49 protein-coding genes, 1 tRNA gene and 2 pseudogenes are annotated in these 57,671 nt (G+C 67.6%); 22 read left to right on the top strand and 30 right to left on the bottom strand.

Features of this window, described 5'->3' with window-relative positions:
* Positions 1-36: 36 nt before the first annotated feature.
* The 3 genes from KO481_RS13380 to KO481_RS13370 are packed head-to-tail and all read left to right on the top strand — an operon-like array spanning position 37 to position 3,208.
* Entirely contained in the window at positions 37-1,281 is a 1,245-nt protein-coding gene (locus KO481_RS13380) for an ABC transporter substrate-binding protein (RefSeq protein ID WP_215917438.1), read from the top strand.
* Positions 1,278-2,408, top strand: coding sequence for a FecCD family ABC transporter permease (locus KO481_RS13375; protein ID WP_245400884.1), 1,131 nt, complete (start codon positions 1,278-1,280; stop codon positions 2,406-2,408). The genes KO481_RS13380 and KO481_RS13375 overlap by 4 nt, the downstream gene beginning before the upstream one ends.
* A complete protein-coding gene (locus KO481_RS13370; protein ID WP_308166585.1) occupies positions 2,399-3,208 on the top strand; it encodes an ABC transporter ATP-binding protein in 810 nt (269 codons plus the stop codon). The genes KO481_RS13375 and KO481_RS13370 overlap by 10 nt, the downstream gene beginning before the upstream one ends.
* A 63-nt stretch (positions 3,209-3,271) precedes the next feature.
* Here KO481_RS13370 and KO481_RS13365 read toward each other — a convergent pair whose 3' ends face one another.
* The 8 genes and pseudogenes from KO481_RS13365 to KO481_RS13335 form a co-directional block, all read right to left on the bottom strand.
* The gene (locus tag KO481_RS13365) at positions 3,272-4,093 is read right to left on the bottom strand and encodes an SDR family oxidoreductase (protein ID WP_245400883.1); all 822 of its coding nucleotides are present in this window, start codon (positions 4,091-4,093) and stop codon (positions 3,272-3,274) included.
* Positions 4,094-4,112: 19 nt separating this feature from the next.
* Complete coding sequence (locus tag KO481_RS13360) at positions 4,113-5,669, bottom strand: succinic semialdehyde dehydrogenase (protein ID WP_308166584.1); 1,557 nt, start codon at positions 5,667-5,669, stop codon at positions 4,113-4,115.
* Between the two features lie 12 nt (positions 5,670-5,681).
* Positions 5,682-7,073 carry a cytochrome P450 gene (locus KO481_RS13355; protein WP_372452038.1) on the bottom strand — a complete coding sequence of 464 codons (1,392 nt, stop codon included), beginning with the start codon at positions 7,071-7,073 and terminating at the stop codon, positions 5,682-5,684.
* Between the two features lie 21 nt (positions 7,074-7,094).
* Positions 7,095-7,961 (bottom strand): annotated as a pseudogene (locus tag KO481_RS42980) (oxygenase MpaB family protein); the annotation flags it as partial.
* A gap of 274 nt (positions 7,962-8,235) precedes the next feature.
* Positions 8,236-8,928 (bottom strand): TetR/AcrR family transcriptional regulator, encoded by a 693-nt coding sequence (locus tag KO481_RS13350; RefSeq protein ID WP_215917435.1) that lies wholly within the window; start codon positions 8,926-8,928, stop codon positions 8,236-8,238.
* A gap of 89 nt (positions 8,929-9,017) precedes the next feature.
* On the bottom strand, positions 9,018-9,512 hold the full coding sequence (locus KO481_RS13345) for a redoxin domain-containing protein (RefSeq protein WP_215917434.1): 495 nt from the start codon (positions 9,510-9,512) through the stop codon (positions 9,018-9,020).
* A 15-nt stretch (positions 9,513-9,527) separates the two neighbouring features.
* Positions 9,528-10,088, bottom strand: a complete 561-nt coding sequence (locus KO481_RS13340) for an RNA polymerase sigma factor (protein ID WP_308166583.1) — start codon at positions 10,086-10,088, stop codon at positions 9,528-9,530.
* A 156-nt stretch (positions 10,089-10,244) separates the two neighbouring features.
* On the bottom strand, positions 10,245-11,642 hold the full coding sequence (locus KO481_RS13335) for an MFS transporter (protein WP_215917433.1): 1,398 nt from the start codon (positions 11,640-11,642) through the stop codon (positions 10,245-10,247).
* A gap of 111 nt (positions 11,643-11,753) precedes the next feature.
* Between KO481_RS13335 and KO481_RS13330 the strand changes: the two genes are divergently transcribed.
* Complete coding sequence (locus KO481_RS13330; protein WP_215917432.1) at positions 11,754-12,191, top strand: MarR family winged helix-turn-helix transcriptional regulator; 438 nt, start codon at positions 11,754-11,756, stop codon at positions 12,189-12,191.
* 162 nt (positions 12,192-12,353) lie between these two features.
* On the opposite strand, the gene KO481_RS13325 is transcribed toward KO481_RS13330, so the two are convergent.
* On the bottom strand, positions 12,354-13,301 hold the full coding sequence (locus KO481_RS13325) for an AraC family transcriptional regulator (protein ID WP_215917431.1): 948 nt from the start codon (positions 13,299-13,301) through the stop codon (positions 12,354-12,356).
* Positions 13,302-13,782: 481 nt separating this feature from the next.
* On the opposite strand from KO481_RS13325, the gene KO481_RS13320 reads away from it, so the two are divergent.
* Complete coding sequence (locus tag KO481_RS13320) at positions 13,783-13,947, top strand: hypothetical protein (RefSeq protein WP_215917430.1); 165 nt, start codon at positions 13,783-13,785, stop codon at positions 13,945-13,947.
* Positions 13,948-13,953: 6 nt separating this feature from the next.
* Here the strand turns inward: KO481_RS13320 and KO481_RS13315 are convergent, their stop codons facing one another.
* The gene (locus KO481_RS13315) at positions 13,954-15,096 is read right to left on the bottom strand and encodes an acyl-CoA dehydrogenase family protein (RefSeq protein ID WP_215917429.1); all 1,143 of its coding nucleotides are present in this window, start codon (positions 15,094-15,096) and stop codon (positions 13,954-13,956) included.
* 96 nt (positions 15,097-15,192) lie between these two features.
* Between KO481_RS13315 and KO481_RS13310 the strand changes: the two genes are divergently transcribed.
* Positions 15,193-15,777: a TetR/AcrR family transcriptional regulator gene (locus KO481_RS13310; protein WP_215917428.1), complete on the top strand. Its 585-nt coding sequence runs from the start codon at positions 15,193-15,195 to the stop codon at positions 15,775-15,777.
* Between the two features lie 32 nt (positions 15,778-15,809).
* Here the strand turns inward: KO481_RS13310 and KO481_RS13305 are convergent, their stop codons facing one another.
* Positions 15,810-16,511, bottom strand: coding sequence for a cyclase family protein (locus KO481_RS13305; protein WP_215917427.1), 702 nt, complete (start codon positions 16,509-16,511; stop codon positions 15,810-15,812).
* A 175-nt stretch (positions 16,512-16,686) separates the two neighbouring features.
* Positions 16,687-17,745, bottom strand: coding sequence for an alpha/beta hydrolase (locus KO481_RS13300; protein ID WP_215917426.1), 1,059 nt, complete (start codon positions 17,743-17,745; stop codon positions 16,687-16,689).
* Positions 17,746-17,936: 191 nt separating this feature from the next.
* Here KO481_RS13300 and KO481_RS13295 point away from each other — a divergent pair, with 191 nt between their 5' ends.
* The 3 genes from KO481_RS13295 (at position 17,937) to KO481_RS13285 (ending at position 20,063) form a co-directional block, all read left to right on the top strand.
* Positions 17,937-18,539 (top strand): TetR/AcrR family transcriptional regulator, encoded by a 603-nt coding sequence (locus KO481_RS13295; protein WP_215917425.1) that lies wholly within the window; start codon positions 17,937-17,939, stop codon positions 18,537-18,539.
* Positions 18,540-18,654: 115 nt separating this feature from the next.
* Positions 18,655-19,854 carry a cytochrome P450 gene (locus KO481_RS13290; RefSeq protein ID WP_245400881.1) on the top strand — a complete coding sequence of 400 codons (1,200 nt, stop codon included), beginning with the start codon at positions 18,655-18,657 and terminating at the stop codon, positions 19,852-19,854.
* A gap of 11 nt (positions 19,855-19,865) precedes the next feature.
* Positions 19,866-20,063 carry a ferredoxin gene (locus KO481_RS13285; RefSeq protein WP_215917424.1) on the top strand — a complete coding sequence of 66 codons (198 nt, stop codon included), beginning with the start codon at positions 19,866-19,868 and terminating at the stop codon, positions 20,061-20,063.
* A gap of 23 nt (positions 20,064-20,086) precedes the next feature.
* Here the strand turns inward: KO481_RS13285 and KO481_RS13280 are convergent, their stop codons facing one another.
* The 7 genes from KO481_RS13280 to KO481_RS13250 all read right to left on the bottom strand — a co-directional run bounded on the left by KO481_RS13280 (position 20,087) and on the right by KO481_RS13250 (position 25,371).
* Complete coding sequence (locus tag KO481_RS13280; protein WP_215917423.1) at positions 20,087-20,575, bottom strand: MarR family winged helix-turn-helix transcriptional regulator; 489 nt, start codon at positions 20,573-20,575, stop codon at positions 20,087-20,089.
* A 269-nt stretch (positions 20,576-20,844) separates the two neighbouring features.
* Positions 20,845-21,750, bottom strand: a complete 906-nt coding sequence (locus KO481_RS13275) for a metallophosphoesterase family protein (protein ID WP_215917422.1) — start codon at positions 21,748-21,750, stop codon at positions 20,845-20,847.
* 20 nt (positions 21,751-21,770) lie between these two features.
* Positions 21,771-22,268 carry a cupredoxin domain-containing protein gene (locus KO481_RS13270; RefSeq protein ID WP_215917421.1) on the bottom strand — a complete coding sequence of 166 codons (498 nt, stop codon included), beginning with the start codon at positions 22,266-22,268 and terminating at the stop codon, positions 21,771-21,773.
* A gap of 122 nt (positions 22,269-22,390) precedes the next feature.
* The gene (locus KO481_RS13265; protein WP_215917420.1) at positions 22,391-23,089 is read right to left on the bottom strand and encodes a Rieske (2Fe-2S) protein; all 699 of its coding nucleotides are present in this window, start codon (positions 23,087-23,089) and stop codon (positions 22,391-22,393) included.
* Positions 23,086-23,646 (bottom strand): RNA polymerase sigma factor, encoded by a 561-nt coding sequence (locus KO481_RS13260; RefSeq protein WP_215917419.1) that lies wholly within the window; start codon positions 23,644-23,646, stop codon positions 23,086-23,088. Before KO481_RS13260 ends, KO481_RS13265 begins: the two co-directional genes overlap by 4 nt.
* A gap of 200 nt (positions 23,647-23,846) precedes the next feature.
* Entirely contained in the window at positions 23,847-24,692 is an 846-nt protein-coding gene (locus KO481_RS13255; RefSeq protein WP_215917418.1) for a DUF8020 domain-containing protein, read from the bottom strand.
* Positions 24,693-24,996: 304 nt separating this feature from the next.
* Complete coding sequence (locus tag KO481_RS13250; RefSeq protein WP_215917417.1) at positions 24,997-25,371, bottom strand: cupin domain-containing protein; 375 nt, start codon at positions 25,369-25,371, stop codon at positions 24,997-24,999.
* An 84-nt stretch (positions 25,372-25,455) separates the two neighbouring features.
* Between KO481_RS13250 and KO481_RS13245 the strand changes: the two genes are divergently transcribed.
* The gene (locus tag KO481_RS13245) at positions 25,456-25,908 is read left to right on the top strand and encodes a MarR family winged helix-turn-helix transcriptional regulator (protein ID WP_215917416.1); all 453 of its coding nucleotides are present in this window, start codon (positions 25,456-25,458) and stop codon (positions 25,906-25,908) included.
* 60 nt (positions 25,909-25,968) lie between these two features.
* On the opposite strand, the gene KO481_RS13240 is transcribed toward KO481_RS13245, so the two are convergent.
* Complete coding sequence (locus KO481_RS13240) at positions 25,969-26,634, bottom strand: VC0807 family protein (protein ID WP_215917415.1); 666 nt, start codon at positions 26,632-26,634, stop codon at positions 25,969-25,971.
* A 339-nt stretch (positions 26,635-26,973) separates the two neighbouring features.
* On the opposite strand from KO481_RS13240, the gene KO481_RS13235 reads away from it, so the two are divergent.
* Genes KO481_RS13235 through KO481_RS13225 form a run of 3 tightly spaced genes read left to right on the top strand, consistent with a single transcriptional unit; the run spans position 26,974 to position 29,256 of the window.
* Positions 26,974-28,167: a sensor histidine kinase gene (locus KO481_RS13235; RefSeq protein WP_215917414.1), complete on the top strand. Its 1,194-nt coding sequence runs from the start codon at positions 26,974-26,976 to the stop codon at positions 28,165-28,167.
* Positions 28,164-28,907 carry a response regulator transcription factor gene (locus KO481_RS13230; protein WP_215917413.1) on the top strand — a complete coding sequence of 248 codons (744 nt, stop codon included), beginning with the start codon at positions 28,164-28,166 and terminating at the stop codon, positions 28,905-28,907. Before KO481_RS13235 ends, KO481_RS13230 begins: the two co-directional genes overlap by 4 nt.
* 13 nt (positions 28,908-28,920) lie before the next feature.
* The gene (locus tag KO481_RS13225; protein WP_215917412.1) at positions 28,921-29,256 is read left to right on the top strand and encodes a hypothetical protein; all 336 of its coding nucleotides are present in this window, start codon (positions 28,921-28,923) and stop codon (positions 29,254-29,256) included.
* 106 nt (positions 29,257-29,362) lie between these two features.
* On the opposite strand, the gene KO481_RS13220 is transcribed toward KO481_RS13225, so the two are convergent.
* A complete protein-coding gene (locus KO481_RS13220; protein WP_215917411.1) occupies positions 29,363-29,830 on the bottom strand; it encodes a MarR family winged helix-turn-helix transcriptional regulator in 468 nt (155 codons plus the stop codon).
* 60 nt (positions 29,831-29,890) lie between these two features.
* On the opposite strand from KO481_RS13220, the gene KO481_RS13215 reads away from it, so the two are divergent.
* Both KO481_RS13215 and KO481_RS13210 read left to right on the top strand, forming a co-directional pair.
* Entirely contained in the window at positions 29,891-30,868 is a 978-nt protein-coding gene (locus KO481_RS13215) for a pirin family protein (protein WP_215917410.1), read from the top strand.
* 140 nt (positions 30,869-31,008) lie between these two features.
* On the top strand, positions 31,009-31,320 hold the full coding sequence (locus KO481_RS13210; protein ID WP_215917409.1) for an excalibur calcium-binding domain-containing protein: 312 nt from the start codon (positions 31,009-31,011) through the stop codon (positions 31,318-31,320).
* 114 nt (positions 31,321-31,434) lie between these two features.
* On the opposite strand, the gene KO481_RS13205 is transcribed toward KO481_RS13210, so the two are convergent.
* Positions 31,435-31,659 carry a DUF3618 domain-containing protein gene (locus KO481_RS13205; RefSeq protein ID WP_215917408.1) on the bottom strand — a complete coding sequence of 75 codons (225 nt, stop codon included), beginning with the start codon at positions 31,657-31,659 and terminating at the stop codon, positions 31,435-31,437.
* A 237-nt stretch (positions 31,660-31,896) separates the two neighbouring features.
* Between KO481_RS13205 and bcp the strand changes: the two genes are divergently transcribed.
* The gene (gene bcp, locus KO481_RS13200) at positions 31,897-32,370 is read left to right on the top strand and encodes a thioredoxin-dependent thiol peroxidase (RefSeq protein WP_215917407.1); all 474 of its coding nucleotides are present in this window, start codon (positions 31,897-31,899) and stop codon (positions 32,368-32,370) included.
* A 74-nt stretch (positions 32,371-32,444) separates the two neighbouring features.
* On the opposite strand, the gene KO481_RS13195 is transcribed toward bcp, so the two are convergent.
* Complete coding sequence (locus KO481_RS13195) at positions 32,445-33,701, bottom strand: DUF7159 family protein (RefSeq protein ID WP_215917406.1); 1,257 nt, start codon at positions 33,699-33,701, stop codon at positions 32,445-32,447.
* Between the two features lie 246 nt (positions 33,702-33,947).
* Here KO481_RS13195 and KO481_RS13190 point away from each other — a divergent pair, with 246 nt between their 5' ends.
* Together KO481_RS13190 and KO481_RS13185 are read left to right on the top strand one after the other, a co-directional pair.
* Positions 33,948-34,580, top strand: coding sequence for a TetR/AcrR family transcriptional regulator (locus tag KO481_RS13190; protein ID WP_245400921.1), 633 nt, complete (start codon positions 33,948-33,950; stop codon positions 34,578-34,580).
* A gap of 39 nt (positions 34,581-34,619) precedes the next feature.
* Entirely contained in the window at positions 34,620-35,288 is a 669-nt protein-coding gene (locus tag KO481_RS13185; RefSeq protein WP_215917405.1) for a Uma2 family endonuclease, read from the top strand.
* A gap of 104 nt (positions 35,289-35,392) precedes the next feature.
* Here KO481_RS13185 and acpS read toward each other — a convergent pair whose 3' ends face one another.
* Together acpS and KO481_RS13175 are read right to left on the bottom strand one after the other, a co-directional pair.
* Positions 35,393-35,812 (bottom strand): holo-ACP synthase AcpS, encoded by a 420-nt coding sequence (acpS, locus tag KO481_RS13180; RefSeq protein ID WP_215917404.1) that lies wholly within the window; start codon positions 35,810-35,812, stop codon positions 35,393-35,395.
* Positions 35,813-35,993: 181 nt separating this feature from the next.
* Positions 35,994-45,311 (bottom strand): type I polyketide synthase, encoded by a 9,318-nt coding sequence (locus KO481_RS13175; RefSeq protein ID WP_215917403.1) that lies wholly within the window; start codon positions 45,309-45,311, stop codon positions 35,994-35,996.
* A 382-nt stretch (positions 45,312-45,693) separates the two neighbouring features.
* On the opposite strand from KO481_RS13175, the gene KO481_RS13170 reads away from it, so the two are divergent.
* A tRNA-Leu gene (locus tag KO481_RS13170) sits at positions 45,694-45,777 on the top strand.
* A gap of 190 nt (positions 45,778-45,967) precedes the next feature.
* Here KO481_RS13170 and KO481_RS13165 read toward each other — a convergent pair.
* A complete protein-coding gene (locus KO481_RS13165; protein WP_215917402.1) occupies positions 45,968-46,426 on the bottom strand; it encodes a UbiD family decarboxylase in 459 nt (152 codons plus the stop codon).
* 304 nt (positions 46,427-46,730) lie between these two features.
* On the opposite strand from KO481_RS13165, the gene KO481_RS13160 reads away from it, so the two are divergent.
* Both KO481_RS13160 and KO481_RS13155 read left to right on the top strand, forming a co-directional pair.
* The gene (locus KO481_RS13160) at positions 46,731-47,009 is read left to right on the top strand and encodes a putative antibiotic biosynthesis monooxygenase (protein WP_215917401.1); all 279 of its coding nucleotides are present in this window, start codon (positions 46,731-46,733) and stop codon (positions 47,007-47,009) included.
* A 34-nt stretch (positions 47,010-47,043) separates the two neighbouring features.
* Positions 47,044-48,510: an NAD-dependent succinate-semialdehyde dehydrogenase gene (locus KO481_RS13155; RefSeq protein ID WP_245400880.1), complete on the top strand. Its 1,467-nt coding sequence runs from the start codon at positions 47,044-47,046 to the stop codon at positions 48,508-48,510.
* Positions 48,511-48,765: 255 nt separating this feature from the next.
* On the opposite strand, the gene KO481_RS13150 is transcribed toward KO481_RS13155, so the two are convergent.
* The 4 genes and pseudogenes from KO481_RS13150 to KO481_RS13135 all read right to left on the bottom strand — a co-directional run.
* On the bottom strand, positions 48,766-49,749 hold the full coding sequence (locus KO481_RS13150; RefSeq protein WP_215917400.1) for an alpha/beta fold hydrolase: 984 nt from the start codon (positions 49,747-49,749) through the stop codon (positions 48,766-48,768).
* Between the two features lie 12 nt (positions 49,750-49,761).
* On the bottom strand, positions 49,762-50,085 hold the full coding sequence (locus KO481_RS13145; protein WP_215917399.1) for a hypothetical protein: 324 nt from the start codon (positions 50,083-50,085) through the stop codon (positions 49,762-49,764).
* A gap of 180 nt (positions 50,086-50,265) precedes the next feature.
* Complete coding sequence (locus KO481_RS13140) at positions 50,266-50,973, bottom strand: hypothetical protein (RefSeq protein ID WP_215917398.1); 708 nt, start codon at positions 50,971-50,973, stop codon at positions 50,266-50,268.
* A gap of 51 nt (positions 50,974-51,024) precedes the next feature.
* Positions 51,025-51,389: pseudogene (locus KO481_RS13135) on the bottom strand (IS3 family transposase); the annotation flags it as partial.
* A 537-nt stretch (positions 51,390-51,926) separates the two neighbouring features.
* Between KO481_RS13135 and KO481_RS13130 the strand changes: the two are divergent.
* A partial coding sequence (locus KO481_RS13130) for a non-ribosomal peptide synthetase (protein WP_215917397.1) occupies positions 51,927-57,671 on the top strand: 5,745 nt, incomplete at its 3' end.

The raw sequence follows: 57,671 nt of genomic DNA, 5'->3' as shown, positions 1-57,671 counted from the left end.
GCGAGCATGGCGTTTCGAGCACTGAATGAGGGCTTCATGATCAGTTCTGACCAGCACGATCGGCGTGGCCGCGGATCGGGGCCAGCGGTGCGGCGCCGCCCTTCGCTCCGGCGCACACGCCATTTCTCGCGGGTGATCCTCCTGATGGTGCTGAGCCTGGTCGCGGTCGCGGCCGGTTGTACCGGCGCCTCGGAGCCCGGCTCGCCGGGCGAACGGAGCGGACCTGCCGTCGAGATCACCGATGTCCTGGGTCGGCACGTCACCGTGAAGGCGCCGTCGGCCCGCATTCTGGTCGACGGTTCGCGCCTGCTCTACACGACCTCGCTGCTGGACAAGCAGAATCCGGTCCGGCGGATCGTCGGCTGGCCGAAAGACCTGCTGGACAACGACCCCGGTACCTACCAGACGTATCTGCGGCAGTTTCCACAGCTCGCCGGCATACCCACTATCGGCGAGCTCTACGACGGGTCGTTCTCGGTGGAGCAGGCGATCGCGCTCCGCCCGGATGTGTTCGTAGCCAGTGCCTCCGCGTTCAAGACGGCCCAGGATGCCGGGGTCATCGACCGCCTCGGAAAGGTCGGCATTCCAACGGTATTCATCGATTACTTCGTCGACCCGATCAAGAACACCGTGCCCAGCGTCGAGCTCATGGGCGCGTTGCTGGACCGCAAGGCCGAGGCCGCGAACTTCATCGCGTACTACCGATCGGCCGTGGACGGTGTCCGGTCACGTCTGGACGCCGCGAAGCAACCGGCCACCGCGACATTCCTGTGGCGCGCTCCGGGCTACTTCGATTGCTGTTCCTCGTTCGCCCGTTCCAACCTGGCCGCGATCGTGAACTATGCCGGCGGGGAGAATCTGGCGGACGACCTGCTGCCGGGCCAGCAGGGCAGCATCTCACCCGAGACGGTCCTGTCGCGCAATCCGCAGGTCGTCATCGCCACGGGCGCCAACTGGGCACCGAACACTCCGGCCAAACCGGGTTCGTTCGTTCCGCTGGGCTATGACCAGTCACCGGCGCGGGCACAGGCTCAACTGCGGGCGATCATCGATCGGCAGGCGGGTTTTTCCCAGTTGGGAGCGGTGCAGCAGCACCGCACCTACGCGGTCTGGCACCACTTCTACGACTCGCCGTACAACTTCCTGGCCATCCAGTGGTTCGCGAAGTGGATGCATCCCGACCTGTTCGCCGACGTGGATCCCGATGCGGGTTTGCGGGCACTGCACGAGAAGTTCCTTCCGGTCCCGGTCGGCGGGGCGTTCTGGGCGGAGCTGTCATGACCACCAGGGACGTGCCGATGACGTCGACGGATGCCGCCGCGTCGCAGGGACCGCATCTCACAGTCTCACCGGCGCTGCGGGCTGCGCGGACCACACGGGAGTATCGAGGGGTCGTTCGTCGGCGGGGGCTGCTGGTGGCGAGCCTGCTGCTGCTGACGGTGGTGTTGTTCGTCGCGGATGTGGGGGTCGGCGGGAGCGGGCTGCGCCTGCCCGAGCTGCTGCGGGGGGTGTTCACGCCGTGGAGCGCGCCCGAGATCGTGCGCCAGATCGTGTGGAACATCCGGATGCCGATGTCCGTCGCGGGGCTGCTGGTCGGCGCCGCGCTCGCGGTCGCGGGCGTGCAGATGCAGACGATCCTGAACAATCCGCTCGCCGAGCCCTACACCTTGGGGATCTCGGCGGCGGCCGGGTTCGGCGCCGCGTTGAACGTGGTCCTCGGGGTCACGGTGATCCCGCTGGTCGGGCCGATGCTGAGTATGGCCGGCACGGCCTGGATCTTCGCGATGATCGCCTGCGCGGTGATCCTGGGTTTCAGCCTAGTCCGCGGCGCGAGCACCGAGACCATGATCCTGCTGGGAATCGCGATGGTCTTCCTGTTCACCGCCCTGCTGTCGCTGATGCAGTACGTGGCCTCGGACGCGCAACTGCAGCAGGTGGTGTTCTGGACCATGGGCAGTCTCGGCCGGGCCGACTGGCCGCAGGTCGCGCTGCTCGCGGTGGTCTGCTGCGCGATCACCCCCCTGTTTCGCCGCTCGGCCTGGACACTGACCGCGTTGCGGCTCGGTGACGACCGGGCGCGGGCACTCGGCGTGTCCGTCGAACGCACCAGAATGTGGGTGCTGCTCGGGGTGTCGGTGCTGGCCGCGACCGCGGTCGCCATCGCCGGCTCGATCGGGTTCGTGGGACTGGTCGGGCCGCACGCCGCCCGCATGCTGGTCGGTGAGAACCAGCGGCACCTGCTGCCCGCGTCCGCGCTGTGCGGCGCGATCCTCCTGTGCGGCGCCTCGATCGCCAGCAAACTCCTGGTACCCGGTGTGATCGTCCCGGTGGGCATCATCACCTCGATCGTCGGTGTACCGGTCTTCCTGCTGCTCATCCTCGCCAAGAGGCGGCAGCTGTGGACGTAGAGCTGGCGGTCGAGGGACTCACCTTCGGATACGGCGACACCCCGATCCTGCGGGAGATCACACTGCCCGTCGTGCGCTCCGGGACGGTGACCGCGCTGGTCGGCCCGAATGCCACGGGCAAGTCGACTCTGCTGCGGTGCATCGCCGGTCTGCACCGCGCGACCGGAAGTATCCGCGTCGACGGTGACCGCGCGGTCGATACGCGCCCCGCCGGACGGATGCTGCGCCGGCTCGCCCGGTCGGGGACTGCGCACGACCAGATTCTGTACACCCCGCAGGAAACCCCGCCGGCCAGCTCGATCACGGTGTTCGAGGCCGTGCTGCTGGCCCGTCGAGGCCGGCTGAAACCTCGCGCCGACGCCGCGGTCCTCGATCGGATCGGGCAGGTTCTCACCCAGCTCGACCTCGACGAACTGTCCACCAGACCGATCTCGGATCTGTCGGGCGGACAACGGCAATTGGTCAGTCTGGCCCAAGCGGTGGTCCGGCAGCCCACGGTGCTACTGCTCGACGAACCGACCAGCAATCTCGACCTGCGCAACCAACTGCAGATTCTCACGCTCATCCGGCACCTGGCGCGGTCGCAACCCGCCGCGGTCATCATCACCGTGCACGACCTCGCCCTGGCCGCGCGCTTCGCCGATCAGATCGTCGTACTGCACAAGGGCGCCGTCCACTCGGCGGGCCCGCCGGCGGAGACGATCACCGAAGCGATGCTGCGGGAGGTTTATCAGGTCGAGGCCACCGTGCATCCGATGCCGGACGGAGCGCTGAATGTGGCTGCCAGGAGCAGCATCTGACGCCGGGCGCCAGCGCCTCACAGATCCCATGACCGGCGCATTTGTCGTGGTCGACAGCAACTTTCATGAGGTGCGACCCTTCGCGATCCGGCGGTCGTAGGCGGCACGACCGGCATTGCTGGTGAGGAATACCCGGTCCAGGCCCACCTGCCGGCTCAGCCATCGAGCCAGCGGCCGGGGCAGATGCATCCAGGCCGCTGACGCGCCCGACAGCCGCCTGGGCACCACCGCGGATCGCTTGCCCTTACGCAGCACCTTGACCACGGTGTCCGCAATCCGCTGCGGTGGAACGGGATCCATCCCCCGGCCCGGTTGCAGCCCGTCGATCAGCTCGGTCGCGGCGAAGGACGGCAGGACGGTCGACACCCGCACGTCACTGTCACAGAGTTCGGCGTCGAGCGCTTCCCCGAATCCGACGACGCCGAACTTGGTGCCGCTGTACACGGCCATCCCGGCGGCGGGGATGCGGCCCGCCACCGAGGCGATGTTGACGATGCGCCCGCCACCGCGAGTCACCATGCCACGCGCGATAATTCGGGAGCACTCGATGACCCCGAGCAGATTGATCTCGACCGAACGCCGGATCACCCGCGGGTCCTGTTCGAGCAGCGAACCCACCGGCATGATGCCGGCGTTGTTGACCCACACGTCGATCGGCCCGATCTGCTCCTCGACGAGGGCTCGGAAACCGGCGATCGAATACGGGTCGGTGACATCGAGATATCCGCCCAGTACACCGAGTTGCCCTGCGGTCGTGGCGAGTTCGTCGGCATCGATGTCCCCGATGGCGACCCTGGCACCCGCATCGCGCAACGCGGCCGCCGTCGCGCGGCCGATACCCCGGGCGCCGCCGGTGACTACGGCGACGCGCCCCGTCAGATCCATGCCCTTCACTGGAAAATTCCTATCGGATTCGCTGGGAGATTCGCAGGCGCAGTTCGGTGACTCGCCGCAGCGCGGTGAGCGCGAGCCCGCGCATGCGATCGGGATACGGGGTGGGAAAGCGTTGCGCGGTGATGGTCTGCGGTTCGGTGTAACGCACGATCCCGTCGCGGCCGTGGCGCCGCCCGAGTCCGCTCTGCCGCATTCCGCCCATCGGGGCGTGCAGCGACGCGATCGCCGAGAGATACCCGTCGTTCACCATCACCGCGCCGGCGACGATCTGTGCCGCAATGGCCCTGCCGCGACCCAGATCTCGGGTCCACACGCTGGCCGACAGTCCATAGCTGCCCTCGTTGGCCAGGCGCACGGCCTCGTCGTCGGAGACCACCGGATACACCGAAACCACCGGTCCGAAGGTTTCCTCGCCGTGAACCGACATGGCGGGTGTGACGCCGGTGAGCACCGTCGGCTCGAAGAACAGCGGCCCGAGGTCGGGGCGGGCATTGCCGCCGGTGACGACCTTCGCCCCCTTCTCGACGGCGTCGACGATATGACGGCTGGTCGCGACGAGCTGGCGCTGCGAGGTCAGCGAGCCCATGTCGACCGCGAGGTCGTATTCCGCGCCGAGCCGGAGCTTCGCGACCTTATCGGCGAGTGCATCCAGAAAGCGCTGATACACACTGTGGTGCACATAGATTCGCTCGATGCCGATGCACATCTGGCCCGCGCTCGAGAAGCACGCCTGCACGGCCCCGGTGGCCGCGGCGTCGAGATCCGCGTCGGCACGCACGATCATCGGATTCTTGCCGCCGAGTTCCAGTGACACCCCGATCAATCGGTCCGCACACTGCCGTGCAATGGTTCGGCCGGTCTCGGTGGAACCGGTGAAGCACAGGTAGTCCACCGCGTCGACCACCGCCTGCCCGATGCGCCTGCCGGGTCCGGCCACCACCTGCCAGACGGCCTCGGGAATTCCCGCCCGGACCGCGAGATAGCGAGCCAGCAACAGGGTCCAGGGGGTCTGCGAATCGGCCTTGGACAGCACGGCATTACCGGCGATCAGCGCTGGAATCACGTCGCCGACAGCAAGAAACAGCGGGTAGTTCCACGGTGCGATCACCCCGACCAGCCCCTTGGGGCGGTACCCGACCTCCGCCCGGACCGGCCAGCCCAGGCTGCGCACCTTCCGCTCGGCCAGATAGCGGCGCGATGTGGCCCCGTAATGCTGAGCCACCGACACCACGCCCTGCACCTCGATCGCGGCGTGGATCCGGGCCTTTCCCGTCTCCCACTGCATCAGGTCGCACAGTTGATCGTGGTGGTCGAGCAGCAATCGGGCGTACCGCAGGACAATTCGCTCGCGCTCCCGGATCGGACGGGCCGCCCAGTCCCGCTGTGCGTTTCGACCGGCCTGCGCGGCGGTGTCGATCGCGGCGCCGTCCGATTGCGGTACCCACGGCAGCTCGGAACCGGTGAAAGGCGAGGCAGCGGAGCGTGTTTCGGCGGACTTGGGCAGTTGATCGCGCAACTGCTCGATCAGCAGTCGATCGATCCGGGGCGGCAGACTCGATTCGGTCACGGCGGGCCCCACTCAGCCGAGCTTCTTCAGCCGGACCGGCAAACCGTCCTTCGGCACCGGCAGCGTGGAGTAGTCGAGCTTCCACCGGTACCCCTGCGGCACTGTCCAGTCGTGAGTGAGCAGCAGATTGTGCATGACCGTCTTGATCTCCAGCTGTCCGAAGTAGAGCCCGATGCACTTGTGCACGCCGCCGCCGAAGGGCATCCACGCGAACTTGTGCGATTTGTCCTCGGCACGTTCCGGAGCGAAGCGGTCCGGATCGAATCGGTAAGGGTCCGTCCATAATTCGGGGTCGTAGTGGGGGACGATGGCGCTGACGGCCACCCGCGTGCCCCGGGGGATGAAATGGCCGTCGATCTCGGTGTCCCGCACCGATTGCCGCAGCAGGCCCGGCACCGGGGCGTTCAGGCGCAGGGATTCCTTCATGATCGCGTCGAGCACCGTGAACTTCGGCAGTGTGTCGTAATCGATTTCGGCCGGCAGTTCCCGGGATTGGGCCCGCGCCCTGGTCTGCCACTCGGTGTTCCTTGCCAGGTAGTAGGCCATCGTCGTCATCGTGATGGTCGAGGTGTCGTGCGCGGCCATCAGCAGGAAGATCATGTGATCGACGACGTCCTCGTCGGTGAAGCGGTGGCCCTCGTCGGTGCTGATGTGGCACAGCGTGGAGAACAGGTCCGGGGTCCTGGTGGCGCGCTTGGCGGGCAGGTGCCGGTACATGAACTCCTCGAGCACCGTGCGGCCCGCGACGGCGCGCGACCACTTCGTGCCCGGCACGTCGTAGCGCACCCACGCCAGGCCCGCGTCTACACAGTCGATGAACGCCTTGTTGATCCGATCGGCCTCCGCGGGCGAGAGCTGCAAGCCCAGGAAGATCTCCAGTGCCACATCGAGAGTCAGCTTCTTCAGCTCGTGCAGCATCCGGACCCCGTCCCCGGTGGGGAACGCGGCCACGCGTTCGCGAATCATCGGCTGCATCTGCCGCAGATAGTCCTTCAGATGCGCGGTGGTGAAGGCCTGCTGCAGCACCAGCCGGTGGTAGCGATGCTCCTCGAAGTCCATCAGCAGCAGGCCTCGCCGGAAGAACCTGCCGATCATGAATCCCCAGGCCGGTTCGGCGGCAAAGGATTTGTCCCGGTTCAGCGCGACGGTCTCACATCCCGAGGCGGTCAGCGGGGTGACCATCTTGCCGGTCGGGGCGATCATGAAACTGATGTCGCCGAAGGTGGCCCGCTGCTGCGCAACGAACTTCTGCGGATCCGTGCGGTACAGCAGCAGATCCGGCACCGACAGCCGGCCGAGGCCGTGGACCGGTTTCAGGCCGCTCCCGGCCGGGGGATCCGCGAGGGCGCGCGTGCGGACGTGCTTGGGCTTCGGTGCGGGCGGGGTTACCGCGGCCGGCGCGATCGCACGGTCGGGGTGCTTGCCGTTCAGTATCTTTCGCGGATCGACACCCTCCCGCTCCCAAGCCTCGGCGGCCCACGGGGTGTAGAGCTTATCCACCGGAAGCCGGTTGAGCAGCGGGTTGAGTGCGCGCATTGCCGCAGCGAAACGCTGGAATCGCCGCTCCCGCTGCGCATCCCATTCCAGGTCGCACACCTCGCGCATCTGCTGCGGCAGTGTTCCGACGATCACGGTCCGGATGAAGCCGTTCAGCGGCGCGGACAGCAGCCTCCACGCCGGTGCGGGCAAGCGCCGCAATCTCTTCGGCTGCGGCACGCCCTTGCGGATGTAGCCGGTCGCGTATCGGATGATCGGCGTCGGCACAAAGCGTTCCAGCATGGAGTCCCAGTACGCCAGAAACTCCTCATAGGTCTGCGGCTGGCTGCGGTCGCTGACCCCGTAGAGGCGGTACCAGATCTTCGACTCCTCGAAGATTTGCGCCTTCTCCGCGTAGGACAGCCGGCGAATGAACGTGTCCGTGGTGTAGATGGTTTGGTCGACGAAGGTGGCGTGCGCCCAGTAGTACAGCTCGGGATTCAGTGCGTGATAACGCGATCCGTCGCTGTCGATGGTCCCCTTGATGGGCTTGTGGAAGTCCCGGACGGTCCGCCCCCAGTAGAACGGATCTGCCGAATACAGCGTCTTGGCGATCGGCGGACCGGTGCGCCGGCCGCGCGCGAGGGTGTCCTCGAAGAACACCGAGTGGTCCTGGACGCCCTTGGCCAGCTGCTCGATGCAATTCTCGGTCCCGGCCAGCCGCTGCACACCCAGCAGCATCCGGACGTCGCCGAAATACTTCCAGGTCAGCGAGTCCGGGCCGAGCCGAGCCGGCGGTTCCTCCGCCAGTGGCATCGGCACCGCCTCCCGGATGCCGGCATCGAATCCCGTTGTCCCGGCATCCTTTCCAGCGCAGGGGACGGTCTCGTGCGGGGCGGGCACGGGAGTGTCATGCTTCGGCATGTGCTGCACCTCCGGTGAGGCAACGGGGCGGGCCGAGTCTTCCACGCCTGGACCATCGGTCTCAGATACCGATGGTCAATATCGTGCACCCAACCGGTCGTGGCGTCAAGAGTCGCACTGCGACCGCAGTTGACGCGGTGATATCCGATACCAGCGGTCAGGCGGGCTACATGGCCCGGACAAGCCCTGTCTTGCCGAAGTAGTTCGCCATCGGGGCATCGAAGTCGAGATGAACGCCGTTGGCGTGCGCCGCGGTCTGCACCAGCGCCCGGATGCTGCTGTCGACGTTGTCGATGACCTCGACCAGGGTCTTCTCGTCCTCATGCCCCCGGACCAGCCACCATTTACCGGCATGCAGAATGCTGCCGATCACCATGTACGCGGTCAGCTCCAGATCGGTGCCGGTGCCTCCGCAGCCCAGCATGACCTGGCGTAGCACGGCGGCCAGATCCCGGGACGGCGCCGACACCCGGTCCAGATCGGCGCTGGGCTCCTCGGGCGTCTCCGAATACGTGACCATGACGAACTGAAAGATGTTCGGGTGGCCATCGGCCAGTTCGAGAAAGCGGCTGACACCCGATCGCAGGAACCCACCGAGCGTCGCGCCCGCTTCGGTGGGCCCCACGGTGATGCGCTCGGCGACCATGTCGCGCACGCGATCCGCGATGGCCGCGGCCAATTCCGACTTGTCGGTGAAGAAGCGGTACAACGTCGCCTTCGGGATCTTCGCCTCGGCGGCGATCTCGCGCATGCTGACCTGCGGACCCAGCACATCGATCGCACGCATGGCGGAATCGACCAGCTTGCTGCGGACTTCCGCCCGGTGAGCTACCCACCGCTCCGTTCGACCGTCGGCCACGCGCACTCCCTCGTCCTCCGCATCGACCCACAACGACCGCACGGATAGGTGATGGATCAGCCTGCAATACCCGATACTAGCGGTCGGCCTCATGTGCCCGCGGGCCCGCGCATGGCACGGATGGCGGCCTGGATCCCCTTCTTGTCGTAGCTGTTCACGGGCATGGTGGCGCCGTGGGCGTGCCGGACGATGCCGCCGGGGTCGACCAGGACCGAGCCGGACTGCTGCATGGAGCCGAAGAGCCTGCGAGTCAGTCCGACCGATTGATGAGGGGATCCCGCGGATCCGACGAGGACGGGAACCGTGATCCGGTGCTGGGTCCGCCATGCGCGGCCCGCGTCGTGGGCCTCGGGGATCGCGAGGTACAGGCGGACGTCGTCGGCCTCGAACCCGCCACGCTGCGCGAGCAGGTCACGCACGTGCCGGTTGCAGATCGGGCAGGAGGTCGAGCGCACGAAGAACAGCAGGGCGCCGTGCGTGCCGAGCTGATCGGACAGACGCCAGGTGTTCCCGGCGGTGTCCTCGAGTTGCATATCCGGCGCGGCGGATCCGGTGGTGAGCATGGCGATATGTCCCTTCGACACGGGTGGTGTGGTGGTTCAGGCGCCGGCCGAGAGGGCGGCGTCGAGGGTGTGGCGGACGGCGCCGCGAGCGCGGTGCAGCTGGGATTTCATCGCCGCGGTGCTCAGACCGAGCGTCTCGGCCGTGGTGCGCCCCGGATAGCCGAGTACATCGCGCATGATCAGGACTCGGCGCTGCAGCTCGGGCAGCGCGGCGATCGCCCGGGTGAGCTGGTCGCTCTCCCACCTGTGCAGCACCTCGTCCTCGGCCGAGGCGACGAAATCCTCCCCCGCACAGTCGATCCGGGGAATGTGATGCAGCGAATGCCGTGCACGTCGCAGGCATTCGTTGCGGACGATGCGGAACATCCACGAGGCGATGGCCGTTGCCGTCCGCAGCGTCCCGATCTTGCGGTAGAGGGTGATCAACGCTTCCTGCGCGGCGTCCTCGGCATCCGCGGACGACGCGCACAGGTGATGCGCGAATCGCTGCACGTGCGGATGGGCGCCGTCCACGATGGCGGCGATCGCCTCGGGGTCCCCGCGCTGCGCGGCCTCGACGAGTTGCTCACCGGCCCAGCCTTTCTGCACTGCGATCACCGCCCCGCCGCGCTGTGTACAAGACCGGGCGACTGCCGTCCTGAAGTCTCGATTGGATAGTCACCACCATAAGAGCGTCTCGACCCCGAAAAGGATTCACCGCCACGCGACTCTGGGCACAGCTGCCCCGCGGTGAAACCGATTGAGCCGCAGCGACTACCAGCTTCCGTGGTGGTCGGGGACCAATAGCAGCAGCGGTAGCACCAGGATCAGCAGGATCGCGAAGGCCAGGAAGATGTCGGCCTGGACGGCACCGGCGTCGTGGCTGCGGGCCAGGATGGCGGTGGTGACCGAGATGGCGGTGATCGCGCCGCCCTGACGGAACATGCCGCGCAGGCCGGCGATCGACGCCGCGCGGTCGGGCGCGAGTTGCAGGCTCGCGTTGTTCGTGGCGGGCACGGTCATGCCCATGCCGACGCCGGTGACGCCGGCCGCGATCGACATCCAGACATACGGGGACACACCGCCCAGGGTGGCGTACATCGCCGCGAGACCCACCGCGGTGACGGTGAATCCGACCGCCATGGGCAATCGGTGCCCGGTGCGCCGCAGCGCGAGCACTGCCAGCGCGGCCACGCCGATCGAGCCGACCGCACGCGCGGTGAGCAGGGTGCCGGCGTGCAGTGACGAGATGCCGAACCGCTGTTCGGCATAGAGCGGGACCAGGGCGCCGAAACCGATCGCGGCGGCCCCGAAACACAGGTTGATCAGGTTCATCACGCCGAAGCCGCGCCCGCGCAGCAGCTCGATCGGGATGAACGGGTTGTCGCCGTGCTTGGCGTGCCGCACGAACGCCACCCCCGCGACGACCGCGATCGCCGCGCCGAGCAGGAAGACCGGGCTGTAGACCGGCACCTCCCCGCTGCCCAGGTAGGCGATCGCGAACATGCCCGACAGCACCATCGCGCCCAGCAGCGCCACCCCGCGCACGTCGATCCGCTCGGCCGAGCGCGGCGCCCCGGCGGGGAGGAAGACGACCGCCAGCACGATCAGCACGATCCCGATCGGCACGTTGACCAGGAAGATGCCGCGCCAGGACCAGTACGTGACGAAAAATCCGCCGAACATGGGCCCGATGATCCCGCCGATCGGCAGGATGCTGGTGAACATGCCGAGCGCGCGGTCCCGCCCGCGGCCGAAGTTGTCCGCGACAATCCCGGTCGCCGAGGGCATGAAGGCACCGCCGCCGACCGACTGGATCGCCCGCAGCGCCACCAGCAGCGCGATATTGTCGACGAAACCGCAGGCCAGCGATGCCACCGTAAACAGAACGGCCGCACCGACGAACACCTTCTTGCGGCCGAACTGGTCGCTGATCCGCCCGGCGATCGGCATGATCAGCGCCTGCCCCAGCGCGTAGATGGTGATCGTCCACCCGGCCCAGTTCACCGGCGCGCGCAGGTCGTGCTGGAGGGCCGGCAGCGCCGTAGCCACGATGTTCGCATCCACCGAGGCCATCAGCAGGGCCATCGACACGATGCCGAAGACCAGGCCGCGGCGCGGAAGCGGACGAGCGAGAACGGAATCCGAAGCGGTGATATCGAGCGAACCCATTGTTACCAAGTTAATTGCTTGCTGGCAGGCAATCAATACCCGGGTTCTCAACGCCCGAGGGCTCCTGCGTCACAATTACCCGAACGTGCGAGGACGACGAAGGTGGGAGCAGTGGACTCCGAGGACATGGCGCGACTTCGCGTGGTGATCATCCGGCTGGCCCGGCAGTTCAACGCGACCGCGACGGGAGAGGGACTGACGCCGACCCAGGCCTCGGTGCTCGGCCTGATCGCCCACCGCGGGCCGCTCGGACTGGCCGAACTGGCCGAATTGGAGGGCCTCCATCCAACCATGGTGTCGCGCGTGGTCCGAAAGCTGGACGAGGACGGCCTGATTCGCCGGCTCCCCGACCCGAGCGATCTGCGGGCGGCCCGGGTCGAGATCACCCCCGACGGCACCACGGTGAACGAACACATCCGCACGCTGCGCACCCGAACGGTGTCCGAATGCGTCGAACACCTCCCCCGACAGACTGCCGAGCAGCTGCTGCGGGCACTGCCCGCGATGGAGGCACTCGCCGAGGAGCTCAAAACCGCCCGCAGCCACTGACATTCGCGTCCGGGCGGCCGCCGCCCACCGTCGTCTGCGGATCGCGGTGACCTGGTGGCTACAGGGACACCAGACCGGCACCCTTGTCGACGCGTGCAACAAGGCCATGTCCTACCTGCCCGAGGCGGTAACCACCTGACGGTGGCAGCAGGGCGTGCCGGGCTATCCCGCGGTGCGTGCGCCGAATAGCTGTTCGCGCATCCGGGCCGGGGTCTGCCCGTAGTGCTCTCGATAGGCTTCTCGGAACCTGCGTGTGCTGGGAAATCCTTCCTCGAAAGCGATCCTGTCCATGTCGACCGGCAGCGCAGTGGACAATCGCCGATGTGCGCGCTCGATGCGGATCGTGCGCAGCATCGCACCCGGCGACGGGTACCCGGCACTCTTCAGCACTTTGTACAGTGTTCGCTCGCCGATGCCCAACATCGTGGCGATGGTCTCCGGATTCACCCGGGGATCGTTCGCGTGAATTTTGATCAGAAGCCGTGCGCGTTCAGCGTCTGTCGCGCGCTTGCCGGATTTGATAGCTGGGGAGAGGTTGAGTGCCCCATCGAGCAGCGTGAGCGCGCTGGAAAATGCGACGCTGAAATCTGCTGCCGTCCAGCCCTCGGCCTCGGCAAGCAATCGAACCTGCGTCTCCAGCGCGTGTACCAGGGGACGCTTCTCATCCAGCGCGAGCGGGGCAGCCGCAGCGCGTGCGGGATCGATCGACCTTTCGGGGACGGTCATGATCAACGCGCTGATAGTCTCGTCGTGCGTCATCCACACCGGGCGGCCCCAATGGAAAAAGCCGACTTTGCCAGGGTGGAAGATTTCCCTGGAATCGCCTTGTTCGAGCTTGAAATGCCCTTGCAGCGGGACGAAGAGGCGATAGCTGTTATCGCCGTCGGCTCGCACATTGCGTTGCGAGCGCCGGTAGTCGAGCGTGGCAGTGGTGAACTCGACGATCTGGAATTGGCCGACGTTCTGGGCAAACGCTGTGGAGCTGAACTCGTCGGCGCGGAACCTCAGCCCTACCGTTCCCTGCCGGTGACGGAGGTATTCATCCCACGACGCCGCCGGGTCCTCATCGTCGGTCGAGAAGGCTTCTTTCCGGTATTCCGCATCGGTCACACCGACACCCTTTCGCGCACCGCCACAAGGTACAAACCGACTACAAGCTTACAAGGGAAGCGGCAGGCGCCGAGTCGTGACGACGGGCAACTCGGCAGTGTGGTCGATCACTCCACGGTGACCCGTCCCGACCGCCACTGCAGCTGCACCAGGCGCACGAAAGATCCAGGCCGGGCTGCCGGTTGCGGGTGCGGCGTTCGTGGCGGGCAGAAAGTGACCGCGAGTGGGCAGGAAAACGGTAGAGACCCGGCGGCGGCGGCGCCTATTGTGCGAGACAAGCTTCCAGCTTGAGACAAGTAAGGGATGGACCCTCTGCTGGAATTATTGAAAATAGATTTCTCGGTCTGAAAGTAGGAGGGGAAGACCGAGAAACATCCGATAGAAGAAGGGAATCTGCGACGCGATAAATCAATCTTTGCAACGCGCCGGCACGGGGGCTGTGCAGTCGCCCCGTCCGGGTGCGATTTCCTCTGGTCGCACGGTGAGTGTTCCCCGCCGGCACGCTGCGATTGACGACGACCCGGCTGCCGTGCCCGATCGGATCCTGCGGGCCGGAATCGCAGGCGGCGCAGACACGGTCTCCGCGGCCGCCGATGCCGGGGAACGGATCGCCGAATTCGCCTCGCTCACTCAGCATTCGGCGTAGGCGGCCTCACCGTGCCAGCGAACGAGCGATGACCAGGCGCTGAATCTGGTTGGTGCCCTCGAAGATCTGGGTGATCTTGGCCTCGCGCATATAGCGCTCGACCCGGAAATCGCGGGTGTATCCGTAGCCGCCGAACACCTGGACCGCATCGGTGGTCACCCGCATCGCGGCATCGGTGGCGACGAGCTTGGCCACGCTGGCCTGCCGTGAATACTCCAGCCCCGCATCGCGGCGACGCGCGGCATCCACGTAGGTCGCGCGCGCCGAGTCGACCGCCGCCGCCATGTCCGCGAGCAGGAATCCCAGGCCCTGGTGTTCGACGATCGGCTTGCCGAACGCCGTGCGCTCCTTCGCGTAGGCCACGGCCTCGTCCAGGGCCGCCTGCGCGAGACCGGTCGCGACCGCGGCGATGCCGAGGCGCCCGGAATCCAGTGCGCTCAGGGCGATGTGCAGGCCCTGGCCCTCCGCGCCGATCCGGCGCTCACTCGGTAGGAACGCGTCGTCGTAGTGGGCGGTCGTGGTCGGGATCGCGGCCAGCCCCATCTTCCGCTCGGGCTTGCCGAAGCTCAGCCCCTCGGTGTCCTTCGGCACGAGGAAGCACGAAATGCCGCGCGTCCCTTCGCCGGTGCGCGCAAACAGATTGTAGAAATCGGCCCGGCCCCCGTGCGTGATCCACGCCTTGGTGCCGTTGATCCGGTAGCCGTCCTCGACCGGGGTCGCCGCGCAGGCGACCGCGGCGGCGTCGGACCCGGCCTGCGCCTCGGACAGGCTGTAGGCGCCGATCTGACTGCCGCCCAACATGTCCGGCAGCCACCGCTGCTTCTGTTCCTCGGTGCCGAATGCCAGCAGCGGATGACACGAGAGGCTGTGCACGCTCACCGCGACGGCCACCGCGGCCCACCGCGCGGCGATCTCCTCGAGCACCTGCAGATACACCTCGTACGGCTGACCGCCGCCGCCCCACTGCTCCGGATACGGCAGGCTCAGCAGCCCCGCCGCGCCCAGCGTGGCGAACACACCCTCGGGGTAGGTCTCCGCACGCTCGTGCTCGTCGGCCACCGGACCCGCGAGCACCTTGTCGGCGATCTCGCGGGTGAGCTGGATCAGGTCGTGCGCCTCGTCACTGGGCAGCAGGCGTTCGACGGCCACGCGTCACCTCGACTACTAGTAAGAGTACTGAATTACCTTGCAGAGTACTGTCAGGCCGATAGTACTGCAAGGGGTACTTCAGTACTATGCGATGGCATGGACCAGCCCGCCCGCGCCGGCTTCACCACCCGCCGACGCACCGAACTCTTCGACGCCCTGGTAGCGCTGTTTCTCACCGAGGGGTTCGCGCAGCTGACCCTCGACGAGATCGCCGCCCGGCTGCACTGCTCCAAGTCCACGCTCTACACCCTCGCCGGCAGTAAGGAACAGCTGGTCCGCGCGGCGACCGTGCACTTCTTCCGCGGCGCGACCGAGGATGTCGAGGCCGCCATCACGCCGGTCACCGGCGCCCGGGAGCGCGTGGCCGCCTACCTCTCTGCGGTCGGGGCCGCGCTGTCCCCCGCCTCCGACCGGTTCATGTTCGACCTGCACGCGTTCGCCCCCGCCCGCGAGATCTACGAGCGGAACACCAGCATCGCGGCCGAACGCGTGCAGGAACTCATCCACGAGGGCGTCGAGGCCGGCGAATTCCGCGACGTCCACGCCGCGTTCACCGCGGACCTGGCCGCCGCGATGATGGTTCGCATCCAGCGCGGCACCGTACGCACCCACACGGGTCTGGACGACGCCGACGCCTACCGGGAACTCGCGGCCATCCTCACGGCGGGAATCAGTGCCTAGCGCCGCCGAGTCGAAGACACGCAGGCCCCGAGTCAGGTGATGGCATAGATCGATGCCGGTGAGCCCGAACCGTTTTCGGTGATGAATCCGCCCACGACCACGGTGAAATCCCGGGCGGGCAGCTCGCCGAGATTCGCCAGGATTTCCAGGCTCAGGCGGTGCTCGCGGTAGAGCATTTTCGAGACGGCGAATGTCTCGTCCAGCCCGACGTCGGGGCTGAAGGCGTCGGTGCCCAGGGCGCCGCGGCGGCCCAGGACACCGTGGTCGAGCAACCATCGCACCGATTCGGGCGAGAAGCCCGGGTGATGCGGCGTTCCATGGTCGTCTGCATTGACGAAATCGTCTGTGCCCCAGTACTTGTCCCAGCCGGTGTGCAGCAGCACCGCGGCTTGCGCGGGCAGCGGCCCGTGGCGATCCTGCCAGTCCCGCAGGTCTCGCACGGTCACCGCGTAATCGGGGTCGCGGGCCGCATCGTGCGCGATGTCGATCCGCACGCCGGGAAGGATGAAGTCCGCGCCGTCAAGTTCATCGGCCGCGGCCTCCCCGGCGTTGAAGTGTGCGGGGGCTCCCCAATGGGTGCCGGTGTGTTCTCCGACCTCGACGGCCTGCAGATAGAAGCCGTGCTCATCGAGTGTGCACACGGTCTCGACGGACGGGCGCGGATCGCCGGGAAATACCGAGACCCGGTGCACCGAAAGCGGGTGCGACAGGATGCGCACCGACGAGAATGTCATGCCTGGCCAACCTCCCCTGTGAGTCCTGTGCACAAATGTAGGCGTGGCAGCGCTCGCACGGACGGCAGTGACCGCCATGCCGCACCCGCCACCGGGGTCGGCACGGGCACATTGATCAGGAACACCGAACGCCAGCCGCACCCGAAAGCGACTCCGGCGGGCTGGCGCTGTTCATTCAGTTGCCGGTGTCGAGTGCGTGGGCGATCAACGGCCAGGAACGAGCCAGCTCCTCGGCCCAGTACGGCCAGGAGTGGGTGCCGGTGGAGCGCAGGTGCACCGTCGCCGGGATCCCCAGTCGCTCGAGCCGATGACCCAGGGCCGCGGCGCAGGCATAGGCGCCGGCCTCCAGGGGGCCACCGACTGTGATGTCGTCGGGCAGGTTGGCCTGTCCCGGCACGTCGTGCTCGCCGGGGATCCCGCTGCCCGCGGACAGGTAGACCGCGGTGCCCCGCAGCGCGGCGGCATGGGTCATGACGTCGTGGGCGAGCCAGTCGGGGTCGCCGGGCTTGCCGAACATGTTGTCGGGGTTGCCGTGGTAGGTCTCCACAATCGCGCGGGCCTGATCTTGACCGGGGCCGGGGGCGACGCTGTAGCACCCGCTGTGCGCGGCGACCGCCCGATACCGGCCCGGGTTACGGACCGCGAGCATCATCGTGGCCTCACCGCCCATCGACACCCCCTCGATGGCGTCGCGGCCGTTGCCCTCGAAACGGGCATCGATCAGCGGCGGTAACTCGCGCGTGAGGAAGGTCTCCCATTTGTTGGTGCCCAGCACCGGATCGCGGCGTTGCCAGTCGGTGTACAGGTTGGCGGGCCCGCCCGTGGTCAGCACGACGTTGACGTTCTTGTCGGCGAAGAACTGCACAACATGCCCGTGTTCGGTCCAGCTGCTCTCGTTCTCCGGGGCGCCACGCCCGTCGAGCATGTACAGCGTCGGCCGCGGGCGATCGCGGTGCGCGGGCAGCAGCACCTGGACCTGCACCACCCGCTTCATCGACGGCGAGGCCACGAACACCCGCAGCCATCGATCGGTGATCGACTCGATTTTCGTGATGACCGGCCGCGCGGTCAGGCCGGCGCCGTTGTCGGCGGGAGCCTGATACCCGTTCGAGCTCAAATCCGGGCCGGAGGTCGGCGGCGCCGCCGCGGACACCCCCGCCACCAGCATCAACGCCCCTGCCACCGCGGCAATCTCGCCGACGACCCGCCATGCCGGTCTGTGCCGTGCGGACATGTCGGACCCATCTTGCATGCCTCACAGTGAAATCGATGAGTGGCGCGTTCTTCACCCATGGGAAGGAACACGTTCTAGATCGACGCGGCGGACGTGGGCGCCATCACCGTCGGCGGCCCCGCCTCGCCATCGGGCGGGGCCGCACGCCGGTATGGGGCGGGGCCAGTTCACCGGCGGCTACGCTGCAACGCGTGGCTGAAACCTCACCGCGCGTACGCAATCCCTGGGGTCAGGGCGAGCGGTTGCGAGCGGAGATTCTGCGCGCCGCCGCGCGGCTGCTGTCCGAGCTGGACGGCGAGCAGGGCCTGACGATCCGCGGGGTGGCCCGGGCCGCGGGCATCTCCCCCGCCAGCATCTATCAGCATTTCAGCGACAAATCCGCGCTGGTACAAGGCCTCATCGCCCATATCTACGCGCAGCTGGCCGCTGCGATGGCCGAGGCCGACGCGCAGTATCCGCCCGAGGCGATCCTGGATCGGGTCCGGGCGCGAATGAAGGCGTACTGCCTTTTCGCACTGGAGAATCCGGGCCACTACCGGCTCATCATCAAGCTCCGTCCCACTCCGTCCCGGCCCACGGGCCCGCTGGCGGACATCGTGCGGAGCATCATCGATCTGCTGGAACGCGGTGAACGAGAGGGGATCCGGATGCGGGTACCACCGAGCCGGGCCGCGGTGATCGTCTTCGTCGGCGTGCACGGACGAGTCGCCTTGCAGCACACCAGCGGCGGCGAGGACCAGGACGAGCAGATCATGGCGTTCGTGGACGAGCTCGTCTCCCTGGTCGTCGACTGACCGGTCCGGCCCGCCAGGGATCGTGCACGCGTCACGAATCATTGCTCAACAGAACCGGATTGATTATCCTGACCAAGTTAGTAAACATTCGTTTGGTAACTTTTGGGGGTCCCCGATGACCGAATCCCTATCCACCTTCCCCATGTCCCGGGCCGCGAAGTGCCCGTTCGATCCACCCCCGCCGCTGCGCGAACGCGACCGGGTCGACCGGGTGCGGATCTGGAACGGCGACACGCCCTGGCTGGTCACCGGCTACGAGGAACAGCGGGCCGTGCTGGCCGACCCGCGATTCAGCGCCGACGCGCTCACGCCGGGATATCCGCTCCAGTCCGCCTCGATCGCCCAGCGGCGCCGCAGCTTTCGCTCGTTCATCGCGATGGACGATCCCGAGCACGCCCGGCTGCGCATGATGCTCACCCGGAATTTCATGGTCAAGCGGATCACCGCGATGCGCCCGCGAGTGCAGCAGATCGTCGACGGACTGATCGACGACATGCTCGCCGGGCCCAGGCCGACCGACCTCGTCACCGCATTCGCTCTACCCGTGCCCTCGCTGGTGATCTGCGAACTGCTCGGCGTGCCGTACGCCGACCACGAATTCTTCCAGTCGTGCAGCCGCAAGCTCATCGACACCACCACCCCCGTCGAGGAGGCGATCGAGGCCACCGATCAACTGCGCTCGTACCTGTCGGATCTCGTTGCGGCCAAACAGCAGTCGCCGACCGACGACATGATGGGCCACCTGGTCTCCGAGCAACTCGCGGCCGGCGAGCTGACCGCCGCCGAGGTCGCGGACATGTCGCTGCTGATGCTGGTCGCAGGGCACGAGACGACCGCGAACATGATCGGGCTGGGCACCCTGGCGCTGCTCCAGCACCCGGATCAGCTCGCGGAGCTGCGCGAGACCGACGACCCGGCGCTGATCACCAACGCGGTCGAGGAACTGCTGCGGTATCTCACCATCGTGCACACCGGCCGGCGCCGGGTAGCCACCGAAGATGTCGAGGTCGGTGGGCACACGATCCGGGCTGGCGAGGGCATCATCCTGGCCAACGACGCCGGAAACCGCGACGCCACCGCGTTTCCGGATCCGGACCGCCTCGACATCCACCGCCGGGCTCGCCATCATGTGGCCTTCGGGTACGGCGTGCATCAGTGCCTCGGCCAGCCCTTGGCTCGGATGGAACTGCACGTCGTCTACGGCACGCTGTACCGGCGGATACCCGAACTGGCGCTGGCGATTCCGTTCGAAGACGTGTCGTTCAAACACGAGATGGTCGTGTACGGCGTCCACTCGCTTCCCGTCACCTGGTAAGGAGCTCGGCCATGAAAGTTGTTGTGGATCAGGACAAATGCATCGGATCCGGGCAGTGCGTCATGCTCGCTCCGGACATCTTCGACCAGCGGGACGAGGACGGAATCGTACTGCTGCTACAGGCCGAACCGCCTGTCGCACTCCATGATTCCGTGCGCGAGGCCGCCCGGGTGTGCCCGGCGCTGGCCATCGAGTTGGACGAGAAGTAGCCCCTCGACGCTCCCGGGCCGCGCTAGACCTGATATCCCTCGGCCTCGAGAGCGGTGGGCAACTCCCCGCCGGCCGCGGTGAACGCGGTCAAGGCATGCACCAGCCCGTGGCGGTCGGCCTCGGGCATCTTCGCGACCACGGCGGCGATCTCCTCACGGCGGCGGGCAGTGACCGCGTCGACGATCTCGCGGCCGCGCGCGGTCAGCTCGAGGATCAGTTCGCGGCGGGAATTCGGGTTGGGCCGGCGGTCGATCAGCTCGGCGGCCACCAGGCGGTCGACCATCCGGGTCGCGGTAGAGGGCTGCACATTCAGGATCGCGGCCAGCTCGGCGACCTTGACCGGGCCGCGGGAGGACAGGATCATCATCGTCCGGAACTGGGCGATGGTGATCGACTCGTCGACCTGGGCCAGCGAGCGCGCCGACAGCGCCACCAGCAGCCGCGAGGCCGTCAGCAGGGCATCGGTGATCTCGTCGGCGGATTCGACCGCCACCCCGCCGCTGTGTTGCATAGCAAACCCTTCGTCGCCGATACCGGGCACCACCATCCTGCCTGTTCGCGGCGGGCGGCATCGCACCCGGCTGGCCGCCCGCTCCGAATCCGCACCTCGATCCGACAGGGTCGCATCGCCACCCGGCCTCCAGACTCACTCGGGCATGCGGATGCCGGTCCAGCCCCCTCGTGCCTGTCCTTCTCAGCCCAGGACGTTGCGGCACGCTACGGTCGTAACCCCCTCCGCGGTTTGCGGGTTCCCGGGTGATGGACCGGCGGCGGGAAGGCTCAGGCCAGGCGCTCGTCCTTGACCGCCAGGGCATGCTGCCCCCGCTGGAACGTCACCTCCCGAATCCCCAGGGCCGCATGAAGTTTCCCGGACGGGAGCGTCACCGGTTTGGGTGCGGGTCCGGCGCCGGGATTCGGCAGCGGATAGGCCGTGGTGGTGCCGCTGTAGAAGGTGATGTTGCCGTCGGTCTTGGTGAACAGCTGGTGCACATGACCGTTGAGGCACGTGACCGAGGAGAACCGGCGCAGATAGCTCAGCACCTGCGCGGCATCGTCGGTGCCCCAGCCCCATTGCGGATACATGGCGAACAGCGGGATGTGGCTGAATACCACGATCGGCGTGTCCGGGGACAGGCCGGCCACATCCTTGCGGACGAAATCCAGCTGGTCCGGGCCGAGATGCCCGAGGTTCCGCAGATTCAGCGTGTTCACCAGGGCGATCAGATGGACCCCGGCGATGTCGAAGCTGTACCAGCCGTCGCCGCGAGTGCCCTTGCCGAAGACCGAGCGATACCTCTGCCCGCCGTCATCGGTCGAATCGTGTTCTCCCGGAACGGTGAACACGTGTGGAGTGTGCAGCCCGTTCAGCATCTGATACACCTGGTCGAACTGCGCGGGCGTGGCCAGATGCGTGAGATCGCCGGTGTGGATGACGAAATCGGGTTGGTAGCCCAGGGCGTTGACCTGCCCGATAGCCTCGGTGAAGGTGGCGGCAACGTCCGCGTTGGCCGTGCCCTGGAAACCGATATGGCTGTCGCTGATCTGGGCGAACCGCAGATCCGGGCGCGGGGCGGCAATCGCCTCCGGCGCACCGGCGACCTGGGACACGACCTCGCCGCCGACCACGGCCAGGCCCACCGCCGCGCCGAACCAGGCCGAATGCCTGATCAATTGGCGTCGTGTCATCGTCTGGGGATCCTTCTCGTTCACGGCGTCACCACCACGGTGCCGTGCATGAACGGATGAATCGTGCACACGTAGTCGACGCTGCCCGCGCGGGTGAAGGTGAAGGAATAGGTTGCGCCCGTGCCCATTCCGGGCGAGTGGAAGCTACCGTTCTGCGCGCTGACGGTATGCGGCTCCTCGTCGCGATTGGTCCAGGTGACCGTCGTGCCCACCTTCACCGACAAGGTGGCGGGCGCGAAGGCGAAGCTTTGGATCGCCACCGCGGTACCCGTGACGGGCGCGGAAGCCGTTGTCGCGGTGGGCGCTCCCGGCATGCTGGGCATGCCCGAGGCCGGAAGCAGCGGCGCGGCATTGCCGTTCGGCACGAAGCCCGGTGTCGCCGTGCCCGCGGGGAAGGCCAGTGTGGATTCCGCGGCAGGGCCGGTGGCACTCGATCCGCAGGCGCCCAGGGCGGCCACCAGCGCGATCGCGCCGAGGCCGGCCACCAGGACCCGCCGGTTGTTCGCGAATTGTCTCATCCGAGTTCTCCATCGTGGGACGAAGACACCCGCACCGCTGCGGGCACCGGTCGACGGTGAGCGTCCGCCTCGTCGCGAAACGCTGTCACTAGGAGATACGGGCCCGGGTTACACAGGGCGACTCAGGCCGATTCCGCGGGCACGAAAACCTCTATCGTGCCGTTGATTTCACGTATCTCCAACCGCGGCAGCGGCGCGGGGGCGATGGGGAGCTGATGCGTGCGCACCGCGCCGTCGATACCGAAGGAGGTGGAGTGACAGGGGCACCGCAGGCGGTCGGCCGGACCGTCCAGCCACAGCTTGCAGCCCTGATGGGTACAGATGCCCGAGAGCGCGTAGGGGATTCCGTCGCGGCGGTGCACGAATCCGCTGACGGTGCCCGCATCGAAGGCGATGGTGGCACCCTCGGGCACGTCCGCGGCGGCGGCCACCGGCCGCCACGCCCCGTTCCTGGGCACCAGCGTCTGCTGCGCCTGCGACGGGGTCGCGGGCCCGTGCCCCCCGGACGTCAGGGCATGGTCGACGACGCCGCCGACGGTGGCTGCCGCGGCCGCGATCGAACCGCCGATCAGCACCTGCCGGCGTCGCGGAGGCGGCGTGGAGGCCTCAGGGGGACGGGAGGATTCGCCGAACTCACCGGCCAGCCGCTGCCGCAGTCCGGCCAGGAACTCCTCGCTCGGGGCATCCGCGCCGAACCGGGCCGCACGCAGGGCGATCGCCACCCGCATCTGCTCGGCCTCCTCGTCGCCGGGCGTGAAGCCGCGCGGACGGCGCCCGGACAGCAGATCCTCCACGTATCGCCGGATGTCTCGACCGGTCACCGTGCACCTCCCGCACTCTCCTGCGCCGCCATCTGCAGGGCCCGATGCTGCAGCACCTTGGCGTTGGCGACGCTCACACCCAGTTCGTCCGCCGAATCGCGGACCGAAAGTCCCTGCAGGAAGCGTAATTCCAGGATGCGCCGATAGCGCTCGGGCAGCCCGTCCAGCAGCGCGCGGGCCCGGGCCGCGGCCCGAACACCCTCCTGCTCCGCTGGTTCGGGCGGCGGCTCCGGCGCGAAATCGGGGTCTATCGTGGTGATTTCGCGGCCCATCCGGGTCCGCCAGTACTCCGCCAGCACGGTCCGAGCGGTCGCGCGCAGATACGCCCGCACCTCGGGCACGCTGGCCTGCACCCGCAGCGGCCGTAGCGCCGCGGTGAACACCTCCGCGGTGAGATCCTCGGCATCCGGGCGGTTGCCGACCTTGCCCACCATCAACGCGTACACCCAGGTCGCGTTGTCACGGTAGATCGACTCCCAGTCCCGGTAGGTCTCACCAGCCACCAGGCGCAGCTCCCGGGTCCGCGGATCCTCGCCGGATTCCGGCCGTCCGGCCATCTGCCGCCGCCTTCCGCATCCACCTCCAGCGCATGACCACGCCTAACAGTAGATAGCGAGAGGGGTTACAGGTGGCGGTTTCAGTGACCTCATCGGGCGAGCCCGGCGGTCCGGCCTCGGATACCGCGATGGGCGGGCCCCCTTCCGGGAGCCCGCCCATCGATATCACCGCAACCGGTTACGGCGTCACCACAGCGGCATCAGCGCTTCGGAGCGGGAGCCGGCGGAAACTGCGGGTTCGTGCAGAACCCACCCGGGGTGGTGCACGGCGAGTTGATGGTGCTGAAGTACTGGTACGCCGACCACAGCATCATCGGGCCCCCGACCAGGATGGTGCCGAGTAGCGCGCCGGCGCTGCCCACAGTGGCGACACCCGCGATGCAACCGATAATCGCACCCGGCAGACCCGCCAGCAGCGCTGAGACCGCGGCCGAGATGGTGCCGACAGCGACGGCGCCGGCGATACAGCCGACCGTCACACCGATCAGTGCGCCGACGACGGCGCCGACCAGGCTGGAGATCGTCGCGCGGCTACCGAACGCCGAAAGCTCCTGCTGGTCACGCGGGCTGAAGGATTCGTCGACGGCCTTCGCGTCGAGGTCCTTCGGCTCGACCTGCGACACCGGCCTCAGGTGGGCAAGCGTATCCGCCGAGATCGGCTGAGCCACCGGAGTGCCGCCCGTGGTCTGCGGAGTCAGACGCACCGCATGGGCGGAGATGTCCGCGTTGATCGGGAATTGGGTGTTGTCCTTGCGGTACACCAGGGGAACGGAGTCCACGACCTGCCCCTTGGCATCGGCGATCGTCAGGCTGTCACCCTGGCGCGCGAAGGTGCCGTCGGCCGCCTTCAGAACCGCCGAACCAGCGGCACGGTCGAGCTCATAGTGCACGCCATTGACGACAACAGTCTGAGACGCCGGAATATTCTTGAAGAACGGGGCCGGGGCGGCCGGCGTCGCCGGTGCGGGCGGTGCGGCATATGCGGGCGCGGAGGCGATGCCGACGGCGGCAACCGCCAGCACCGCGCACGCGGTAAATTTCCTCATCAGGTACGACCTAGAACCTTTCGTTGACCCACGGTGCCCCGATACCAAGGCACGGCGGCACCGATTGTTGCCGATTCATTCGGCCGCACAAATATTTCAGAACAGTGAAATTTGAATAGTGATTCGTGTCCGAAAAGTTTAACCTTTCCCAACAATGGGGACCGAATTTCTTTGATTGCATCGCGCATTTCTTTCATTGAAACACCGAGATTATTCAAAGAAATAGAACGATGATCCCGAGGGGTTTCAATGAAAGAAATATTCGCACGGATGCGCCGGCGGGGCGCACCGCCGCCGGACGAACTCAGCTCACCCAGCGCGGTGCGATGCGGGTGCCGTCCGGGAGTTCACCCCAGAACCCGACCGGCACGGTCACCAGGACTCCCGCACGCCCCGCACCCGGGTTGTCCACACGGATCACCGCTCCGGCGGGCGCGATGGCGGCATCCCCCGCACCCAGCGAATTCGCCACACCGTCGATCGTCAGCACCACCTCACCCTCGAGGAGTACGAACACCTCCTCGCGCAGCACGCGATGCGGCTGCCCCTGCGACTCCGGATCAATGTCCAGCCGCCACACGCACAGCTCGGCACTGCCGGTGCCGGGGCGAGCGTAGGAGGTGAATCGGGCGTTGTGCATCTGATGGACCTCGGCCTCGGCGGCACGAATGACGGGCATCGAAACTCTCCTTCAATTGGTCAATCTACTTGACCATAATAGTCAAGCTTGTTGACTAATCTGTCAAGTGCCAAGATTCACCCCATGCCCGCCTACCCGCTCGCCCCGGACCTGCCACTGCTGCTCCTGGCGGCCGCCGCAGAGGTCACCGACGCCGCCAACGCCGGCGTACATGCGGCCGGTTTCACCGATCTGCGCCCAGCGCACGGTTTCGCCTTCGTGCGGATGGCCCCCGACGGCGCCACGGTCGGCGAGATCGCCGAACACCTCGCCGTCACCAAGCAGGCCGCCAGCCAGCTGGTCGAGGAACTGGTGAAAAAGGGCTACGCACAACGTAATCCGCATCCGCACGACGCGCGCGCCCGGATGATCACCCTCACCGAGCGCGGCTGGGCCGCGACCCGCGCCTCCGACGCCGCGCTGGCCGCGTTCGCGGAACGCTGGACCGCGGCGCTCGGCCCGGAAACCGTTACCGCGCTGCGCAACGCCCTGGCCCATGTCGTCACCCCGGGGAGGGTTCGCCCCGCGGCGTGGTGAATACCGGAATGAGCACCCGAGCAGGGCCGGACCATGCGGCCCGGCCCCGGAATGCGGCGATCACTGACTCGCGAGCAGCCCATTGATGTTCATCCGCTTGCGATTTCGCATGCTCCAGACGAATACGACCCCGATCACCGCGTACTCCACCGGATTCGTCAGCGCGACCGCCACCGAGACCGGCAGGGTGAAGATCACCAGGAAACGCAGCACCGCCACCAGCGCGAAGGCCGTGGTCCACACCAGCGTCGAAATCATGAACACGCGGCGCACATGGGCATTGTTGCGCCACAATGCATCCCAGCTGTGTGCGGAATCCGGCCCGGGCGCGTGCAGGCGCCGCGAGATGCCGAACATCGCCGGTCGCCCGAACACGCAGCTGGCCAGCAGCAGCGCGCTGATAACGACATCGATGATCGGATCCTTGGCCAGCATCACGCGCGCACTGCCGCTCAGCAGCGCCAGCCCCAGCCCGAGGGCGTTGACCGCGAAGACGAATGCGGACAGGCCGTCGAACCGGCGGCGCAGCACGGCGGGCACGATCACCCACAGCGCCGAGACCACCGTCGACCACAGCAACCCGGCGAAGCTGCTGAACCCGATCCCGACGAGCACGTAGTAAATCCCCACCGGCAGTGCGACATTGGCTGCCATGGGCGCCGCTGACCGAAATCGGGCGGTGCGCGACACCACCGGAATTGCTGCGGCGCCTGCGATTTCGGACATCGGATGCTCCCCTGAACGCTGAAGTAGGTATGCCGTGAACGCTATTTCCGTCGAGCTCGCGCGGCGTCGGCGCGAGGATGGAATCGCCGATCTCCACCCGGGGGTCCAGACACCCGATGTCCACCTCGGGACTTCCATCGCCGGTTGGTTCCACGCCCTCGCGCGCGCGGCATAGGGTCGACGGGTCCACCCGATCCTGCCCCGGCCCCAGCGCTGCCCCCGCCCACCGACTCCGCAAACTCCATCGGCTCACCGTCCCGGCCGCTCGACCACCTTCCATGCCTGCGATCCCGGCGCTGGCGGCGAGAATACGGGGCGCACCCATCCACGAGGAGCGCGATGACGCACACGCTACGGCGCAACGCACGGCTGCTACTCGGCAGCGATCCGGAGACGAGCCCGCTGCTGCGGATGATCGGGACGGTACTGCTCGCGTTCAACCTGATGTACAACCACCGTGACCCGGTACCGCTGTGGCTGTGGATCACCTTCGGCGCCGCGTTCGCCTGCTGGCTGCTGTACGCGCTGTGCGAGGGCAACTGGCATCGGCTGGCGGCGGGCGCCCTGATCGGCTGCGCGCTGCTCTCGGCCGTCTCGACGGGCAGGTGGCCCGACCCCGCGAACGTCAGCGCCCCGGTGATCCAGCTGTGGGTGGCCGTCAGCCTGCTCGCCCAGCAGATCGTGGTGCGCACCAAGGTGGTGCTGTCGATCGCAGCCGCGACCGCCGGGGTCCTGATCGTCAGCTGCCTGCTCGCCGGGCTGACGGCGAGCCACATCCTGACCGCCGTCGGGGCCGGGGCCATCGGCTTGCTGGCCGGGCTCTACCGCCGTCAGTACCGGCTGCGGGCGTACCAGACCGAGCTCCTGCTCGAGCAGACCCGCCTGGCCCAGCAGGAACACGCGCGCGCCGCCGCACTGGACGAGCGCGCCCGCATCGCCCGCGAAATGCACGACGTGCTGGCGCATTCGCTGGGCGCGCTGACCGTGCAGCTCGAGGTCGCCGAGGGCCTGCTCAGCGAGAAGGGCGATGTGGCCGCCGCCCTGACCCACGTGCGCCGCTCGCACCGCCTGGCACTGGACGGCCTGATCGAGGCCCGCGGCGCGGTGGCCGCCCTGCGCGAGGATGTGCCGCCGCTGCCCGAGGCGGTGCGCGGGCTGGTCGAGAGCTACCGCCGCGACCACCGGCTGACCGTGGAGTGCCTGGTCGACGGCGAGGCGCGGGCGCTGCCCTCCGCGGCGGTGGTGTCGCTGCTGCGGGCCGCGCGCGAGGCGCTGACCAATGCGGGCAAGCATGCGCCCGGCGCGCCGGTGACGGTCGCGCTGACCTTCACACCGGACAAGGTGCGCCTGTCGGTGCGCAACCCGATCGTGGACGGTGCGAGTAGCGCGGGGGCAATCCGCGCGGCGAACGGCGGCGGCGGGTACGGTCTGACCGGAATGCGCGAGCGAATCGCGTTGGTCGGCGGCACCCTGTCCGCCGGACTCGGACGCGACGGCCGCGATTGGCAGGTGACCGCGGAGGTACCCGAATGACTGAGCCCGGCACCGAGATCCGGGTGCTCGTCGCCGACGACCAGCAGGTCATGCGCGAGGGCCTGGTCGCGCTGCTGGGTCTGGTCGACGGCGTGCGGGTCGTCGGCGCGGTCGGGAACGGCGAGGAGGCCGTGCGCGCGGTGGCCGAGCTGACCCCCGAGGTCGTACTCATGGATCTGCGCATGCCGGTGCTGGACGGGGTGGCGGCCACCCGCCGGATCACCACCGAGCATCCGGGCACCGGGGTGATCGTGCTGACCACCTATTCCGACGACGCGTCCATCGCGGGCGCGCTGCGGGCGGGGGCACGCGGATATCTCACCAAGGATGCCGGGCGCACCGAGATCGCCGCGGCCATCCGGGCCGCGGCCGCCGGGCAGTCCAGTTTCGACGCGACCGTCCTGCAGCGGCTGGTGGCCGCGCTGAGCCCACCCACCCCACCGACTCCGCAAGCTCCGTCGGCTCACGGTCCCCGCTCCGACGGCGAATCCGCGGGCGAAAACCCCTCGCCCGCAACGCCGAAGCCCCGGACACCCAGGCCGGACGGGCTGACCGCGCGGGAGGCGGAGGTGATCGGCCTGATCGGACAGGGCCTGTCCAACGCCGAAATCGCCGGGGCACTCTACATTTCGGAGACGACCGTCAAGACGCACATCAACAACGTCTTCGCCAAGATCGGCGCGCGCAACCGTGCCGACGCCGTCCGCTACGCCTACCGCCATGGCCTGGCACAACCCTGAAATACGGCCCCAGATGCCCGATTACGCGCATTCCGACTTCGCGGCCAAGGGCCGCGCCGAGAAGGCGCGGCGCCTGGCGGCCTACATCTGGCAGCGCGGCGTCACCGGGGCCGAGCTGCTGGCCATGCCGGACCCGGCCCGGCGCAAGCTGGCCCGGGCCGCGGACACCAATCCCCCGAGCACCGGCGAAACCTGGTCCGCGGCCGCGCAATTGCTGGACGAGAAGGATGCCTGGGCCGCCCGCAATCCGAATCATCCCGCGGCGCAACGCGATCGCACCGACGAGAAGATCCTGTGGGTGAAGCCGCCGATCAAACCCTGGACCGACGACGGCCCGGCGCGGAGGTAACACTCAGCGCCACCGGCGATCCCGGGCGTTGGACACGCGCCCACCGGCGATCCCGGGCAATCCACGCGCCGCGCCGAGGCCGGTATCGGGCGCACGGGTACGACATTCATCCGAGGTCGACCTCGGACCTCTCCTCGGCGGCCGCGCTCACCCGGTCCGCCAGTGAACGCAGCGCCTTGACCTCCTCATCGCTCATCTCATCGATGAACAGCCGCCGCACCAGCTCGACATGGTTGGGTGCCGCGCGCTGCAGCACCTCGCGGCCGTGCGCGGTCAGGCACACGAGGACCCCGCGCGCGTCGTCGGCGGCGGGGGTGCGCTCGACCAGCCCCCGCGCGGCCATCCGGGCCAGGTGCTTGGACAGCCTGCTCTTGTCCCAGCAGATCTCCGCGCCCAGATCCCTTGCGCGCAGGCGATCGTCCGGTGCCTGGGACAGCGCCACCAACACCTCGTAGTCCGGCGCCGATACCCCGTCGCCCGCCAGTCCGGCCGCGAGCGCGGAGTCCATCCGCTGCCGCAGCCGGATGTACGCCTGCCAGGTCGTCTGTTCGTCGTCGTCGAGCCACCGCACCATGGGAATTATCCTAGCGAGCAATTGGTTGACATGGACACTAACTGCACCGAGGAGGGCGCCATGCCAGCCATCACCGTCGACAATATCCTGGTACTCCCCCGGCTGCCGCGCCCCGCCGAGCCCGCGCGGCAGCGCCCCGTACGCACCGTCACCACCGCCCACCGCCAGCGCGAGGGCGCGGGCTTCGAGGTACGCCGCCCGTTCCCGAGCGTCGATCTGCGCTCGGCCGATCCCTTCATCCTGCTCGACCAGATGGGCCCGGTCGCCTACGAGCCCTACGAGGCCAAGGGCGCGCCGTGGCATCCGCACCGCGGCTTCGAGACGGTCACCTACATGCTCGACGGCACCATGGTCCACCACGACTCCAACGACGGCGGCGGGACCATCGGCCCCGGCGACACCCAGTGGATGACCGCCGGGTCCGGCATCTTGCACGACGAATTGCCCGCCGAGGACCTCGTCATCGCGGGCGGGGAATTCCACGGCATCCAGCTGTGGGTGAATCTGCCTCGCGCACAGAAGATGTCGGCGCCGCGCTACCAGGATCTGCGGGCGAGCGAACTGACGCTGGTCAGCTCGCACGACGGCGGCGCGCTGGTGCGGATCATCGCCGGTGAGCTCGGCGGCCACGACGGGCCCGGCTCGACCCACACCCCGATCGTGTACGCGCACGCCTCGATCACGCCCGGCGGGCGGCTGGAAACACCTTGGCCGCAACCGTATTCGGCGATGGTCTACGTGCTGTCCGGCAGCGGGACCGCGGGCGCGGAGGGTGTGCCGATCCGGGAGGGGCAGCTCGCGGTCTTCGGACCCGGCGAGTCGATCACCGTGACCGCCGACGAGCGGCAGGACACCCCGTCCGGCGCATTCGAGACACTGTTGCTCGGCGGGCAACCGATCCGTGAACCCGTCGTCCAGTACGGCCCGTTCGTGATGAACACGCGCAGCGAAATCGTCGAGGCCATCGAGGATTTCAACGCCGGGCGCATGGGCACGATCCCGGCGGTGCACCTGTCTGGGAAAAGACTGGGAGAATAGCCGCCCCGGTAGGCTGCGGTTGACAACAGGGCACGCCATCAGAACAGTAGACTCGGCGGTTCCGGCCCGAGCACCGTGGGGAGTGCCGGTTGGTCCGCCCCGTCAACCGCAGCAAATACAAAAAATACAACGAGGAATACATGAACGTACGCAGGCTCATCGTGACCGTGGGCGCGGGGATGGCCATCGCCGCCCCGCTCGCCCCCTCCGCACTCGCCGCCTCACCCAATATCCCCTCGGGTTCGGCCGGTACCGGATCGTCGAGCATCGACGACCTCATCGGCTCCTTCGGCTCGTCGAGCCTGACTCAGACCGGATCCGTCGGCGGACCGGTCTACAAGAACTGCGACGAGGTCCGCAGGGCCGGTAAGGCGCCGCTGTTCAAGGGCGAGCCCGGCTACGCGCCGTACCTCGACCCCAACAACACCGGAATGGCCTGCCCGACGCGGTAATCCGGCCCTGAACAAACAACACCCGGTGTGGCGATATTGCGCCACACCGGGTGTTGTGTTTTCGGGCCGCTGTTTTCGGGGCCGTTGTTTTCCGCTAGGCGGCATCGCGCCGTGTCAGCGGCGGAAGATCCGGTACAGCGTCAATCCGACGACCACGGCCCCCGCGCCGATGAGGCTGTACTTCACCTTGGGCTCGTTGAGCTTTGCGAGCACGGCATGCTTGGTCTTGTCGGCGATCCGCTGGGGGTCGGCCCGAACCGCGAGCTCGTCGAGTGTGTTCGCGAGCCGGTTACGCGCGGCTTCGATCTCCCGCTCGATGCTCTCGGTATCCTTCGCCACGTTATCTCCTGAATTCGTCCGGTAGGGCGTGCCTTGGCTGGCGACGAGTCTATCCGTGGCCGTACCCATGCCGACATGATCGGGGGCCTACGTGGTTACGCTCCGCTGCCTCCGCGGTGTCCGATGGCGCCGCTTCCGAGGGCCCTGCGTGGTTACACTTCGCTGCCTCCTCCGGGCCCGCCGGTGCGAGGCGCACCCTGACCGATCATGTCGGCGCGGTGAGCTACCGTGCTGGGCATGACCGAGAACCCTCGACTCAGTCCGGGCGATACCGCGCCCGCCTTCACCCTCCCCGATGCCGACGGCAAGCCGGTGTCCCTGGCCGACTACCGCGGCCGCAAGGTGATCGTCTACTTCTACCCCGCGGCCAGCACCCCCGGCTGCACGAAGGAGGCGTGCGACTTCCGCGACAACCTGGCCGAGCTGGACGGCGCCGGCATCGACGTCGTCGGCATCTCCCCGGACAAGCCGGCCAAGCTGGCCAAATTCCGGGACAACGAGCAGCTCACCTTCCCGCTGCTGTCCGATCCCGACCGCGAGGTGCTCACTGTCTGGGGCGCCTTCGGCGAGAAGATGATGTACGGCAAGAAGATCACCGGCGTGATCCGCTCCACGTTCCTCGTCGACGAGGAGGGCAAGATCGCGGTCGCCCAATACAACGTGCGCGCCACCGGCCACGTCGCCAAGCTGCGCCGCGACCTGTCGGTGTAGCCGGGGTAGCGGTGTAATCCGAGCCGAAAGGCAGTGCGGCCCGGCCCCTTCGACGGGGCCGGGCCACCTCCCGCTCAGGCGCGCGGCATCATCTCCGCGGCCCACAGCACCATCATCCGCCAGTGGTTGTCCCACCACCCGGCGAACTGCGGCGAGCCGAGCTGCGGCGGCGCGGACTCGCCCTTGAACAGCAGCGACCGATTCAGCGGCCCCACCGGGTTCATCGGATCGGGAACCACCAAACCGGATGCACCCGAGGTCCGCGTGCCCGCGGCCTGGTCCGACGCCGCGTTGCCCAGCTCGAGCCCGTGCGAATGCCTGCCGTTCGGCCCCCACGCCACGGTGGTCGGTTCGCTGGTGCCTGGGACCTTCGCCCGCCGACCCGGTGCCCTCGCCGCCGGAGACCGCACCCGTGTGCCCTGGTCGGCCTCGGATTCGGACTCCGGCGCGGGCTGCTCCACCGGCGCCACCTGGTCGGACTGCGCCGCGGCCCGGGCGTCGGCAACCGGGGCGGTGGCCGGATGCGAGCCCGCCGTCGCCTCGTAGATGCCGCCCGCGACCGCGCCGCCGACCAGCACGCTCGCCGCCGTGACCAGGGCCCCGACGCCCCGCGACATCCGCGAGCGCTCCTGCTCGAACAGATCCACCGACGCCGGCTGCACGATCAGCGCGGCACCGACCGCCGCCGCGGCCGCGGCCACCTTGCTCGGGATGATCGGCACGCCGAACCCCGACATCAGCGCGGCCGTAACCACCGGATCGCTTGCCGCCGAACCGATCATCACCACGGCCTCGGGCTCCACGCCGGCCGCGGCGAACTGATCCAGGGCCGCCGTGACCGCCGGACGCATCGTCTCCTCGCTGACCATCGAGCCGGTCCCCGTGATCGCCGTCACCACCCGATCGCGTTCGGGCGAGATCAGCGTGAAGCACTGATAGCCCGGCACCGCCTCGCACATCAGCAGATGATCGAATTCGGCCGTCCACGGCATCGCCCGGGCCAGCGCCAGATGGGACGACTTCGCCGACACCAGCGAGGCCGTGCGCCACGGGCCCTCGGCCAGGCCCGTGACGATCGTGCGGCGCTCGGCCGCATCGCGGTATGTCACTGCCGCCCCGGCGATCTCGCGGTCCGGGCCGATCTCGTCGGCCAGGGCCTCCAGGGCCGCCTCGACCGCCCGCGGTAGGTTGGCCCGGCCCCCGCCGAATCGGAATGTGCGCTGGATGACCAGCCGGTCCGGCAGCTTGGCCTCGTCGTCGGATAGTGCCACCGCGTGGACGGTGCCGCGTTCGGTGGAAACACCGAAGGACACCACGGATCGAGCAACCACAGATCACGCCTTTCGATGTGCTGGTGAAATGTGCGCAGAGGTACGCCTACTCGGTATGTCTTCGTCGCGGTTTGCGGTCCGGATGGGTACCCGGGTGCAACAAAACCGGTATCCGACGGCGCAGCCGCGTGTCATCAGCGTGTCGCTACCGCTAGCCTGATAGGCGTGGTGGAAGCGCGAGCGGCAACGAGGTCGAACCGACGTCCGGACCCCGCGTTGGAGTTACAGGACGATCCGCAGGAACTCATGCCCCGGCGCCGCCCCACCCAGGAACGCAGCAAGCGCAAGTTCGACGCGTTGCTCCAGGCGTCGCGAGAATTGTTGGTAGAGGTCGGATTCGAGTCGTTCACCTGCGAGGAGGTCGCCGCCCGCGCCGAGGTACCGATCGGCACGCTCTACCAGTTCTTCGCCAACAAATACGTGATCGTGTGTGAGCTGAACCGCCAGGATCTGGTCGCGGTGACCAGGGAGCTGTCGGACTTCCACGGCGAAATCCCGTCCATGGACTGGCTGCGGCACATGAACCGATTCGTCGACCACATGGCCGACCTGTGGATGACCGACCCGTCCCGGCGCGAGGTGTGGCTGGCGATGCAGTCCACCCCGTCCACCCGGGCCACCGGCACCATCCACGAGAAGGAATTCGCCGAGGTCGTCCAGGGGATGCTGCGCCCCCTGATGCCCCGCACCCCCCGCGGCCGCCGCTCGATGATGGCGCAGGTGCTGGTGCACGTGGTGTATTCGATGCTGAATTTCTCCGTGCAGGACGGGCTGCGGCACGAGGACGCGGTGGGGGAACTCAAGCGGTTGATGGTGGCTTATCTGCTGGTCGCGGAGAAGGAATCCCGGTCGGGCGGGCAGCGCGAGCCGCAGGGCTGACACGCGGAAGGTGTCGGTCCGGCTGGTTAGCATGGGACCATGTCGATCCCGCATCTCGCGTCTCCGGACCTTCCCGAGACGATGACCTGGGAAGAGCTCAAGGTGCTTCCTCAGGAGATCGCGCAGTACATCGAGCTGCGTGATGGGCGGCCGGTATGGATCGCCGAGGAGGTCCTTGCCAAACATGGTCCTTCCGAGCACCAGCGGTATTCACGACGTTTCAACACTGCGCTCGAAGCAACGGCACGGGAAGCCACACGCCGATCGCTGGGCCCTTGTTGGGATGCCGAGGGCGAGACCAACGTGTTTCTCACTCTCGACAGGTCGAGCTTTGTAACACCGGATTTCATGGTGTTTCGCTGCCTCGAGCATGAATTCGACTGGATTTACGCAGACGATGTCGTCCTGGTGGGCGAGGTTCTCTCACCAGCGAATACACCGCGACAGATCGACGAGAAGAAGGCTCGATACGCAGCAGGAAAGATTCCTTGGTATTGGGAGGTCGAGCTCGGCCGTAATCCTCGACATATCAGCAGCGTGCGCGCCTTCGGCTTGTTCCCGAACAGCCTCGCCCTTCCCGAAGGCGTTACATCGTTGCGTTCTGCGCACTATGCCCTTGCCGAAGAGTGGACATTCGATGACGACGAGGGAATCGAAACAATGCACCCGTTCCCGATAAAAATTCCTTGGGCCGACCTGGCATACTGAGCCGGTCCCCGGTAAAAGCGCGAGACAGGAACTAACGCGACGCAGACCGCGTTAGCCCCGCCCCGAGCCTGGGCCCGACGGAGCGGAACCATCGTCACAGCATCTCAGGGGATCAGGTCGGCCAGCTCGCCCGGATCCTCCAGGACCACCATGGCGGCGGCGGTATCGCCGTCATGGGTGAGGGACAGATGGACGCGAACGCGCGGGAGGAAGTCCGCTGCCAGGCCGTGCAGCTTGATGCTGGGCCGGCCCCAGGCGTCGTTGACGACCTCGATCAACGGATAGGGGTTGTCGCCGATCTGCGGGCTGCGGGCGAAGCGGGAGGTGGCCCACGCCTTCAGCACCGCCTCCTTGGCCGCCCAGCGCGCGGCGTAGCTGCGCGCCGGATCGGTGCCCTTGCTCTGACAGTAGCGGCGCTCACCGGCGGTGAAACTCTCGCGCAGCATGGTGGTTCCGGCGCGATCGAGCTGTTCGGCGAATTCGGAGATGGTGACCAAATCCAGGCCGATACCGAGGATCGTCAAGGCGTACAAGCTCCTTGTCTTGGTACGGATGTGTTATGCGGGGGTGGTGCAGCAACACATGGTTTGCGGGTCGGTTCCGGCCGCGGCCCGTCACCGACCCTACGGGATCGGCGCCGGGCCGCGGTGCGAATGCGCGACGACGCCGCCCACTGTCTGGTGAGCGGCGTCGCCGGGTGTTCATCTACTGCGCGAGTTCGCCTGTGCCGCAGGAGCCCTGGGCCAGGTACAGCCCATCCGAGCCCAGGCGCGCCTGCTCCGAGAGCAGCACGTCGGCCTCCAACTGACGGGCCTGCTTGGCCGGGGTCCCCTCGCCGCCGAGACGACGATCCGCCGGGCGCTCGTACAGCGGGGCGCCGCCGCACATGGCCTCGGTGAACCGCTGACGCCCGTCGAGCTGACGCTGCTGGGCCCGGCGCTGGTAGTCCTCGCGCCGCTCGGGGTCGAGCGCGGCCAGGAACGCCTGCGGGTGCACGATCGCCAGCAGGCCCGACACGTGGCCGAAGCCGAGCGAGGTGACCAGGCCGGCCTTGAGCGCGAACCGGTCTCCGAAGCGCAGCGGCTCGCGCGCCCACACCAGATGCGGGTACTCGGCCATCTTCTCGTCGACACAGTCCAGGCTGCGGTTCGGCGGGATGACGCCCTGCTCCAGCACCTGGCACAGGCCGATCATCTGGAAGGCCGCCGCGCCGCCCTTGGCGTGGCCGGTGAGCGACTTCTGCGACACCACGAACAGCGGCGCGCCCTCGGAGCGTCCGATGGCCGTGGCGAGCCGCTCGTGCAGCTCGGACTCGTTGGGATCGTTTGCGCCCGTGGAGGTGTCGTGCTTGGAGATCACCGCGATGTCATCCGCGGTGACGCCCAGCTTGCGCAGCGCCGCGGCCAGCTTGGAGTCCCGGCCGCCGCGGCCCGCACCCAGCGCGCCCAGCCCGGGGGCCGGGATCGAGGTGTGCACGCCGTCGGCGAACGACTGCGCGAAGGCGATCACGCCCAGCACCGGCAGGCCCATCTCGGCCGCGACGTCGCCGCGGGCCAGCAGCACCGTGCCACCGCCCTGGGATTCGACGAATCCGCCGCGGCGACGGTCGTTGGCGCGGGAGAAGTAGCGATCGCTGATTCCCTTGGCGCTCATGGCCGCCGAGTCCGCGGTGGCGGACATGTCACCGAAGCCGACGATGCCCTCGATGCCCAGATCGTCGTAGCCACCGGCCACCACGACATCGGCCTTGCCGAGGCGGATCTTGTCCACGCCCTCCTCGACCGAGACCGCCGCGGTCGCGCACGCCGCGACCGGATGGATCATTCCGCCGTAGCTGCCGACGTAGGACTGCACCACGTGCGCCAGGGCGACGTTGGGCAGGGCCTCCTGCAGGATGTCGTTGGCGCGCGGCTCACCGAGCAGGTTGTCGATGTACAGCGAGCGCATCGAGCTCATGCCGCCCATGCCGGTGCCCTGGGTGTTGGCCACCAGCGAGGGGTGCACCCAGCTCATCAGCTCGGCCGGGCTGAAGCCCGAGGACAGGAACGCGTCCACCGTGCACACGATGTTCCACAGCGCCACCCGGTCGATCGAGGCGGCCATGTCGGCGGAGATGCCCCACTTGGTGGGATCCCAGCCGGTGGGGATCTGACCGCCGACCGTGCGCGAGAGCTTGGCCTTGCGCGGCACGCGAATCTCGGTGCCCGCCTTGCGCGTCACCTGCCAGTCGCCCGAGCCCTCGACCGGCGCGATGACGGTCTGCTCCGGGTTCGCGGCGTGGAACGCGCGGGCCTGCGCCTCGTCGCTGACCACGAAGGTCAGGTCCTTGTCCAGGAATACCGAGGTGAGCAGCGGCGCGGCGTTGTCGATCATGGCGCCGTCGTCGCCGTAGCGGCGCACACCGCACCGCTCCACGACGGTGTCGTGGTAGCGCTCGGCGACTTCGGATTCCTCGACGTACTCACCGGATTCGACGTCGTACCAGCCCGGCTTGGGATCGTTCTCCCAGGCGACCAGGCCGGTGGTCCACGCCAGCTCCAGCACACCCGCGGCCGACAGCTTGTCCTCGACCTCGAACTCGAAGCGGGTGCGTGCCGAACCCCAGGGGCCCAGCTCGCCCGCGCCGACGATCACGACCATGTCGGCGAGATCCGCGGTTACCGAACCCCATTCGGGGGTCGGCAGCTTCGAGCTCAGCGTCGGCGGGGCAGGCAGCGCCGCAATGGTCTGCGCCGCAACGTCTTGCGCGTCGTCGGAGGCCGAGGCCTGCTCACGCGCCTGCTTGGCCAGCTCGGGCAGATCCAGCTCGGCACCGGCCAGACCGCCGGTCAGGTCGAGCTGCCGCGGTGCGGCCGCGGCGTCCACGCGGGCGGTGCCGGTGCACGATTTCAGCAGCTCATCGGCCATCTCGTCGGTAGACCACGTGCGCACCCCGGCCTTCTCCACGGCCTCGACCAGCGGGTCGTTGCCGCCCATCAGGCCGGTGCCGCGCACCCAGCCGATCAGCGCGTGTACCAGCGTGACCCGCGCGGCCCAGGACTTCTCCGCTCGCCACTTGCCGACCACCGCGTCCAGGGCGGCCTTGGACTCGCCGTAGGCGCCGTCGCCGCCGAACATGCCGCGGTTGGGCGAACCCGGCAGCACCACATGCAGTTTCGCGTCGACGTCGTGGTCCGCGCCGATCGCGGACAGGCCGCCGATGAGCCGCTCCACCGACCAGAGCAGCACCCGCATCTCCATTTCGGCGCGGGCGCCGGCATCGGAGAGGTCACCGGCCACGCGCGGCGCGGCGAACGGGAACAGCAGCGTCGGGGTCATCGCCTCCTTGAGCAGAACCTTTGCGCCACCGGCATTGTCGACCTGCTCGGTGCCTACCCACTCGATGAGCGCGTCCACATCGGCGTAGGAGGCCATGTTCGCGGGCACCACCCACAGGGCGGCGCCGCGGCGGGCGTTGTCGCGGTAGAGCTGCTTGTAGAAGCCCAGGCGGGCGTCGTTCAGCGTGGAGGTGGTGACGATGACCGTCGCGCCGCCGCCGAGCAGCCGCGCGGCGGCCGAGGCGGCGATGGAACCCTTGCTGGCGCCGGTGATCACGGCGATGTCGCTGGACCACTCGCCGGCCTTATCGGTGCTCAGCGCGGCCTCGGCGATGCGCTCGTACCGTCCGGCCAGCACCGAGCGGGCCTCGCTCATCGCGCGCTGGCGCCACCAGTTCGCCTGTGCGGCAACGGCCTTGCCCGCGCCGAGGAAGCCCTGGACCGAGTCCTGCTCCGCAGCGGAGTCGTCGGCGAGCCAGAGCCGGGCCAGATCCTCGCGGGCGGTGGCCCAGCGGTCGTCGATCAGCAGAGCCTTGCGGGCGTCGAACGCGGGGGCGACCAGCCGCGGCCAGTCCGAACCCAGCTCGGCGGCAACGAGATCAACCAGGGTGTCGGGCGTGGCCTCGGGCGCGGACACCTGCTCGGCCAGGCCCAGCTGCTCGAGCACGACCCGCGCCGCGGTGGCCAGCACGCCGTCGCGGCCGGTGATCTGCTCGGTGAACTCGCCCAGCGCGGCCGCGTCCACGGTCGCGCCGCCGCCACCACCGGCGGCCGGCAGGGAGACCGCCACGCCCCGGCGCGCGGCCACGGCCTGCACCGCGGCGTCGATCGCGGCGTCCACCGCCGCGCCGTCGCCCGGCGCGCCGGATACCAGCCCGCCCAGGTCGCCGCCGCGAATGCTGGCGCCCTCGCGGGTGCCGAGGGAGACCTCGGCGGTGACGTGGTGCGCCCAGCCGTCGCCGAGCTCCCAGACCTTCTTGACGCGCTCGGCGATCGCGGCCGGGCGCTTGCCCGACGGGCCGAACACCTTGCGCAGGTGGTCGCCGATGGCGTCCGACAGCACCGAACCGAACGGCTTGTAGGTGCGGGCCAGCCGCTCGACCGTCGCCGAGAGCGCGCCCATGTCGGCATCGGCCGCGCCGTCGATCGCGCCGAGGGACAGCTCCGAGCCGAGGTCGACCAGCAGCTGGTTGCGGCGCGATGAGACACCGTCGCACAGGCCCTCGATGGTGTCGACCGGTCCGATCTGATCCATCCGCAGCTTGGTCCACAGCGCGATCAGCACGCGGGTGGCATCGGCCGCGGTGAAGGAGATGTCGTCCGGGCGGGGGCCGCCGGACGGGGCCGCCGGGGCCGCCACGGGGGCCGCGGCAGCGGGAGTCGCTGCGGCGGTGGCGGTCTCGGCCGGAGTCTCCTCCGGCTCGTCCACCGGCGCGGGATCGGTGTCGGTGGAGTACACCACGCCGGCCTCGCGCTCGATGTTCAGCACCTCCACCTTGGCGGTGGCGAACTGCGGCAGCTTGAGGGTGTTGGAGGCCAGGTTCGCCACGGTCGGCGTTGCGGCCAAACCGATTTCGACGAACCGCTCGACCCCGAGCCCGCCCCGGGCGGAATCGCCGAACAGCAGGTCCTGGGTCTCGATCCAGCGCACCGGGCTGGCGAACTGCCAGGCCAGCAGCTCGATCAGCACCACGCGGCACAGCTCGGACGGGCGCTGCGCCCAGTTCTCGAAGTCGGCCAGCACCTTCGACAGCGGTTCGGAGGGAACCAGATCGGCGATCTCCTGAATGAAATCCCGGTCCAGCGAGAAGGGCTTGGGCACCAGGTTCGGAATGTAGCGGCCGGTCAGCACCTCCGGCTGCAGGTTCTCCGGCAGCAGTTCCTCGAGCTTGCCGCGGAACTCGGGCACGCCCTTGCGCAGCACGGTCGAGTGGAACGGCACGTCGATGCCGGGCACCAGGATGAACGCCCGCTTGCCACCGAATTCCGCACGGCGGCGCTCGATCTCGGCCTCGAGCTCCTCGAGACCCTTGACCGTGCCCGCGATCGCGTACTGCGCGCCGCGCAGGTTCAGGTTCACGACCTCGAGGAATTCGCCGACCCGATCGCCGATTGTCTTGACCCAGTCGGTGACCTCGGCGTCGGGCAGCCCGATCTGCGAGGGGCGGATCGCGGCCATCCGATAGTCGCTCTGGCCCTTGGCATCCCGGGGCACCAGCTCGTGCATGGCCGAGCCGCGCTGGAACACCACCTCGAGCACCGCCTCGAGCGGCAGCACCCCGGCGACCGCGGCCAGGGCGTTGTACTCGCCGACCGAGTGCCCGGCCAGCATCGCGCCCTCGACGAACGCGCCGGCCTCGCGCAGCTCGGCCACCTGAGCCACGCCCAGGGTCGCCATCGCGACCTGGGTGAACTGGGTCAGGTGCAGCACCCCCTGCGGGTGGCGGTACTCCACGCCGCGGGCCTTGAGGTAGGTCGGGTTGTCCCGCACCACAGCCAGGATCGAGAAGCCCAGCGCCTCGCGGGTGTGCTTGTCCGCGCGCTCCCAGATCTGTTTGGCCGCCTTGGACCGCGCCCGGGCGTCCAGACCCATCCCCTTGGTCTGAATGCCCTGGCCCGGGAAGGCGTACACGGTCTTCGGCGCGGCCAGCCGACCCGTGCCCGTCATCACCAGATCGCCCTCGATCCGGCAGGACACCTCGACGATCTCGCTACCGGCGTCCACCGCGACGCGCTCGACGCGCACGTCGATCTCCGCGCCCGGGCGGACCATGCCCAGGAACCTGGTGGTCCAGGCGGTGAGAGTCCGTGCGGGCAGCGAGGATTCGGGGTCCACGGCCGACACCGCGTGCTGCGCGGCGGCCGAGAGCCACATGCCGTGCACGATCGGGCTGCCCAGCCCGGCCAGCTTGGCGGCGTTGGCGGAGGTGTGAATCGGGTTGTGATCGCCGGACACCGCGGCAAACGCGGCCATCGCGCGGGGCGCGGTGACGGTCACGTCGCGACGACGACGGCGCGGAGTGTCGGTGGCCTCCTCGGAGACCGTCCCGGCCGCGCGCGGCGGGTCGGACAGCTCGCCGGCGCCGTTGCGGCCGCGAATCGCGAAGCGCTCGGTCAGCGTCGCCACCGTCGGGGTGTCCAGGCCGTGATCGCGCATCACGCCGACGGTGACGCGCACCTCGGCGACGCGGCCCATATCGGTGTCGACGACCTCGCCCGACTCCGCGCGCACGGCGAGAATCGCGTGCTCGGCGGGCAATTCGCCGGTCAGCTCGATCCGGTGGTCCAGGTGGACCAGGTCCAGCATGCCCTCGATGACGTGCTGCCCGGCCTCGGTGCGGGTCGCGCCCAGCACCGCGAACACCGCGGGCCAGCATGCGCCCACGAGCACATCCGGCACGGTGCGGCCGATGGTGCTCAGCGTCGCGGGCAGACCCGAACCGGTGACACCGGCGTGGTCGGCGATCAGGTCCGGGCTCCAGGCCACATTCACGTGCGCGACACCGGATTTGACCTCCGGCAGCGACTTGCCCGCGGCGACCGCCAGCAGCGCCGACATGGCGGCCTCGGCGTCGTCCTGCGCGATGACCGGCGCGCCGCCGTTGTACGCGGAGGCCGGCACGGTGATCCGGATGCGAACGGCGTTGTCGCCCAGCAGCGGAACGGTGAGCTCGACGTAGGCGTTGTCAGTGTCCGGACCCTCGATCGACACCAGGGTGGCGCCGGTCGGCGGGTGGTGCGCACCCTGGCCGTCCACGGCCCACTCGGCCAGATCGCCCAGCCGGTGTACCGGGTTCAGCGTGGTGCGCCCCGCCCACTGCACATCGGGGGCGGCCAGCACGAGATCGATGACGCCCGCGGTGACCTCGGCGCGGCGGCGTCCGTCCACGGCCAGCGGCGTCACCCCGCCGCGGATGAGGGTGTGGGCGGTGTCCTGCTCGAAGCGGTCCAGCAGCTCGCCGACCGGCTCGTCCACCCGGGTGATGCCCGCGACGGCCACGGTGCCGGGGATGATGCAGACCTGATCGGCGCCGTAGCGCGGATCGTGGGCCTGCCACAGCGAATCCGAGCGCCACCAGCGGCGCACGTCGCCGTCGACGACGGGTACGAAGTTGACGGGCTTGCCCGGGGTCTTGCACAGCGCGACGAAGAACGGCACGTCGGCCGGGTGCAGCACGGTGTCCGCGGCGGCCGGGTACTGCTCCTTCAGCGTGCAGATCGCCTGCACGGGCGCCTCGAACGCGGCGTCGTCGGTGAAAAGCGTTGCGATCTCGCCGCGGTCGGCCGGGTTGAGGCGGGATTCGGTGCGGCGCACCATCTCCGCGAAGCGGTCGCGCCAGGTGATGTCCAGCCACACCGAGCGGGTGGCATCCGCGATGGCCTCGGAGAAGTCCGCGCCGCAGTCGAAGTCGGTGCGGCGATCCAGACCCACCGCGAGCTCGACGTAGCGCTCGAGCCACTCCAGGTAGCTCATGGCCGCGACATCGCCGAAATACGGCTTGGCCGTGACGTTCAGCGCGGCGATGATCTCCTCGCGCCGCTCGGCGACGGCGTCGGCATTGCCCGCGACCTCGTCCAGCAGGCGGCCGGTGCGGGAGGCGGCGTTGTCGATCTCGTGAATGTCCGCGCCCAGCTGGCTACGGCCCGAGGCCATTCCGCCCACGGCGGTGCCCGCGCCGACCCACTCGGGATGTCCGGGGGTGTCCACCAGCAGCTGCTTGACCTCGGGTGCGGTGGTCGCCTCGAGGGTCGCCATCGCGGCGGTGCCGACCAGCACGCCGTCCAGCGGCATCACCGGATAGCCGTGCGCGGCAGCCCATTCGCCGGTCAGGTACTCCGTGGCGCGCTCGGGGGTACCGATGCCGCCGCCGACGCAGACCACCACGTTGGCGCGGTTGCGCAGCTCGGCGTAGGTGTCCAGCAGCAGGTCGTCCAGGTCCTCCCACGAGTGGTGACCACCCGCGCGGCCGCCCTCGATGTGCATGATGACCGGGTAGTCCGGCACCGCGTCCGCGATGCGCAGCACGGCGCGGATCTGCGCCACCGTGCCCGGCTTGAACGCGACATGCGAGATACCGACCTCGGTCAGCTCCTCGATCAGCGCGACGGCCTCGTCGAGCTCGGGGATGCCCGCGGTGACGATCACGCCGTCGAACGGCGCACCGGCCGCGCGGGCCTTCTGCACCAGGCGCTTGCCGCCCAGCTGCAGCTTCCACAGGTAAGGGTCCAGGAACAGCGAGTTGAACTGCACCTCGCGGCCCGGGTGCAGCAGCGTCTTCAGCTCGGCGACGCGATCGGCGAAGATCTGCTCGGTGACCTGCCCGCCGCCGGCCAGCTCGGCCCAGTGGCCCGCATTCGCCGCGGCCGCAACGATTTTCGCATCCACCGTGGTGGGGGTCATGCCCGCCAGCAGGATCGGGGAGCGGCCGGTGAGCCGGGTGAACGCGGTCTCGACGACCACGCGCCCGTTCGGCAGCCGAATCGGCTTGGGGGCGAAGGCCTCCCACGCCGGGGACACCTCCGGCGCCGCGCCGGGGGTGAACAGGGCGCGCTGGCCAGTGCGGGTCGAGGCCGCCACGATCCCGACCCCGGTGCCGCGCAGCGAGCCCTGGGTCAGCCGGCTCAGCAGGTCGCCGGGACCCAGGTCCAGCATCCACTGCGCGCCATCGGAAATCGCCTCGTCCACGATCGCGACCCAGTCCACCGGATCCACCAGGATGGCCCGGGTGAGGTCGGCGGCGAGCTGCTCCTCGATGCCGCACTGCTTGGCCCAGCCGACCACCATGTCGACGGTCTCGGCCAGCGCGGGGTGATGGAAGCCGACCTCGACCTCGACATCCTCGAAGACGGGCGCGAACACCGCGCCGCCGCGCTTCTTGGCCTCGCGGTCGCGGGTCTGCTCGTCATGGATCTCCGCGCAGCGCTGACGAACCCGGTCCAGCTGGGCGACGGTGCCCGAGAGCACCGCGCGGCGACGGCCGTTGCGGATGGACACCACGGCGGCAGCGGCGGGATCGACGTCCCGGGAGACCTCGGCGACGATCGCCTTCAGCTGCTCGGGATCCACGTGCGAGACGGCCACCATCGGCGACTTCTCGCCGACCGGGATCAGGCCGCGCCGCCGGGCCACCAGCGTCGCTGCGGCGCCGATCAACTGGGCCAGCCCCAGCAGCTCCGCGTCGCGGGCGCCGTTCGCCTGCGCGGCGCGCGCGGCCAGCAGGCCCTGGGAGTGACCGATCACCGCGGCCGGCGCGTGCTCGGCCGGATCCAGCCCCTGCAGCCGCAGCGCGCGCAGCGCGGCGACCTGGCTCAGGAACACCCCGGGCATGGAGATGGCGGCCGAGCGCAGCACCTGGGGGGCCGGGGCGGCGGACACCTCGCCGGCGTCGGTATCGGCGAGCTCGTCCTCCAGCATCCACGCGATCGGGTCGAAGCCCATCGGCCGGACCACCAGCAACTGCGAGGCAATCGGCGCCAGCAGCGCGGCGGCCTCGTTCACCAGAGCGGTGAGCTCGGGCTCGAGGGCGCTGTCACGCCCGATCTCCTCGAGTTCACCCAGCCACTGCGCCCCCTGTCCACCGAAGGCCAGCACGTAGGGCTGCCCGGCCTGCAGACGGTCCACCAGCGACGACTTGATTCCCGTATCCGAAACTCCCCCAACAATGTTGGCCCTGGCTCCGGTTCCGGTGCTCTCGTTGATCGTCAAGACGTTCGACTTCCTACTCGTGGTGGCTCGCCTCGCGAGAGGGCCACCAGGCGTGCACAGGCACTCCTCGGCCCTGAGGACTGATCTCTGCCGAGGATGGCACAAAATCATGAGGAAATCCTCACGTTTCCTCCGCGCCCTCCCGCTACCCGCGAGTATTTCCGTACGTACGTACAAGAACGGCCCCGAACATGACCCTCCCTCACGTTTGAACGCGCTGGTCCGGCCGGTTGCTTCCAGGCGAGAACTCGAGGGTTCCTCACATTGTCCGTAACCAAATCGTTATAATACCTGGTGGGGTTACCCATGAGTACGAAACACCCATCCAGAGCTTCGCTCTGGCGATCGCGCCCGGTAGAGTTTGGACGGTCGTACCAAGCACGCGCGAGTGGCGAAATAGGCAGACGCGCTGGATTTAGGTTCCAGTGTCTTAACGGACGTAGGGGTTCAAGTCCCCTCTCGCGCACAGATTCCCGGCAGATTTGCCGGGTTTGCGTGCCGTGTGTTCGAGCGCACTCGAACACACGGAGGTGACCTGGGAAATGCGCACCCAACTGCGACAACTTCTGACAGATCCGCCAGGATCGACCAGCGATGAGGACACGGGGCACGATCGGGGCAGGTGGTCTCGTGCCAGTCGCGGCGCACCGCCAGCGTTAGCAGTGCAGGGCTGCCTCGGGGTTGTACCAGGCCGACGAGATCGGCAGGTCGGCCGCGTGTAGCAGGTGCAGAATCTCGGCGGCGGATGCGGTGCCCGTCTCCGTGTCGTCCGCCTCGACCGGCGGGCCTGCGGCCAGCACCGGCAGGATCGCGTTGTCGCGGTATGTGATCGCGCTGACGTGCAGCACCGCCTTGGCCGATTGCTCGGTGGCGTTGTAGCCGGGATATTTGTTGAACGAGCCCTCGGGTACGGTTTCTTCGATCGAGACGTGGCCCTCGATCACGATTTCCGCAGTCGCCGGGACCAAGAGGTCCACCGTCTCGGCAGGCACCACCTCGATGCCCTCGCCGAATACTGCTCCGAGATAGCGGCTTTCGTCCAATCCCTCGGGTAGCGGCATGCCGCCGACTACGGCCAGTCCCGGTTCGACACCGAGCACCACCGCGATCGGCATGGGCTAGCCCGCAGCGGTCCACTGCGCCCGGACGATCCCGATCTGCTGGGTTCGTAGCAGCAGGCAGGCCAGATTGTTCTTGTCGTGCACCATCATTCGGTTGATGGACCAGTTGGTCTAGGAGCCATCCGGTGTGCGCACGATATTGGCGCCGAAAGTCTGGATATAGCGGCCGCCGTCGTTGCCGTGGATGAACGGTGTGGGGAACCCAGTCTGCTACGGCCCTGGAGGCGAGCGCTTCGGCGGGCCAGGCGACAGACGCCGCTGGCAAACATGTACCAGTACTTTGCCAGCACGACCGTTCATGATTTTGACGATCACTCAGTCGTCTCGAAAGACCGTGACATCCATGGAAACCCCACCCACCCCGGCGCCTTCGGTGCACATCCGGGCCGTGATCACCTGGCTCGCCATCTTCCCGATGGTGGCTATCGGCATGGTCGTTATGGCTCCGTTTGTCGGTCATTGGCCGTTAGTGCTGCGCGCACTCGCCCTGACGGCCGTGGTCGTACCGCTGGCTGTGTACCTCGTGGTCCCACGAATGCTGGCGGCCCATCACCGATTCATCCGTCGTTCGAAATGAGTCCGGGCACCATGCCCAGAAGGTTGAGTTACGAATGTCAAGTGTGGAAATGACCTCCACTGTTGTAGTGCCGCAGGATCGGGCGCTCATCGACGGCAAGTTCGTCGGATCCGATTCCGGGGCAACATTTCCCGTGACCGATCCGGCAACGGGCCGGGTGCTGGCCGAGGTCCCCCAGATGGGGGAAGCCGAGACCCGGCGGGCGATCGAGGCAGCCCAAGCAGCGCAACCCGCCTGGGCGGAGCGGACGGCCAGGGATCGCTCGAAGATTCTCGATCGCTGGGCGGCGCTGCTCACCGAGAAGAGCGAAGAGTTGGCGGTCCTACTGTCGGCCGAGAACGGCAAGCCGCTCAGCGATTCTCGCGCCGAAGTCGCCTATGCCATCGGGTTTGTCGATTTCTTCGCCGCCGAGGCGCGCCGGGTGTACGGCGAGACCATTCCGGCGCACCGCACCGACACTCGGATCCTGGTGTTGAAGCAGCCCGTCGGCGTGGTCGGCGCGATCACGCCTTGGAACTTCCCCGCGGCCATGGTCACCCGGAAGTCTGCGCCAGCCATCGCGGCGGGCTGCGCTGTGGTGCTCAAGCCTGCGGAACAGACGCCTTTGTGCGCCTTGGCCATTGCCGAACTGGCCGTTGAGGCCGGTGTCCCGGCGGGCGTGCTGAATATCGTCACCGGTGACGACGCGGCAGCTCCGACCATCGGTGGTGAACTGTGTGCGAATCCGGTGGTGCGGCAGCTGACCTTCACCGGCTCGACCGAGGTAGGGCGGATTCTGGCGGCACAGTGCGCGCCAACGGTGAAGCGCATGACACTCGAATTGGGTGGCAATGCCGCGTTTGTGGTGTTCGAGGACGCTGATCTCGACGCCGCGGTCGAGGGGGCGATCACCGCCAAGTTCCGTCATGGTGGCCAGTCGTGCGTGGGCGCCAATCGATTTTTCGTCCACGACGCCGTGTACGAGGACTTCGCCCACCGCTTCGCCGAACGCGCAGCCGCACTGCGGGTAGCCCCGTACACCGATCCGGACTCGAACCTGGGCCCGCTTATCGATACCCAGGGTTTCGAGAAGGTGCGGGCGCATGTGGCCGACGCCCTCGCGCACGGAGCCCGGCTGCTGGCCGGCGGCCACGCCCTGGAGGGCACCTTCCACGAGGCCACGGTGCTGGCCGACGTCACGATCGACATGCTGATCTCCCATGAGGAGACCTTCGGCCCGGTCGCCGGGCTTTTCCGGTTCGGCACCGAGGCGGAGGTGATCGATGCGGTCAACAACACCGAGTACGGCCTGGCCAGCTACTTCTACACCCGAGACAACAGTCGCGCATGGCGCGTGGGCGAGGCCATCGAGGCTGGAATGATCGGCGTCAACACCGGATTCATCTCGGTGGAGAGCGTGCCCTTCGGCGGCGTGAAGCAGTCCGGTATGGGAAGGGAAGGCTCACACCATGGCATCGAGGAGTTTCTCGAGATGAAGTACCTGGCCCTCGGCGGTATCTGAGCGACATCATCGCTGAGATCGAATCGGGTTGTTCACCGCAGATGTCGCCGCGGGGCGGGACGACCGGATCTCGCCGGCGTACGTCCGCGTTGGTTACCCGCCCTCCCAGCACGCTGGGAGGGCGGGTAACCGCGGAAGCCGAGGTGGCTCGAGCAGTGAACCCGGGCCTGATGGACTCCCTACAACTCTGGCGCTGCGGACTCGAATCCGACCCGAGCATCGGCAGCCACACGCTGGTCCGGGAATCCGAGGTTTTCAGCTGGTGAAGAATGTGCGCAGGCTGGCAGAAACGTAGTCGGGGTTTTCCTCCAACACCCAGTGGTTGGCCCCGGGCACGACGTCGGTGGTGACGTGGTCGGCGACGCGGTTGAGTAGATTGCCGATGGCCGAACCCAAACTGTGTTCGCCACCGACGCCCAGCACCGGGATGGTGAGTTTGCCGTCGCGAGCGATAAGGTCGTCGACCTGTCTTTCTCCGACGTCCTGCTGTCGGAAGTATTCGAGCGCCGCGTGGGTTCGGCCGGGCTTGCTCAGCGCAGCTATCAGTTGATTGCGCTCGCTGCTGTCTATCGTACCGTCGGCTTCATCGTAGAAGTGGCCGTAGAACAGAGCTTCCTTGCCGGCGATCAGGTCCTCGGGCAATTCGCCCTTGGGGCCTTTGGCCAGCCAATCCCACCAGAACACATCGGGTTTGGTCTGCACGAGATGGAGATAGTCACTGCTGGGGGGTGCTTCGAGAACGGCCAGATGGGCAATGTCGGATCGGTATTGGGTCGCGTAGGCCAGCGCGATCGCGCCGCCCCAATCATGACCAACGAGGTCGAAGCGACCCAGGTTCAGCTGCTGCGCCAGTGCGTGTATATCGGTGGTCACCGCGAGCGCCTGGTAACCCTCATCGGATTTCGCCAACCCGGAATCGCCGTAGCCGCGTAGGTCGATCGCGTAGACGGTGTGATCCCGGGCGAGGCCGGGGGCGATCTTCGACCAGGCTCGCCAGTTTTCGGGCCAGCCGTGCAGCAGCACGATCGCCGGGCCATGGCCACCAGAGATGTAGTGGACCGCGATCCCGTCGTGATCGATTGTTCCATCGTGGAAACCGGGCAACGGCTCAGCAGCTGCCGATACGGTGGAGGTGGAGGTGGAGGGCGCGGATTCGGAGCAAGATGTAGCGAGGGACGTGGCAGCAGTCAGCGCGGCCACCAGAAGGCAGGCGCGCTTGGAAAATAGCGTGAGACGCATACTGAGCACCTATCAGGGGACCTGGGTCATGCGGCTGAGACCCGGGAGCTCTTCGAGACGAGGCGTGAACACGTTGTGGAGCGGGGAAACGGTGACAGTCTGGGTCTGCTCGATCCCGAGCACCTTCATGGTCGGAAATAGGATCTCTTCGAGGAACGTTTCGAATTCCTGCTTCTCGTCCCAGATTTCGATGATCCGCAGCCCGTCCTCGGTTACCGCGGCCAGGTGTAGGTAAATGCTGCCCAGCGCGTGCCCTTCGACACCCATGCGCTCGACAACCGCGTTGTACTGCTCGGTGGTGATGCCGTGTACATCGAGAGTGCAGAGAACAGCCATGATAGAGGGTCCTTCCAGAGACGAATTCATATCCTGCGCAGTCAAGAATGCTCGCCCGTACTGGCAATACGCTGGCAAAGCACTGCCAGTGCGGCAGGCGGCCTTCGGCCTGGTATGGATTCCCGGGTCGCGGGCGCACGGTGGAACGCACTCGCCTGCGGCGCGATCCGAGTGATCGAGTTACGACGCGATTCGGCTTCGCGGGTCATCGGCTGGATCCGGATGTTCGGCACAGCCCTGCAGGGTGGCGAGCCGGGCCGGAGTAAGGCCGTGTCCGGCGGTGATGGCCCGGTGAACCGAGTCCGAGCTCAGGGTGGCTTGTGCTGCGTCGACGATGCGCTGTGCGTCGGGTACCCGGTATTGGTTCGGCTGTCCCGGGTGCAGGGTGTCACATCCGCCGATGATGGTCAGTGCGAGGCGAGGATGCCCGCTCGCAAGCGCGATGGCGGCGTGAGCGGTCCCGAGGTGAGCGTGCTGCTCTAGGTAGCCGGGGCCATCCAAAAGTGCTCTCGCCGTGGCGGACTCGGCACCGGCTGTTGTGTATTCACTGGCTTCGGCGAGCGTGATCGCGTACCCGGCGCGGCCCCAGACCTCCGCACCATTGGCAGTGTGACTGTACGGCTGCCCCGCCAGTCGCAAGGCCGTGAGTTCGTTGATCGACTGCCGGTACCGCGACAGGGCCGCCTCGCGGTCGCCTGTGTGCCGCGCGATGTCGGCTTCCACCACACGAAGCCAGCACACGGTGCCCGCCCGGACCGTCGAATCTATGCGCCCGAGCGCCTCTGTGACATGCGTGCACGCCTCGGTGACATCGCCGGTCCAGGCTCGCAACTGCCCGATCCAGGTGTGCACCGCGACCACCTCGTTTGCGCCGACCCAAGAGGACACCAGCCCGGCCGCCTCGTCCAAGAGTCGCGTACAGACTGGTGGGGTTCACGACGTCGCCCAACGTTTCCGGTCGAGCACGTTACGTTGCAACAGTGCGAACCAGGACTCCATCGCGGCGTTGTCGCCACACGCCCCGACGCGGCCCATCGAGCCGCGTAGCCCGTTGTGTGACAACAGTTTACAGGAGTTCCGCGACCGGAACCGGCTGGCTGCCGCGGCCGGAATGCACAATCGCTCCGGCCCGATCGCGCAGGGCGATCACGTTGCGCAGCGACGAGCACGCCGGCGACGAGGTCATCCGCTCGTCGATGCTGTAGCCGACGATGCGGTTGAACCACAGATCTGAACCACAGATCCTTCACAGCACACACTTATAGATAGAGCTTGCCCTCGTCGGCGGTGCGATGCACGGTGACGCACACTCCCACAGAGAAGACCGACCAGTCTCTTTAGATCGGTCAACCGAGCCGAGGCAGTCCCGCGACCCCGCCAGCACCGCCGTGCGCCCCCTCGCCCGCGCGCTGAGCACAACGGCGCCGGATCGAGGAGGCAGGGGCCTGGCTGGCGGGTTCGCTTGCACTCAGCACAGCTGAGGCGGTCTCAGATGCACAAGGTCACGCTGCCGAAGGGGAAGCACAGGACCCCAGATCCCCCTCCGGCAGTCGTGGCTGCGGTCGATGTCGACATTGCAGGCCCGGGCAGGACCGAACTGGCCGAAGCCACTGGCGCTGCGACAGCGCACATCGGTACGCGGCGTTGGCCGGCCGCACGATAGCTATCGATAAACCACAAGCCTGGCTTGCGTTGCGGTATCGCAAAGGGCGAATAGCACGCCGTCAACAGCCGTTGAAAGTCTAAAAACCCATTGCCCATTCAACTTTGGGCACGATTATTGGCTCGGGGTGTACGCAAACGAACCGCTGTGCTTCAATTGGGTTTGGGCAGGGGTAGATATGACCGTTCAACGACAGCAACCTCATCCCGACCGGGGATTGAGCACAGATGCCGAGCCGGACATGTCAGCGATGCAGACAGTGCCGCTGTGTGCCGGGCAGCGAGGGCTGTGGCTGGCGCAGCAACTGAGTCCGGACGTGCCGGTATGCGAGGCGCTGTATATCGAGTTCCGTGGGGATTTGGACGTCGATCTGTTGCGTGCGACGACGATTCAAGCTGGCCAGGAGTTCCAGTCGGGGTATGTGCGACTGCTGGAGATCGACGGCGAGCCGTACCAGTTGTACGACCCGTCGCTGGAGTCGGCGGGGCCGGTCATCGACATGCGTGGTGAACGGGATCCGGTCGCGGCAGGCTTGCAGTGGATGCATCGCGAGTGCACCACGCCGTTGGATATGAACCGGGACCGGTTGGTCACATCGGCGATTGTGCAGGTCGGGGATCGGCATTATCTGTTGTACAGCAAGATCCACCATGTAGCGCTGGACGGCTATGCCGCGATGATGATCGTGAACCGGATGGCGGCGCTGTACACGGCGGCGGTGCAGGACCGGCCGGCAGAGCCGAACCGGGCCGCCGACCTGCGTACTCTTTACGAGGCCGACCGCAGCTATCGGGAGTCGAAGCGGTTCATCGACGACCAGGCATATTGGGTGCGCAAACTGGCCGGCGTCGGGGAAGAGTCCAGCCTGGCGGCTGGGCACGCACCTGCGCGCGCGGACAGTGTGACCGCAACCGCCGAACTGTCAACGGCGGCGGTGGGGCGGATCGATCACTGTGCGCAAGCATTGGATGCGAGTCCGGCCGCGCTGGTGATCGCCGCATTCGGATGTTATCTGGCCCGGATGACCGGCCGCGACGACGTCCTGGTCAATATCCCCATGTCGGGTCGCACAACTGCCGTGCTGCGGCGGTCCGGGGGGATGTTTGTCAACGTCACACCGCTTCCGATCGTGGTCGGTCCGGAGGACACGGTCGCGACGCTGGTGCGGCGGGTGCAGTCCGATCTGGTAGGCACCCTGCGGCATCAGCGGTGCGGCCTCACCGATATTCGCGCGGCCACCGGATATACCGGACAAAGCGGGCAATGGCGTTTCGCGGGACCGTTGGTAAATGTCATGTATTTTCCCCAGAAGATCCAGCTCGGATCGGTGACCGGGGAATTCCATATCCTGAGTTCGGGGCCGGTCGAGGATTTGCTGATCGACCTGTATCAGACCGGTGACCCGCCGCGGACGATCCTCTACTTCTTAGCCAATCCAAACCTCTATAACAGCCCCGAATTGTCGGCACATTGCACCGGATTTGTGGAGTTCCTCGATGCGTTCACTGCCGCCGCACCGGGCACTGATCTCGGGCAGGTCCACCCCGGCAGCGCCCGCCACGGCGCGCGGGTCCGGCACCGCCGCGAGAACCTCGCGTTCTGGCGAGCCACGCTCGCGGACCTTCCCGAGGAGCTTCGTCTGCCGTTCGACAGGCCGCGGCCGGTGGTCATGTCTCACCGAGGTGCCACTACCAGCTACACGGTGAACGCCGAGTTGATTCAGGCGCTGGAAAGGTTTGCGCAGCAACAGAGTTCATCGCTGTTCATGGTGATTCACGGTGCACTGGCGGTCCTGCTCGCCCGGTTGAGCGGTAGCACCGACATCCCGATCGGCACACCGATCGCCGGGCGCGGCGCAGCCGCACTCGACGACGTGATCGGCATGTTCGTCAACACCCTGGTGCTGCGGACCGGCATCGACCTCGACGAATCGTTCACCAACCTGCTCGACCGGATCAGGCAAGTCGACCTGGACGCCTTCGAACACGCCGATGTTCCGTTCGAGCAATTGGTGGATCAACTCGATGTGCAACGATCCCAGTCCCGGCACCCGCTGTTCCAAGTGCTGCTGGCGTTCCAGAATCTGCAACGAGTGGAGCTCGAACTGCCCGGTTTGGCGGTGTCAGTCGTCGACCTGCCCACCGAGATGTCTCACTTCGATCTGCAGTTCATACTGTCGGACGACCGTGACAGCGGCGATGTGACGGTATCGGTCACCTATGCCACGGATCTGTTCGACGCGACGACCATCGATTCTCTCGTGCACCGGTGGTTCCGGATACTCGAATCGGTCGCCACCGATCCCACCGTCGCGGTCGGCGCGATCGAGGTACTCGAACCCACCGAACGAATCGATCTGCTGACACGCTCCGGCGCGCCCACGGCAGCGCCAACCACCCTGGCCGACCTACTGACTAACGCAGCCGTACAGAATCCCGACGCCACAGCAATCGTCTCCGACGGGCAACAGCTGAGCTACCGAGAACTCGATGAGCGTTCGAACCGACTGGCCCGACTACTCATCCAGCGAGGTATCGGCCCGGAAGACATTGTCGCGATCGGCATTCCACGCTCCCCCGAGTCCGTACTCGCAATTTGGGCAGTCGCCAAGTCGGGAGCCGCCTTCCTGCCGATCGACCCGACCTACCCCACCGAACGCATCACCCACATGACGACCGATTCCAAAGCAGCCATCGGCCTGACCGTGCCATCCGTGCGAGCACAACTCCCCGACAGCATCGACTGGCTGACACCCGACAACCTCGACAAGGACTTCGGTGCCCAGGCGATCTCCGATCTCGAGCGCACAACCCCGCTCCGGCCGCAGCATCCGGCCTACCTGATCTACACCTCGGGCTCCACGGGTGTGCCGAAGGCCGTGACCGTGACGCATGCCGGGGTAGCCGCGCTCGGTTCCGAACAGCGGGAACGCTATGCGGTGACCGCGGTTTCGCGGACCCTGTATTTCGCGTCGCCGAGCTTCGATGCCTCGGTCTGGGAGTTGCTGCTTGCGGTGGGTTCCGGCGCCACGATGGTGATCGTCGCGCCCGGCATCTACGGCGGCGCGGAGCTGGCTGAGCTGCTGCGCCGCGAGCGGGTGACCCACGCCGTGATCACGCCGGCAGCGTTGACTTCGGTGGATCCGGACGGGCTCGACAACCTGCGGGTCGTCGTTTCTGCCGGTGATGCTTGCCCGCCGGAGCTGGTGCGACGCTGGGTGGGCGACGGTCGTGAGTTCTTCAATGCTTACGGTCCGACCGAGGCCACGATCATGACGAACCACAGCGCTCCGTTGGTGGCGGGTGAGTTGGTAACGATCGGCGGCCCGATTCGCGGCTTCTCAGAATGGGTGTTGGATCAGCGGCTGCAACCCGTACCGGCCGGTGTAGCGGGTGAGTTGTATATCGCGGGTGCTGCACTGGCCCGCGGATATCATCGCCGGGCAGCTGTGACGGCCGGGAGTTTCGTGGCGTGTCCCTGGAGACCGGGTGACCGGATGTACCGTACGGGAGATATGGTTCGGTGGACGCCCGACAGGGCAGTCCAGCATCTCGGCCGTCTCGACTTCCAAGTCAAAATCCGCGGCCTACGCATCGAACTCGGTGAAGTCGATGCGACCCTCGCCGCCCACGAGACCGTCGGTTTCGCCACCACCATCAGCCACCGCAACGATTCCGGCACCGAGTCACTGGTTTCGTATGTCGTTGCCGCACCGGATCACTCGATCGATACCGCAACCCTGACCGAACACCTCACCCACCGGCTACCGTCCTACATGGTCCCCTCCTCGATCATGGTGCTGGACCACATCCCATTGACACCGGCAGGCAAACTCGACCGCAAAGCACTACCGAAACCAGTACACACCGACCACAAGCCGTTCCGAGCGCCCGAGACACCGACAGAACACACGATCGCTCGAGTGTTCACCGATGTGCTGGGTATCGACACGATCGGTCTCGATGATTCGTTCTTCGCCCTCGGCGGAGACAGTTTGGTCGCGACCCGGGTTGCGACGCGACTCGGGGCCGCGCTGGACACCGAGGTTCCGGTGCGGCTGTTGTTCGAGGCGCCCACGGTGGCGGCGCTCGCAGCCTATGTAGAGCAGCATGCCGGTCAGGGGCGACAACGCCCACCATTGATCGCGGGACCGCGTCCCGAGCTCGTGCCGTTGGCACCGGCCCAACAACGGATGTGGTTCCTCAATCAGTACGAACCCGGCTCGGGGGCATACAACATGCCGATCGCCATTCGGCTGCGCGGCGAGGTGAATGTCGATGCCCTGGGACTGGCCATGGTCGACGTGCTACGCCGACACGAGTCTTTGCGAACGCGGTACCCGGACCATGACGGAATACTGATCCAGCTGATCGAATCCGTCGACGACATCGACCAGGAACTGACTCCGGTGCCGGTTCTGTCGAGCCAATTGATCGCAACGGTAACCGAATTCATCAGCGAGGGTTTCGACGTGAGCACCCAGGTGCCGGTGCGTGCCCGATTGTTCCGCGTGGTCGGCAGCGAGGAATCGGAATATGTGCTGGCTGTCGTGGTGCATCACATCGCCGCGGACGGCTTCTCCATGACACCCCTGGCCCGCGACGTGACAACTGCGTACACCGCACGGATTCGCGGTGAAGTCCCGTCGTGGACACCACTGGCCGTCCAGTACGCGGACTACGCACTATGGCAACGAGCTACCCTCGGCTCGCCCGACGACCCGGAATCGTTGTGCGCCCGGCAGATCCGATACTGGACCGAAACTCTGGACGGAGTTCCCGAGGAGCTTTCTCTGCCGTTCGATAGGCCGCGGCCGGTGGTGATGTCTCACCGAGGTGCCACTACCAGCTACACGGTGAACGCCGAGTTGATTCAGGCGCTGGAAAGGTTTGCGCGGCAGCAGAGTTCATCGCTGTTCATGGTGATCCACGGTGCGCTGGCGGTCCTGCTCGCCCGGTTGAGCGGTAGCACCGATGTTCCGATCGGCACACCGATCGCCGGGCGCGGCGCCGCCGCACTCGACGAGGTGATCGGCATGTTCGTCAACACCCTGGTGCTGCGGACCGACATCGACCTCGACGAATCGTTCACCGACCTGCTCAGCCGGGTCAGGCAGGTCGACCTGGACGCCTTCGAACACGCCGATGTTCCGTTCGAGCAATTGGTGGATCAACTCGATGTGCAGCGATCCCAGTCCCGGCACCCGTTGTTCCAGGTGCTGCTGGCGTTCCAGAATCTGCAACGAGTGGAGCTCGAACTGCCCGGCCTGGTGGTGTCGGTGGTCGACCTACCCGCCGAGATGTCTCGCTTCGACTTGGCATTCGTGTTGTCGGACAGCGGTGACAGCGACGGTATGACGGTGTCGGTCACCTATGCCACGGATCTGTTCGACACGACGACCATCGATTCTCTCGTGCACCGATGGATCCGGGTGTTGGAGTCGGTTGCCGCCGATCCCTTGGTTTCGGTCGGAACGATCGAGGTGCTCGAACCCGCCGAACGAGCCGATCTGCTGACACGCTCCGGTGCACCCACCGTGGCGCCCACCACCCTGGCCGAGCTGTTGGCCACGGCGGCCGGGCGGGATCCCGACGCCACGGCGATCGTGTTCGGCGGGCAGCGGCTGAGCTACCGGGAGTTGGATGAGCGTTCGAACCGATTGGCGCGGCAACTCATCCGACGAGGCATCGGCCCGGAAGACATTGTCGCGATCGGCATTCCACGCTCTCCCGAGTCCGTACTCGCAATATGGGCAGTCGCCAAGTCGGGAGCCGCCTTCCTGCCGATCGACCCGACCTACCCCACCGAACGCATCACCCACATGACGACCGATTCCAAAGCAGCCATCGGCCTGACCGTGCCATCCGTGCGAGCACAACTCCCCGACAGCATCGACTGGCTGACACCCGACAACCTCGACAAG

The sequence above is a fragment of the Nocardia albiluteola genome (assembly GCF_018860155.1).
GTDB lineage: Bacteria > Actinomycetota > Actinomycetes > Mycobacteriales > Mycobacteriaceae > Nocardia > Nocardia albiluteola.
The sequence above is the reverse complement of the archived record's forward strand: the minus strand, read 5'-3'. Positions and strand labels throughout refer to the sequence as shown.

Excerpts from the sequence above, each read along its gene's own strand:
- KO481_RS13270 (WP_215917421.1), bottom strand. The coding sequence starts at position 22,268 with ATGAGACAATTCGCGAACAACCGGCGGGTCCTGGTGGCCGGCCTCGGC.
- KO481_RS13275 (WP_215917422.1), bottom strand. The coding sequence starts at position 21,750 with ATGACACGACGCCAATTGATCAGGCATTCGGCCTGGTTCGGCGCGGCG.
- KO481_RS13230 (WP_215917413.1), top strand. The coding sequence starts at position 28,164 with ATGACTGAGCCCGGCACCGAGATCCGGGTGCTCGTCGCCGACGACCAG.
- KO481_RS13190 (WP_245400921.1), top strand. The coding sequence starts at position 33,948 with ATGCCCCGGCGCCGCCCCACCCAGGAACGCAGCAAGCGCAAGTTCGAC.
- KO481_RS13365 (WP_245400883.1), bottom strand. The coding sequence starts at position 4,093 with ATGGATCTGACGGGGCGCGTCGCCGTAGTCACCGGCGGCGCCCGGGGT.
- KO481_RS13165 (WP_215917402.1), bottom strand. The coding sequence starts at position 46,426 with ATGCCGATCGCGGTGGTGCTCGGTGTCGAACCGGGACTGGCCGTAGTC.
- KO481_RS13290 (WP_245400881.1), top strand. The coding sequence starts at position 18,655 with ATGACCGAATCCCTATCCACCTTCCCCATGTCCCGGGCCGCGAAGTGC.
- KO481_RS13305 (WP_215917427.1), bottom strand. The coding sequence starts at position 16,511 with ATGACATTCTCGTCGGTGCGCATCCTGTCGCACCCGCTTTCGGTGCAC.
- KO481_RS13245 (WP_215917416.1), top strand. The coding sequence starts at position 25,456 with ATGCCCGCCTACCCGCTCGCCCCGGACCTGCCACTGCTGCTCCTGGCG.
- KO481_RS13375 (WP_245400884.1), top strand. The coding sequence starts at position 1,278 with ATGACCACCAGGGACGTGCCGATGACGTCGACGGATGCCGCCGCGTCG.
- KO481_RS13335 (WP_215917433.1), bottom strand. The coding sequence starts at position 11,642 with ATGGGTTCGCTCGATATCACCGCTTCGGATTCCGTTCTCGCTCGTCCG.
- KO481_RS13235 (WP_215917414.1), top strand. The coding sequence starts at position 26,974 with ATGACGCACACGCTACGGCGCAACGCACGGCTGCTACTCGGCAGCGAT.
- KO481_RS13255 (WP_215917418.1), bottom strand. The coding sequence starts at position 24,692 with ATGAGGAAATTTACCGCGTGCGCGGTGCTGGCGGTTGCCGCCGTCGGC.
- KO481_RS13260 (WP_215917419.1), bottom strand. The coding sequence starts at position 23,646 with ATGGCCGGACGGCCGGAATCCGGCGAGGATCCGCGGACCCGGGAGCTG.
- KO481_RS13145 (WP_215917399.1), bottom strand. The coding sequence starts at position 50,085 with ATGGCTGTTCTCTGCACTCTCGATGTACACGGCATCACCACCGAGCAG.
- KO481_RS13310 (WP_215917428.1), top strand. The coding sequence starts at position 15,193 with ATGGACCAGCCCGCCCGCGCCGGCTTCACCACCCGCCGACGCACCGAA.
- KO481_RS13300 (WP_215917426.1), bottom strand. The coding sequence starts at position 17,745 with ATGTCCGCACGGCACAGACCGGCATGGCGGGTCGTCGGCGAGATTGCC.
- KO481_RS13280 (WP_215917423.1), bottom strand. The coding sequence starts at position 20,575 with ATGCAACACAGCGGCGGGGTGGCGGTCGAATCCGCCGACGAGATCACC.
- KO481_RS13160 (WP_215917401.1), top strand. The coding sequence starts at position 46,731 with ATGATTTTGACGATCACTCAGTCGTCTCGAAAGACCGTGACATCCATG.
- bcp (WP_215917407.1), top strand. The coding sequence starts at position 31,897 with ATGACCGAGAACCCTCGACTCAGTCCGGGCGATACCGCGCCCGCCTTC.
- KO481_RS13225 (WP_215917412.1), top strand. The coding sequence starts at position 28,921 with ATGCCCGATTACGCGCATTCCGACTTCGCGGCCAAGGGCCGCGCCGAG.
- KO481_RS13220 (WP_215917411.1), bottom strand. The coding sequence starts at position 29,830 with ATGGTGCGGTGGCTCGACGACGACGAACAGACGACCTGGCAGGCGTAC.
- KO481_RS13185 (WP_215917405.1), top strand. The coding sequence starts at position 34,620 with ATGTCGATCCCGCATCTCGCGTCTCCGGACCTTCCCGAGACGATGACC.
- KO481_RS13250 (WP_215917417.1), bottom strand. The coding sequence starts at position 25,371 with ATGCCCGTCATTCGTGCCGCCGAGGCCGAGGTCCATCAGATGCACAAC.
- KO481_RS13150 (WP_215917400.1), bottom strand. The coding sequence starts at position 49,749 with ATGCGTCTCACGCTATTTTCCAAGCGCGCCTGCCTTCTGGTGGCCGCG.
- KO481_RS13380 (WP_215917438.1), top strand. The coding sequence starts at position 37 with ATGATCAGTTCTGACCAGCACGATCGGCGTGGCCGCGGATCGGGGCCA.
- KO481_RS13215 (WP_215917410.1), top strand. The coding sequence starts at position 29,891 with ATGCCAGCCATCACCGTCGACAATATCCTGGTACTCCCCCGGCTGCCG.
- KO481_RS13285 (WP_215917424.1), top strand. The coding sequence starts at position 19,866 with ATGAAAGTTGTTGTGGATCAGGACAAATGCATCGGATCCGGGCAGTGC.
- KO481_RS13210 (WP_215917409.1), top strand. The coding sequence starts at position 31,009 with ATGAACGTACGCAGGCTCATCGTGACCGTGGGCGCGGGGATGGCCATC.
- KO481_RS13240 (WP_215917415.1), bottom strand. The coding sequence starts at position 26,634 with ATGTCCGAAATCGCAGGCGCCGCAGCAATTCCGGTGGTGTCGCGCACC.
- KO481_RS13155 (WP_245400880.1), top strand. The coding sequence starts at position 47,044 with ATGTCAAGTGTGGAAATGACCTCCACTGTTGTAGTGCCGCAGGATCGG.